Raw genomic sequence first — 54608 nt, 5'->3', positions numbered from 1 at the left:
GTACCCGTCGACCGGGACGACGAGATCACCCGCCTCGGCCACACCCTCAACCACATGCTCGACCGCCTCGAAGCGTCCGCCGAACGCGAGCGCAGATTCGTCGCGGACGCCAGCCACGAACTGCGCACCCCGCTCACCGTGATGCGCGCCGAACTCGACGTCGCGCTGCACCGCCCCCGCTCCGCCGGCGAACTCACCGAGACCCTGCGCTCCGTGGACACCGAGGTCCAGCACTTGATCGACCTCTCCAACGCGCTCCTCGGCCTGGAGGAACTCGGCAGCACCGACCACGTCACCCGAGCCGCCGTACGACTCACCGATCTCGTCGACGCCGCGGTCGCCCCGCATCTGCGCACCGCCGAACGGGCCGGGCGCGACCTGACCGTCGAGGCAGCCGACACAACCGTGCACGTCGATGCCCGATGGCTGAGGCCCGCCATCGGCAACCTCGTCGACAACGCACTGCGCCACGGCCACGGCAACGTCCACCTCACGGCCACCGTCCACGAGAGCAGGCTGCGGCTGCGCATCACGGACACCGGACCCGGCTTCCCGCCCGAATTCCTGCCCCGGGCCTTCGACCGCTTCGCCCGCGCCGAAGCGAGCCGCACGAGCGAGGGCTCAGGCCTCGGACTCGCGTTCGTGCACGCGGTCGCCACCGCCCACGGCGGCACCGCGTACGCCGAGAACACCGGGCGCGGGACCGCGGTCACGCTCGACCTGTCCTGCTGACGTTCAGCCAGTCGTCCAGGAGCGGAGCTTGTCGGGATTGAGCACTGCCCAGATGTGATGGATCCGGTTGCCGGTGACGTCGAACGCCATCACCGATACGGTGACGCCGTCCAGTTGAGCCACCAGACCCGGCTGACCGTTGACCGTACGCTCGACGAGCGTCACGCCGGCCGCCGCAACGGACCGGTCGACGAAGAAGCGTGCGACCTGCCCGGCGCCCTCGATCGGGTGCGGCGCGGCAGTGGCGAGTCCGCCGCCGTCGCCGGTCGCCGTGACATCAGGGTCCAGCAGGCCGATGAGGGCGTCGATGTCCTTGGCCTCCCATGCCTGCTTGAAGGCTCTGACGATCTCGGCGTGCTGGGCTGCCGAAGCCGCGTCGGGCTGTGGGGCTCGGACTCGCCGACGCGCCGAAGAGGCCAACTGACGGCAGGCGACCGGGGTCCGGCCGACGATCTCGGCCACTTCGGCGAAGGGGTACCGGAAGACGTCGTGCAGGATGAACGCGACGCGCTCGGCCGGAGTCATCGCGTCGAGTACGACGAGGAAGGCCATGCTGACCGACTCGTCGAGGGTGACCCGGTCGGCCGGGTCGACGGTGCCTGCTCCCGGCCGCCCGCTGATCCACTCCGTGCGGTCGGGCAGCGGCTCCGGGATCCATTCGCCCACGTAACGCTCGCGCCTGGCCCGCGCCGAGCCGAGCAGGTCGAGGCAGATACGGCCGGCGACGGTCGTCAGCCAGGCTCCGGGTGAGTCGATGGCTGCCTGGCGCTGCGGGGACATCGCGTACCAGCGGGCGTACGTCTCCTGTACGACATCCTCGGCATCGGCCAGGGATCCCAGCAGCCGGTACGCGAGATTGGTCAGCCGGCGCCGCTCACTCATGATCGCGCTCAGCCCCGGTTCGGGCCGGCCGTGTCCCGGCTCGGACGGGTTGCTCATCATGTCACCGACTCCCTCGGACGCTCCACCTCACTCCTTACGACGATCCGTCGCAGCGAAATGTGAGGCCGGCACGTCACCACACATCTCGCGGGGCTGTGTCGTCGTACCGATCAGACCCGCACAGGAGGGAAACCGAGCATGGAACCCGTGAACGTCGCGATCATCTACTACAGCTCCACCGGCACCGTACATACCCTGGCGCAAGCCGCTGCCGAGGGCGCGGAGAAGGCAGGCGCCACCGTGCGACTGCGCAGGGTTGCCGAAACTGCCCCACCGGATGCGATCAGCGCGAGGCCGGAGTGGGCCCGACATCTGCAGGACACCGCCGATGTCGCCGAGGCCGGCCACGACGACCTGGAGTGGGCCGACGCGGTGCTGTTCGGTACCCCAACCCGCTTCGGCAACCCGGCCGGCCAGCTCAGGGCCTTCATCGACGCCACCGGCCCCCTGTGGTTCCAGGGCAAGCTCGCGGACAAGGTGTACTCGGCCTTCACCGCGTCCAACACCGCCCACGGCGGGCAGGAATCGACCCTCCTGGCGCTGGCGAACACGTTCTGCCACTGGGGCGGCATCATCGTTCCTCCTGGCTACACCGACCCCATCCAGTTCCGGTCGGGCAACCCGTACGGCACTTCCCACGTCACCGGCGACGGCCCGCCCGGTGAAGTGGTCCTGCAGGCGGCCCGCCACCAGGCTCGCCGCGTCGTCGACACCGCGGCCGCACTCAAGGCCGGCCGCGCCGCCTGATCCCCCACGGGCGCGTGCGGGGTTGAGGTCCGGACGGACAAATCGATGAGAACCTGCTCGGCTCAGGTACGAGCGGCCACGTACAGGCTCTGGGTACTGCGGCCGAGCGGGCCCTTCTCGTCGTGCAGGGCGGACTCGGCGAGGCCGATGCCCGCGCCGTCCACCATCGTCCGGGCGTCCAGGCAGACCCATTCGCCCTCGGGATGGCGGTGCAGATTGACGCTGAGGTCGGCGTTGATGAACACGTAGCGGTGGAAGTCGAGCGCGGCACTGACACCGTTGCCCGAGTCGGCGGCCGTCAGCACCCTGCTGAGCGGTGTGATCTCCTCTCCGGCGACCAGGGGAACCCGCATCCGCATCCACGCCGTGGCCGGTCCGGGCTCCAGGAACGAGCCGCCCGCGAAACGAATCTCCATGGCCGTGTGGTAGCCCTGGTCCCAGGGGACCGGGAAGAACGCCTTTGCGGGTACGGTCCCGGGCCCGGGCACCTGCCGGCCCGGCGACACCTGCGGTACCGAGTCCGGCGCCGTCTTCATCAGCAACGCCGTCGCCCGCATCACCTCCTGGCCGTCGTCGGGTGCCAGAGCCACCTCCACGAGCTCGACACTGCGCCCGGCACGCAGCACGCGCGTGGCCACGGTCAGCGGCCGGATCGGAACCGGGCGCATGATCTCGTAGGTGAGCCGGGCGACCCGCATGTCCGGCCGTCCGCCCGGCCGTTCCTCGACGGCCAGGGCGAGCAACGCGGCCGGCGGCCCGGCGTGCTGGGAGTCGGCGTCCCAGGGTCCCCGGGTATAGGCGGTGGGAAGGAACCGGTCGTCGGCCTCCCGCTCGTAGAAGGCCTCGACTTGCGACATCGACATGACTGTCCCTCCCTGCCACATGGACTACCCGCCGACCATCTTACTAAGCGCTTGCTCACGCTTGTCCTTGTCGATCGGCGGCCGGCCATGGGGACGCCGCAGACCCGCAGCCTGCCGCAGGGAGCCCGATGTACACGCGCAGCCCTGCGTGAGTGGCCGGAAGCCCGTAAGTGGTCAGGTTCTCGCCGAGGTCACCCGCCGTGTGCCACCAGCCATCGCCGAGGTCGGCGAGGGCATACAAAAGCTGCTGCTGGGGGCGGGGAAGGCTCGCGTACGGAGGGCGGGAATCGGGCAGGGGGACGGGGAACAGGTCCGGCAGGACCGCCTTCGCCTTGAACGCCCTCTGCCACGGGTTGGCGGACGGCAGGCAGGCGGCGACCGCGGCGCGCGAAGTGGGGGAAGGCGGGAGGGCGAGCAGAATGTCGGCGGTGTGGCCGTGGAAGTCGCCCTGGTTGTAGTCGGTCGCGGGTACGGGCGCGGGGGCCGCGGCCGCGGCAGCGAGTTCGGCCACGGCCCGGTCGAGGAGCGGGCCGTCGAGTTCCGCGTCGGCGCTTTTGGCGGTCTGGGCGACAGCGGCGGCCGCCGCCCAGCGCACGAGGCTGTCCTCGGCGTCGAGATCGGTGGCGAGGGTCTTCGCGAGAGCGATCGTGCCGAGGATGCCGACAGCTACGAGCGAGGTGGCCTTGGCGACCGCATCGTATTCGTGTGTGGCAAGGTCGAGCAGGAGAGGCACAGAGGTGTCCGCCAGTTCGGGAAACCAGGCCAGCAGGTAGGCGGTCCGGGTCCGGACCCGGGGGTTCTCATCGTCCAGGAGGGTGAGCAGAGCGGGAAGCTCGGCGAGGACGCAGTCGTACGAACGCATCGAAGAGTCACGGGCGTCGATCGGATTGCCGGCCGCCGCCAACCAGTCCCGGATGCCTTGCACGTTCCGGCGTCGCTGCTCGTCCTGCTCGGTGGCCAGAGCCTCCTCGTACAGGGGGAGGAGGTTGTCGGAGGAGTTCTCGGCGGCCTCCGCGCGCCAAGCGGCGATGTCGGCCCCGTCGATGATCTCGCGCTCCTCGTCCCAGTTGACCGCGAGGCCGGTCAGGAGCCGCAACGCGTGCTCACGCGCCGGCCTCGGGCCGGCGAGAGCGATCCGGGCAAGGAACGGCACCGCGTGCGGAGATGCCTGACAGCGGGTCTCCGCACAGGGCGCGCAGTTGGCCGGGGACATCGTCGGCCGTCCCGTAGGCGTGGTCAAGGTTCGCCCAGTCCACTTCGTCCAGGCCGGCCAGCAGGTTGTCCGCGGTGATCATGGCCGCATGATGTCAGAGCCCTCCGACACCGGTACGAGCACAACTGGGACCTCTCCCCCTCGGTGCGGCTTGCGGCTTGCGGCGGGAGAACGACTGCGCCAGGACTCCCTAGAATTCGCGGCATGCGGATACGGATCCGCCGGGGAGGGAGCTGCCATGGGTGGGGCGGATCAGGATCGGGCGGGCAGGGGGCCGGTCGGGCCTGAGCAGATGATCGCGGAGGCGCGGAAGGCGTTCTTCGTGATGTTCGGGTTCCTTTTGGTCGTCTGGCTGGTGCAGTTGATCAACTATGCCGACCACTACTCCCTCTCACGGGACCACGGCGTGATGTCCGGGGACATGGGCACGCTGCCCGACATACTCATCGCGCCCTTCCTGCATTGGAGTTGGGCGCACATCGAGAGCAACTCCGGGCCTCTGTTCGTCTTCGGATTCCTGGCCGCCTACCGAGGCGTGGTCCGCTTTCTCGGGTTGAGTCTGCTGGTGGCGGTGACCAGCGGGCTCATGGTGTGGTTCCTCGAAGGAAGCGGTGTGGAGACGGTCGGCGCCAGCGGTCTGATCTTCGGGTACTTCGGCTATGTCGTGGTCCGCGGGCTCTTCGACCGGCACCTGATCGACACGCTGATCGGTATCGTCATGGGGGCCTCCTTCGCCTACATGCTCACCGTTGCCGTACCCGGGACGCCGGGGGTGAGCTGGCTCGGGCACCTCGGAGGACTGATCGGCGGTCTGGCCGGAGCCTGGCTTTTCCGGGATCGCCGCTCACGGCCCCGCCCGACCGCCCACTCTGACGGCACCTCTGGGACGGCCGCTCTCCGCGACCCACAGGTACACGCCGACAATCCCCGCGCAGACCTGCACAAGGAACTCGGCGATCTCGGTCTCCTCTAGCCCGGCGCGCGCCTGTCGCGGGTGGGAGGGCGAATGCCGCCACTGCCCGGTTGAGCGAGTGGGCGTGGCGGCCTCTTGTGTTCTGCCTTGCCGGGGTGATCAGGCGCCCAGGCCCGGCTGCACCTGTATCTTGCGGCCCTCGCCGGCCTGGAATCGCTTGAGTGCTTCGCTGTAGGAGGCGAGCGGCAGGCGGTCGCTGATGAAGATCTCCGGGTCCAGCACGCCGGCGGTGAAAAGCTCCGCGGCGCGTTCGAAGCTGTGCAGAACCGCCATCGAACCGGTGATGGTGATCTCCTGGTTGTAGATCCGGTAGGGCTCGATCGTCGCCCGGGCGGCGTAGTCGGAGACGCCGAACTGCAGATAGGTGCCGCCCTTGCCCACCCGGCCCAGGGCGTCCTGGATCGCGTTCTCGTTCCCCGTGGCGTCGATGACGAGATCCCAGCCGCGGGGCATGTCGATCTGGTCTGCGGAGGTCACGGCGTTGCCGCAGCCCAGCGTCCGCGCCGTTTCCAGGCGTGCGGGGTTGATGTCGATGACGTCGACGCCGGCCGCGCCGGTGCGCTTGGCCAGCTCCAGCATCATCAGGCCCATCGTGCCCGAGCCGTAGATGAGCACGTGATTGGCGAGATTGCTGCGCAGGACGTCGTACCCGCGTATCGCGCAGGCCAGCGGTTCGATCAGGGCGGCGTCGTGGGTGGATACGTGGTCGGGCAGGACGACGCAGTTGGCGACCGGTGCTACGGCGTATTCCGCCGCACCGCCTGCGGTCGTGACGCCGATGGCCGCCCAGCGCTCACACAGGTTGTTCCTGCCGAGGCGGCAGTAGTAGCACTCGTTGCAGCTCAGTGAGGGGTCGACGGCGACGCGGGCACCCACGGCCAGTTCGGTGACGTCGCGGCCGACGGCGACCACCTCACCGGCGAACTCGTGGCCGGGAATGATGGGCAGCTCGGGGGCGAATTCACCTTGCAGGATGTGCAGATCCGTGCCGCACAGGCCGCAGGCCGCCACGGCCACGACGACCTCTCGGGGGCCGGGCGTGGGATCCTCCACGGTGACCATCTCGATGGTCCCCTGCTCGGTGATGAGTGCGGCCTTCATTTGACGGCTCCCATGGTCAGACCCTGGACCAGGCGGTCCTGAGCGGCGAATCCGGCGATGAGAACCGGGATGGACACAGCGACGGCCGCGGCACAGACCTTGGCCAGGAACAGACCTTGGCTGGTGACGAAGCTGGTCAGGAAGACCGGCCCGGTCGAAGCCTGGACCCCGGTGAGCACCTGGGCGAACAGCATCTCGTTCCAGCTGAAGATGAAGCAGATCAGTGAGGTGGCGGCGATACCGGGCGCCGCCATCGGGATGATGATCCTTCGGAAGACGGTCGGCAGGCCGGCGCCGTCGATCGCGGCGGCCTCCAGGATCGCCACGGGGATCTCCGCGAGGAAGGACCGCATCATCCATACGGCGATCGGCAGGTTCATGGTCGTGTAGAGGATGACCAGAAGCCAGATGTTGTCCAGCATCCCGAGGTTCTGGGCGGCCAGGTAGATCGGGAGCAGGCCGGCGACTGCGGGCAGCATCTTGGTGGACAGGAAGAAGAACATCACGTCGGACCACTTGCGCACCGGTTTGATCGACAGTGCGTAGGCCGCGGGGATGGACAGCGCGAGGACGAGCAGGGTCGAAAACACGCTTGCGGTCGCGGAGTTGATCAGAGAGGGCCAGGGGCTGGCCCCTGTCGAGGCGCCGAAGAACTCGCGATACCCGTGCAGGGTCAGGTGGGCGGCGAGGGAGGGCGGGTTGGTGGCGGCGTCCGTCTCACTGTGGAAGGAGGTCAGGACCATCCACGCGAACGGCGCGAAGAAGAGCAGGCCTACGGACCAGCCGGCCAGTCCTATGACGGACTTGGAGTGGTGCCTGACGAAGGGGTCGCGCTGCCGGCGGGACCGGGGCCGGGCAAGGGTGGTGCTCATGAGGTCTTCTCCTCCCGCAGGAGCGTCGACACCGTGCGCAGTGCGAAGGTGGCCACCACGATGGTGCCCAGCACGACGATGACGCCGGCTGCGGAGGCACGACCGTAGTCATGTGCCTGATAGAAGGTCTGGTAGATGGTGTAGGGAAGGTTCGCGGTACCGAGCCCGCCCGAGGTGATGGTGAAGACCGCGTCGAAGTTCTGCACGATGTAGATGGACCCGAGCAGTGCCGCCAGCTCCAGGTATCGGCGCAGGTGCGGCAGGGTCAGATGGCGGAATATCTGGAAGGCGTTGGCGCCGTCGACCCGGGCGGCCTCGATGATCTCCAGTGGGCGGCTCTGCAGTCCGGCGAGCAGGATCAGCATCATGAAGGGCGTCCACTGCCAGATCAGGGAGACGGCAACGGCGGCCAGGGGTGAGGAGCTGATCCAGTCGGGCTGTGGCGGGTTGTCCGAGCCGAACAGTGACCAGATCCAGGTCAGGGCGCCGTTGAGGAGGCCGTACTCGGGGTTGTAGAGCGCATGCTTCCACAGCAGTGCGGCCGCGACGGGCACGACGAGGAACGGGGCGATCATCATGGTCCGTACCGCTCCGCGCCCGCGGAACCTGTGGTCGAGCAGGAGCGCCACACCCAGGCCGAGCAGCAGGCTCAGCAGCACCACACCGGCGGTGAGCCACACCGTAGTGATCACCGAGGCGCGCATGTCCGGGTCGTTGAACACCAGTTTGTAGTTGGCGAACCCGGCCCAGCCGCGCTCCTCGGGCCGCAGCGCGTCCCAGTTCATGAAGGAGATCACCAGTGTGGCGGCGAACGGCAGCTGGGTGACGATCACCATGTACACCAGCGCCGGCATCATCGGGGCGCGCCTGGCCCATGCCCTTGCGCGGCCCGACCGTTGACGAGATACCGCGGCCGCATGTGGCCCGGCGGGACGTCTTGCTTTCTGCATCAGGGCACTACTCACTTGTGTCTCTCCGCTCCGTGGGGCCCCCTTGCCCCTGTGCGAGGGGAAGGGGGCCGCACAAGGGGCATGGGGATTGCGGTCAGTTGTTCTGGTACTTGGAGGCGACCTGCTCGGCCAGCTTCTGTCCCTTGTCGAGGGCCTGCTTGACCGACTGGCGTCCGGCGATCGCGGCGGACACTTCCTGGGTGACCTTGGTGCCCAGGTCCTGGAACTCGGGAATGGTCACGTACTGCACGCCGACCGTGGGGCGAGGCTGTGTCCCGGGGTTCTTCGGGTCGGCCTCGCTGATGGCGGTCAAAGTGGCCTGGTAGAAGGGCGCCGCGGCTTTCTGGTAGTTCGGGTTGTCGTAGGTCGACTTGCGCTTGCCGGCCGGGACCCGGGACCAGCCGAGCTTCTCACCGACGAGCTTCTCGTAGTCCTGGCTCGCGGCCCACTGGACGAACTCGGCACCGGCATCCTGGTGCTTGCCCGCCTTCGGCTGGGCAAGGGCCCAGGTCCACAGCCATCCGGAGGCCTTGGTGTCGGTCACCGGCGCCTGCGCGTAGCCGACCTTGCCGGCGACGGGCGAACTGGGGTCCTCCAGCAGGCCCGCTGCCGATGTGGCGTCCATCCACATGGCGGTCTTGGACTGCGTGAAGTTGTTGAGGCACTCGGCGAATCCGGCCTGCGGGGCGCCGGCCTCGCCGTGCTTGCGGACGAGATCGACGTAGTCCTCGGTCGCCTTGGTGAAGCCTTCGCCGTTGACCTGGGCCTTCCAGTCCTTGGTGAACCAGGTGCCGCCCTCGGTGTTGACCACAGTGGTCAGGGCGGCTCCGAGCTCACCCCAACCCGGCTTGCCCCGCAGGCAGATGCCCTTCATACCCTTCTCGGCGCCATCCGCCTTGGCGGCCAGGTCGGCGACCTGCTTCCAGGTCGGACGGTCCGGCATGGTCAGGTGCTTGGCGTCGAAGATGTCCTTGCGATACATCAGGAAGGAGGACTCGCCGTAGAAGGGCTCGGCGTAGAGCTTGCCGTCCCCGCCGCGCAGCCCGTCCGTCATGGACGCGAAGACATCGTCCTGCTTGAAGGAGGCGTCCTTCGCGACCGTGTTGTCCAGTGGTGACAGCCAGCCGTTCTTGGCCCACAGCGGGACCTCATAGGCGCCGACCGTGACCACGTCATAGCCGCCCGCCTGCGTTGCGACATCCTGCGTGATCTTGTCCCGCACCTCGTTCTCCGGCAGGACGGTGAAGTTGACCTTGATGCCTGTCTTCTTGGTGAACTGATCCCTGGTCAGCTTCTGGAGGTCGAGCATCTGAGGGTTGTTGACCATGAGCACGTTCACGGTCTTGTCACCGTCGCCCCCGCCACTGCCTCCCGCACCGGCGCAGCCGGCGAGCAGGGCGGTGCAGGTGAGGCCGGTCAGGGCCGCCGTCGTCAGTCTGGCCCTGGTGGGTCTGTAGTGCATGGGAGCACCTTTCTTGGGGGGAGAACAACGAGCTGGGAACGGGGTCTTACGCCGAGGAATGACGGCGTGCTTGAAAGAGCCGGCGAGGGAAAACCCTCGGGCTTGGCGGCTCGGGCAGGAACTCAGACCCGGATTACGTTGGGTCCGTGCAAGGAGTAGCGGTGAGCTTCGGCAACCGGCAGGCCGGTGTCTGTGATGATGGTTTCGAAGTCGCCGATCTTGGCGAATCGACAGAAGCTCTGCGCTCCGAATTTCGTGTGGATTCCGACGAGTATCCGACGATGGGAACTGCGGATCGCTTGAGCTTTGACGTCGGCCACCACCGGGTCGGGTGTGGTGAGGCCGGCGTCGCGGGAAATGCCGTTGGCTCCCAGGATCGCCAGGTCGATGACGAAGCTGGACAGCATCTGGTTGGTCCAGGATCCGACGGTGGCCAGGGTGCGGCCGCGGACCTTGCCGCCGAGCAGCAACACCGTGGCCTGGGAGGCTTCCGCCACCGCAGCGGCGGTGGGCAGGGAGGCGGTGACCACGGTCAGATTCCGGTCGGAGGGCAGCAGGTCGGCGATGAGGCGGTGGGTGTAGCCCTCGTCGATGAACACGGTCTCCGCCTCGCCGAACAGGTGCACGGCAGCGGCGGCGATACGGCGCTTGTCCTCCACATGGTGAGTCTCACGCTGGGCCAGCGAGGTCTCGAACCCGGCGCTTTCCACCGGGTAGGCACCGCCGTGGCTCCGGCGGACCAGACCGCCTCGCGCGAGTTCGTTCAGATCCCTGCGGATCGTCTCCGGCGCCACCCGGAAATCGGCGGCCAGGGCGGACACCTCCACTCTTCCGCTGCGGCGGGCGAGAGCCAGGATCCGATGCTGTCGCTCTTCGGCTTTCACGCGCAAGCACCTCCCTGGTGTTCCCGTTCGGGCGAACATGGCCCGTCTGTTTCGGCCATGGATTTATATCGCCGTAGTTCACCAGGTGAGACGCCCGTTCCTTCATGGATGTTGCCCGATTGGGTGTGGGCGCGGGACGGGATTCCTGCAGGTCATCGCAGTGCAAATGGCATGATCGGCGTCTCCTGCCAACCGAATCGGGTGGCAGCGGTGCCCGAATCCACGACAGCCCCGAGCCGGACGACGCTCGGCCGGGTCATCCGAGGCGGCAGTCGGCGACGGCGGTATCGATGACGATGCGGTCGAAGAGGCCGGTCTTCAGGGCTGCGGCGGCGGTGGCGGCCCGCTTTGCACCGTCGGCCGGAAGGATCACCGCGGGAATGCGGCGCAGCCGGTCGAAGCCGGTGGTGATCGACCGTTCGGTCAGTTCCGGGCCGCCGACCCGGCCGTGGTCAGGCAGCTCCACATGGAGCACCCTGTCAGGGCAGCGCCCGCTGAAGATCCACCAGCATGCTCTGGGCCAGCTCGGCCGCTCCGCTTCCCACGCCGGCCGCGGCCCCGGTGACCGCTCCGGCGGCGATGGCGGACAGCGCGTTCCTGATACGGGACACCAAGACGCGCAGGCGCCCCGCGTCGGGCTGCCCGTTCGCCACCTCGTCAAGGACCGCCTCGGCGTCCTGACGTACCGTCCCCTCACCCTCGGGGGAAAGCCCCAGGCGCTCCAGACCCGTCAGCAGCGCTCGCATCGTCTCCGCCAACTGCGGCACGGGCTCGCCACCCGCGACGTACTGGTGCTGCACCACATCACGGTTGCCGATGGCGAACTGGCTTCCGGTGACCGGCCCGAAGAACTGCGGCCCGCCCATCCCGGTCATCGTGCCTCCTCAGGCAACGTCGAGGGTGTCCAACTGGAGCCGTGCGGACTTGAGTTGTTCGGCCGCGGCCGATGTCTTCTTGCCGGCCGGCGAGTCCTGCGGGTACCTGGACTCGTGCAGCACGGCGATGATGCCGTCCAGAGCCGCCCCGATACGAGCCCGGTCGAGGGACGTGCCACCCAGTTCATGGTTGATCGCCGCGACCGTTCGCCTGATCTCGTCCTCCGCCGTGCTGCCGAGCTGCATTTCGGGGAGTTCGGCTTCGAGCATGGCCATGGCAGACCGTACCCCTTGACAAGCAGCCTTGATCTGCCGTTCCGTAGGGGCCGATGCAAATTGCTGGTGCGCGGATTGAACATCCGCCTCAGGCACGCCCGTTCGCCGCTGCCAGCTCGGGAAGTTCGCACGCAGGAATGCGTCCCGATCAGCCATGAGTTCTTCGCGGAACTTGCTGGCCGCTTCCTCGATTTCGCTCTTGAAATCCGTCTGCGTCCGCGTCAGCGTTTGCGTGACGTCCCTGTTGTTGATGGCCCAGATGGTGTTGTCCGCCGAGCCGTGGATGGTGATGTTCACGGACCCGCCCGGCGAAGCCGATTCGATCCGAGGCTGGTCGAAGCGGGGCTCGGGCCACCGCGTCGCGGCCTCCTGCCGCAGCGCCTCTTGACGCCCGCCCGGAACCTCACGCGCGTGGGTGTCCATGGACGACGGCTCGCGTGACCTGCCCTTGGGCGCCGACACGTGCCGCGTCACGCCTCGCCACGTCGGCTGTTCGATACGTGCCGTCTGCGTCTGCCGTGTCCGAGACACTTGCATGATGACATCCCCCGTTCCGCACCACGTCCCTAAAGCGTAGTGGCGCAGTCGGGAGGGGCAATCCTTTTTCAACGAATGTGACGTGTCGAATAATTACCGACCAGCAAATAGCACTTCCTTGTCGACATCATCTCTCGACACTCGGACACCAGATTCCCCAATACCCCGATCAACAGACTTGCCGACGTCCGCCATCAGCGGCGGGCAAGCAGTCAGCAAACCCAAGAACCGGGGAGGTCCGCACGGATGACCTCAAGGTCGCCAACCACGCACCCGCGTGCGTGGACCCAGCAGTGGTCCTGCAGGCCGTCCCGGCGCAGCAATCGGCCAGGGGCCGCATACCAGCGTACGGGTGAGCCCTCCTCGCTCGCCCACATCGCATGGTCAGGCAGTTCGACCCGGGCGTAGCGAGCGTGGAGGCGCGGCACCAGCGCGTCCGGTAGCTCGCAGGCGTCGTACAGGGTGTCGTCTCCGAAGAGCGACTCGCTCAGCACCATCTCGACCCACGCCAGGGACATCCGGTCGAGGAAGGGCATCCAGCCCTGGTGCGATTCCACCACCACCGGAGGGTCGTCCTCCTCGATCTGAGCGAGGGGAATCGCCCACGACGCGCAATCCTGGTTCTCGCGGCGGAAGACCAGGACGCCACCCAGGGCATCAACTCGTCCAGGGAGCAGCCGTCTTCGGACTGCAGGGGGCAGCCGATCCACTCACCAGCGAACCAGCGCACGAAGTCCCAGGCCTCCGAGCGGCCGGTCACGCCGCCTCCCAGTACCACCGACACGTCAGGACCATCCAGCATGCCGAGGAGGCTACGCTCGCCGGGCCCGGACCCTCACGTCGGAACCAGTGTGAGTAGGTGGGGGGTGGGGAACGGCAAAACATCTCCAGTCCCGAGCCGGCTGCCGGGGCCTGTACGACCCACCCCCCATGGCCGCGAGTCCCTCACGATCTCCGTCCGGCCCATCACACCGCACCGTATCCCCCGCCACTGACAACACAGCCGGTCCGGCGGCGGCCGGCGCGCACCTGGAGGTCACGTCGACTTCAAGACCGCTTCAGGAGAGAGGGTCGGACGTCCCGCCGGTGACCCGGCGCTTCTCCGACCGAGTGAGCAGGCACGGATATGGCTGCCAGCCACCCTTGTTGACCGCGGCTGACCCCTGCATCTGGCAGCGAAGATATCCAAGCGAAGGCGTCTGCTGTTCGGATAGTCAGCGAAGATCCACCGATGAGTTCCGCCGGCCGGGCCGGTCTACCGGACGTACGTCATCGAGACGCCGACTGGAGACCCACCATGACCAAACCCGCACACCCCGGCCGCATGCTGTTCGTGAACATCCCCGTAGCTGACCTCGAACGCAGCAAAGCATTCTTCGCTGATCTCGGGTTTGGTTTCAACCCGAACTTCACCGACGAGACCTCCGCCTGCATGCTGGTCGGCGAGCACGCCTTCGTCATGCTGCTCAGCCGTGAGAAGTTCGCGAAGTTCGCGAAGCTGCCGATGGCCGATCCCACCACGCACACGCTGGCGCTGTACTGCTTCAGCGTGTCATCCCGCGATGAGGTCGATACGGTCAGCGCCGCTGCGCTCGCGGCGGGCGGCTCCGAGGCGGATGGCGCCGAGGACTACGGCTTCATGTACTCACGCAGCTTCTTCGACCTCGACGGCCATGGCTGGCAGGTCATGTGGATGGACCCGGCGGCCGCGGAGCAGGACACCGACGCCCCGGCCTGACCCACCACCGCACAAGGCACGTGCGCCGTTGTCGTGCCGTACGGGCAGCAGCGAGCCGCTTCGGCAAGATCATCGGGTAGGTAGTCGTGGTCGTAGGCCTTGTGTACGACCACGACGTACCACTCGCCCACCAACTGTGTTGGTGCTGAGCGGGGCTATGCACAAGGCCCTTCACCTGCGTTCATGGCGCAATGGCTTGGGCTCCGAGGAATACTGCGAGGGCCAGGCCGGCGACGGCGATGCCGGCGGCCGTGGGCCGTGGGCCGTGGGCCGTGGGCCGTCGCAGAGGAAACCGTCGCGGCAGGACGAGGATCAATAGCGCGCTGATCCATGCGGCGGACACCAGCCAGGGCAGCCATGCCTCCGCTCGGTCCATCACCCGGTAACAGTGCTCGGCTCGTGGTCCGGTGACGCCGAAGCAGACCGAAGACGGAGCACCCTCCAGGACCACGCGACGTGGCTGTGTCCCTGCCCCTCGCTCCCCCCTCTGCCGAGAAACTGTCCGTGGACGGTGTCCGAGAGGATCCGGACCAACTTGCTGCACCCGCTTCAGGAGGGCGGGCAGCCGAACCAGTGCACCGTGCCGTTGCTGGAGGTGTAGCCCATGCACCTGACGGTGCTGTCGTGCAGGGTCTCGGTCCGGGCAACGCCTTCGTCCAGATGCTCGGACTTGTAGTAGGTCTCCACGAGGGTGTCGATCTCGATGGTGTACCAGCGGCGCTTGTTGTTCGGGATGCTGCAGTTGTGGCCGATCACGTCGGTGCCGGGCCCCCCGTGCCACATGTCCCGTTCGGCGCGGTCGCAGTACGCCCTGCCGGTGGCGTTGGCGGTGCCGGCACCGGTGCCGAGCAGGGCCGTCGCGCCCATGACCACCGCCGCAGCAGCGCCGAGCAGGCGCTTCAGAGTGAGATTCATCGATTGGTCCTCCTGCCAGCCGTGGTGACGGTCGGGAGTCCCCACGTCACCTTAAGGTGATGATCACACTTATCCGGGATATCCGGCCCGGCAGCCGACGGCGCAGTCCCCCGACCCGGTGACGTCGGTGCTGCCAATGCAGCAGGCCGCGCATGTGCTGCGCGACCATCGGCTGGTGGCCGTCAAGGCCGTGTGGGACGCCCTGCGCCCGCTCGGACTGGGATTGATCGACGCGGAACGGGTGGTCCACTCGCGATACGAGGTCCTCGGCGATCGCGTGAGGCGCACACAGCCCGATCCGCTCGACGTCACCTCACTCGCAGCCCGTGCTGCCGCCCACCCGGGCAGTGTGGCCGCGATCGAGGCTCTCTGGGACGGCGACACCGTCCACGACTGGTTCGTGCTCCTGGTCTCGGTCCTGGAGGACCCGTCAGGGCAAGGCCACCTGGCGACCGTCTACCACCGCGCCCGGGCCCCCGCCGGCGCGGGCCGCCCACAGGGCAGGACGGGCCTGGCCCACTACCTCGGCGTGCCGTTCCACTTCGCCTCCCCGGACGTCCCTGACGACGAGGCACCGCGATGGCGGACAGTCCAGCGTCTGCCTGAAGACCCGTCACCAAAAGCGCAAGCGGATCTCGGGTAGACCCACGGGGGGTTCCGACCAGGAACAAGCCCCAGGTGTGTTCGGCAAAGGGCAAAAGCAAAGGCAAGGAGGTCACCCACTCCTTGCCACTCTCAACGTATAGCGCACAGGGGGCCTTGCGGCAAGGCCCCGGTCGTGCTGCACAATCTCCGGCCGAAGCCAGAACCTGCGGAAATCCGGGCTCCGTGACGCGCTTGCAGGCACGCGCCGCGAAGCCTTGTTGAAATGGGGGACTTGATGATCGACGTGATCATTGCCGGTGGCGGACCGACCGGCTTGATGCTGGCCGGAGAGCTGCGGCTGCACGGCGTGAAGGTGCTCTTGCTGGAGAAGGAGTCGGAGCCGGCCCCATATGTCCGGGCGCTGGGCCTGCACGTGCGCAGCATCGAGGTGATGGATCAGCGCGGTCTGCTGGAGCGGTTCCTCGCGCACGGCAAGCAGTACGGGGTCGGCGGCTTCTTCGCCGGTATGGTCAAGCCCGCGCCCGAACGGCTGGACACCCTGCATGGCTACGTCCTCGGCATCCCGCAGACGATCACCGATCGCCTGCTGGCCGAGCACGCCGTCGCCGTCGGCGCCGAGATCCGGCGCGGCTGCGAGCTGGTCGGGCTGAGCCAGGACGAGGACGGGGTGAGTGTCGAGCTGGCCGACGGCGAGCAGCTGCGCTCGCGCTACCTCGTCGGCTGCGACGGCGGCCGCAGCACGGTGCGCAAGCTGCTCGGCGTCGGCTTCCCCGGCGAGCCGACCAAGGTCGAGACGCTGCTGGGCGAGATGGAGGTGGCCGTACCTCCGGAGGAGGTCGCCGCCGTGGTGGCCGAGGTCCGCGAGACTCACAAGCGGTTCGGTCTCGGGCCCTTCGGGGAGGGCGTGTACCGCGTCGTCGTACCCGCCGAGGGGCTGGCCGAGGACCGCTCGGTCCCACCGACCCTCGATGAGTTCAAGCAACGGCTGCGGGTGTTCGCGGGCACCGACTTCGGGGTGCACTCACCGCGCTGGCTGTCCCGCTTCGGTGATGCCACCCGGCTGGCCGAACGCTACCGGGTCGGCCGGGTGCTGCTGGCCGGCGACGCGGCGCACATCCACCCGCCGACCGGCGGGCAGGGGCTCAACCTCGGCATCCAGGACGCGTTCAACCTCGGCTGGAAACTGGCCGCCGAGGTGAGCGGCTGGGCACCAAAGGGGCTGCTGGACAGCTACCACGCCGAACGGCACCCGGTGGCCGCCGACGTGCTGGCCAACACCCGCGCGCAGATGGAGCTGCTGTCCCCCGAGCCGGGTCCCCAGGCAGTGCGCCGACTGCTGTCGGAACTGATGGACTTCGAGGAGGTGAACCGGTACCTGATCGAGAAGATCACTGCGATCGGGGTCCGCTACGACGTCGGCGAGGGCCATGACCTGCTCGGTCGGCGCATGCGGGACGTGGAGCTGAAGCGGGGGCGCCTGTACGCGCTGATGCACGGCGGCCGCGGACTACTGCTGGACCAGACCGGGCGGCTCTCGGTGGCGGGCTGGGCGGATCGCGTCGACCACGTCGTCGACGTCAGCGAGGACCTGGACGTGCCGGCGGTACTGCTCCGGCCGGACGGCCACGTGGCGTGGGTCGGCGAGGATCAGCAGGATCTGCTCGGCCGGCTGCCCCAGTGGTTCGGCGCCGCCGTCCGCTGAGCGCGTGCATGTCACTCCTGACCTGCCCCACGGTTTGCGGCTGCGCCGGGACGGCCTCCGCCCGGCGAGCCGGCGGCGGAGCACTGCCGGCGTTGCCCTGTCAAAGACGTGACGCGGTTCGGACGAGGCCGGCGACCGCTCTCGACCGGCTGTGCGGGGGCCATGCGATCACCGTCGTGACCGTCGGCGCGTCCCGTACCGGCACGGCGGCGACGTCGGCCCGCAGGTGGGCCCGGGACGACTCCGGCGCGATCGCGCAGGCCCGGCCGAGCGCGACCAACTGGAGCAACTGCGTGTGGTCGCGAACCTGGGGACCGGGGCCGTCCGGGTACGTACCGTCGGGGCGGGGCCAGCGCGGCAGGGGCAGGCCGGGCAGCTCGGCGACGTCGGCCATGCGCAGGTGTGTCCGGCCGGTGAGGGGATGCCCGGCCGGCAGGACCACGACCTGTCCCTCCGTGCACAGCTCTTCGGTGTCGAACCCGGTCGTCGAGTCGAACGGCCGGTGCAGCACCGCCACGTCGGCCCGGCCGTCGCGCAGCAGCCGTTCTTGCTGGCCGGGCCCGCACAGGAGCACATCGACGGTGACGGCATCGGGTTCGGCGGCGTAGGCGTCGAGCAGTTTCGCCAGTAGTTCGCTGGACGCGCCGGCCTTCATGGCAAGGACCACTTCGGCGTGGCCGGTCGCGGCCAGGGCAGCGCGGCGCGTGCGACGCTCGGCGGCCTCGACGGCGTCCAGCGCCGCCCGGGCCTCCCGAAGGAGCACCAGCCCGGCCTCGGTCAGGGTGACCGCGCGGCTGGTGCGTTCCAGCAGCGTCGCCCCGAGGCGCCGTTCCAGCTGGCGGATCGCCCGCGACAGCGGGGGCTGCGCCATCCCGAGCCGCTGCGCGGCCCTCCCGAAGTGCAGCTCCTCTGCGACGGCGACGAAGTACCGCAATTCCCGCGTCTCCACGCCGCAATGCTATCCGGCCGCCGACCGGGATCGATACCCGTGCGGTATCGCCGCCCACCCAATGGGTGTTGGACGCTCCGGCGGGGCCCGGAAACGATGGGACGTATGACTGAACAGACGATCGCGCTGGTGACCGGCGCGAACAAGGGCATCGGGTACGAGATCGCGGCCGGTCTGGGCGCTCTCGGCTGGGCCGTCGGTGTCGGCGCCCGGAACGAGGAGCGTCGCGAGGCCGCTGTCGCCAAGCTGCGTGCGGCCGGGGTCGACGCGTTCGGCGTCCCGCTCGACGTGACCGACGACGCGAGTGTGGCCGCCGCGGCCGCCCAGATCGAGGACCGGGCCGGACGCCTCGACGTACTCGTCAACAACGCCGGGATCACCGGCGGCGCACCGCAGATGCCCACCACGGTCGACCTCGCGAGGGTGCGGGCGGCCGTGGAGACCAATGTGGTCGGCGTCATCCGCGTCACGAACGCGATGCTGCCGTTGCTGCGCCGCTCGGCGTCGCCGCGCATCGTGAACATGTCCAGCAGCGTCGGCTCCCTCACCCTGCAGAGCACTCCGGGCGCCGAAACGGGCCCGATCGCCGTCGCCTACGCGCCGTCAAAGACGTTCCTCAACGCCGTCACGGTCCAGTACGCCAAGGAACTGCACGACACCAACATCCTCATCAACTCCGCCTGCCCCGGCTTCACGGCGACCGACCTCAACAACTTTCGCGGTGTCCGCACCCCGGAACAGGGCGCGGCGATCGCGATCCGTCTCGCGACCCTGCCCGACGACGGCCCGACCGGCCGGTTCTTCGACGACGCGGGGGAGGTGCCTTGGTGACCGCTCGACACGCCTCCCACTGACGGTGCGCGGCGGCGGCAGCCACTGCTCCGTCGCCCAACCGCCGGAGGCACTTCTTCCGGTTGCATACCGGGAACGGTCGGTCACCTTCTGTTCACCCGAGGAACCGGGGAACGTGGAATTCCGGGAGCACGCTCCCCGGCGTGAGACGAATCGCGGGAATAGTCCTCGCGGTCCTGCTGATCGGTGGCGTGGTGGCCGCCGTCGTCGCGGGGCGGCATGGTGAGGACAAGGGCACGGCAACGAAGACCGTGCGTGGAGTGATCGGATCGGAGAAGGCCGAGTTCTTCGCCGATCCCGACGTGGTGAAGGCCCTCGCCGCCAAGGGCTTCACCGTGAAGACGGAGGCGTCCGGGTCCTGGGCCATGGAGGGCCTGAACCTCAAGGGGTACGACTTCGCGTTCCCCTCCAGCAAGGCGCCCGCCGACCAGCTGGCCGCCAAGTACCACGTGCAGGAGCCGCTGCCCCGGCCGTTCTACTCGCCCCTCGTGGTCGTGGCCCATCGCAGCGCGGCCGACGTGCTCACGGCCAACGGCCTCGCCGTGCTCGACGGGAAGAGCCGGGGCACCCTGAAGATGGGCGCGTATCTCGATGCCGCCCGGCACAACCGCACCTGGCAGCAGCTCAAGGGGGCCTCCGCCCATGGCGAGTTGACCGGCACCCTGTACATCGCGAGCACCGATCCGGAGTCCTCCAACTCGGGTGCGCTGTACCTCGCCGCCGCGTCCTATGTGGCGAACGGCGGCAAGGTGGCCGCGGGCAAGGCGGACGTAGACCGCACCGCACCCCTGCTGCACCAGCTGGTCAGCGTGCAGGGCGCCCAGCAGTCCAGCTCGGACGCGGTCTTCCGGGACTTCATCAGCGGCGCCGGAAATCCGCTGGTGCTCGTGTACGAGTCGCAGGTCGCCTCGCTGCTCGCCGAACAGCAGCCCAGCTCGGACGCAGACGACCTCGTGGTGCTCTACCCGGACACCACGGTCAACAGCGACCACACCGTCGTACCGCTCGACGTGAACGGCCGGGCGCTCGGGGAGCTCCTCAGCACCGACCCGGCCCTGCGCAAGCTCGCCGTCCGGCATGGATTCCGGCCGCAGGGCGACGCCGCCGAGTTCGTCGCGGCCACCGCAAGCCGCACCGCCTACCTCAACCAGAAGCTGACCGGCGTCCGGCAGGCGCCCGTGCCCACCTCCGCGGTGCTGCACGAGATGGCCCGCCGGGCGCGCGGATGACGGGGGATCTGCAAGTGACCAGCAAGGACAACGAGTTCACGCTCAAACCGCCCAGTGACAGCGAGTTCACCCTCACCCCGCCCGAGGCCGTCACGCCCGTGCCGCGGGACAGGGCCGGCGGACTCGTGCCCGTCGAGGACAGCGTCCGTACGGACATGGCACGCAAGGCCACCGCCTATGTCGAGGGACTCGCCCAACTCGACGCCCGTTCCCCCGAGTTCGCGGGCAAGGTCGGGGAGATCACCGCTCTTGGCTCCGGTGAGATGCGCACCGCCACCGCCCAGTCCAACCGCATGCTGGAGCGGGCCGTGCACAGCCTGCCCGACAAGGGCGGGGACGCCCAGTCGAAGGTCGCCGGCTCGCTGGTGGAACTGCGCCGGGTCGTCGAGGACCTGGACCCGCGCGACCTGCCCGCGAGCAAGGGCCGCAAGTTCCTCTCCAAGCTGCCCGGCGGCAACAGGCTGCGCGACCATGTCGCCAAGTACGCCTCCGCGCAGGGCACCCTCAACAAGATCGTGGGCTCGCTGCGCGGCGGGCAGGACGAACTGCGCCGGGACAACGCCGCGTTGCAGACCGAGCGGATCCGGCTGTGGGAGACCATGGGCAAGCTCCAGGAGTACGTGGTCCTCACCCAGGCCCTCGACACGGCCGTCGAGCAGCACATCTCCGGCGTCGGGACGGGCGACCCCGAGGCCGCCGACACGCTCCGCGCCGATGTGCTCTTCCCGGTCCGGCAGAAGCACCAGGACCTGCTCACCCAGCTCGCGGTGTGCGCACAGGGCTACCTCGCGATGGATGTCGTACGCCGCAACAACGACGAGCTGATCAAGGGCGTCGAGCGGGCCGCCACGACCACCGTCTCGGCCCTGCGCATCTCCGTGATGCTGGCCTCCGCGCTCGACAACCAGAAGAAGGTCGTCGAGCAGGTCAACGCCCTGCGCGGCACCACCGAGGACCTCATCCGCGGCAACGCGGAAATGCTCGCCACGCAGAGCGGCGAGATCCAGCGCATCGCCGCCGATCCGGCCGTGGGCGCGGAGACGCTGCGCTCGGCGTTCCAGCAGATCTACCGCACCCTCGACGCCATCGACACCTACAAGGTGCAGGCGACGGAGGCGATGGCCTCGACGGTCCAGTCGCTGACGGACGAGCTGCAGAACGCGAGCGCGTACCTGGAGCGCAGCCGGTCGCAGGGCGCGCTGGAGGGCGGACTCGCATGACGAGACGGACCACCCGCGCACTCGCGCTGCTCGCCACGACCGCCGCTCTTTTGACCGCCTGCACGGCCGAGGAGCACAGCCAGGACGACTCCACCGCGCCCAGCCCCGGCACGCTGCGGATCCTCGCCTCCAGCGAACTCAGCGACATGACGGCCGTCTTCGACCGTGTCCGCAAGGACACCGGCGTCACCATCCGGCCCACCTACATGGGCACCCTGGACGCCGTGGATCTGGTCGCCAAGGGCAAGGCCGACGGGGCGTACGACGCGCTGTGGCTGTCCTCGGACGACTATCTGCGGCTGCGCCCCGACGCGGCGAAGAAGGTGGTCTCCGAGACGCCGGTCATGTCCAGCCCGGTCGCCATCGGCGTCAGGAACGCCACCGTCCAGGCCCTCGGCTGGAAGCCCGAACAGGTCACCTGGTCGCAGATCGAGCAGGCCGTGCAGGACGGGAAGCTGACCTACGGCATGACCGACCCGGCCCGCTCCAACTCCGGCTTCTCCACCCTCGTCTCGGTCGCATCGGCCCTGTCCGGCGCCCAGTCCGCGCTGACGGACGCGGACGTCGCCAAGGCCACGCCGAGGCTGAAGAAGTTCTTCCGGGGCCAGAAGCTGACGTCGGGTTCGTCGGGCTGGCTGGCCACGGCGTACAAACGGCGCGGCAACGTCGACGCCCTGCTCAACTACGAGTCCGTCCTCAAGGGCATTCCGGGCCTGACGGTGATCCGTCCCAAGGACGGCGTCGTGACCGCCGACTATCCGCTGTCCTCGCTCACCGCGAGCGACGCCCGTACTCGCGAGGACGTCCGCAAGGTGGCGGACGACCTGCGCACCGGCGCCGTGCAGAAGCTCATCACCGACACCACCCACCGCCGCCCGGTCGTCGCCTCGGTGGCGCCCGCATCCGGCCTGGACACCGGCCGACGGCGCGAACTGCCCTTCCCCGGCAGCCGTTCCGTCGCCGACGGACTTCTCGACTCCTACGAGAACGAGCTGCGCCGCCCCTCGCGCACGGTGTACGTCCTCGACACCTCCGGCTCGATGGAGGGCGACCGGCTCGGGGCGCTGAAGAAGGCGCTGACCGACCTCACCGGCGACTTCCACGACCGCGAGGAGGTCACGCTGATGCCGTTCGGCTCGGACGTGAAGAGCGTGCGGACGCACGTCGTGGACCCCAAGGACCCGAAGGCCGGCCTCGACGCCATCCGGCGGGACACCGACGCTCTCGACGCCGACGGCGACACCGCGATCTACACCTCGCTGGAGAAGGCCTACGACCATCTCGGCGCCGACCGCGACACGTTCACCTCGATCGTGCTGATGACCGACGGCGAGAACACCACCGGCGCCAAGGCCGGGGACTTCGACGGCTTCTACCGCCGGCTCACCGGCACCCGGCGGGACATCCCCGTCTTCCCGATCGTCTTCGGCGACTCCGACCGCTCCGAGCTGGACCATATCGCCGACCTGACCGGCGGCCGCCTCTTCGACGCCCAAACGGGCTCGCTGGACGGCGCCTTCGAGGAGATCCGTGGCTACCAGTAAGGTCCTCGGCTATCTCGAATCCCGCAAGAACCTCGCGGGCGGCGCCTGTGGCCTGCTCGGCCTGGTGCTGACCTTCACCGGGGTCGCGGGCCCGTACTGGCCCGTCGTGGTGGCCGGGCTCTACGGCGCGGGCGCGCTGATCGCCCCGCCGGAGCGGCCGGCCCTGCCCGACTTCCCGAGCCCGTCGGCGCAACTGGACGCGGTGCGCGAGGACTTCGCGAAGCTCGGCGGCTATCTCGCCGATGTCGACCTGCCGTCGGCACCGCGCACCCGGCTCACCGAACTGACCGATGTGCTGGGCGCGCTGCTGGAGCCGGGCTGGGTCGCCGAGGTGCTCGCCCAGGACCCCGAGGCCGTGCACGCCCTGTCCCGGGCCGTACGGCAGGACGTCCCCGAGGCCGTCGACACCTTCGTACGCACCCGGTGGTGGACCCGGCTGGCACCGGGGGCCGAACCGCCCGAGCGGCATCTTGAGCGGCAGCTGGATCTGCTGCGGCAGGAGGCCGAGCGGCTGGCGGCGGAGCTCGGGGAGACCGAGGCCCGCCGCCAGGAGTCCCACACCCGGTACCTGGAGGACCGGGGCGGGAACCGGAACGGCGAACTCAGCGCGTGACGTTGACGGTCGCCGACGCCGTCGAGCCGGTGTGCAGGTCGTCGCCCGGCCAGCTGACGGTGTAGGTCACCGAACGCCGGGTGCGCGGCAGGTCGTCGATGGTGAACGTGCCGTCGGCGGCGACGGTCACCGACGACAGGGTGCCGGTGCCGAGCCGGTCCGTGCGCTGGACGGTGAGCGTGGCCCGCTCGGAAAGTGTCTTGCCCTGGGCGGTGAACGTGCCGGTGATGTGGACGCCGCCGCTCATCGTGGCCTGCGCGGGAGCGGTCAGGGCGATCGAGCCGGCTGCCTTGCCGACCGTCACGGTGTGGGTGAGGTCGGTGGCGGGGCGGTGGGTCAGGTCACCGAGGAAGGAGACGGTGTACGTGGCCTCCCCGACCAGGTCGGGCTCGTCGAGGACGGTGAACGTGCCGTCGTCCTTGACGGTGGCGGTGCCGAGCTGGTGGGTGCCGGTCGCGTCCTTGCGTACGGCGGTCACCTTCAGCGGCTCGGCGGGCGCGGGCCCGTCCCACTCCAGTCGGCCGCGCACGGCCAGCGGCTCGCCCGCGACCGCCTGGGCGGGGCTGTGGGTGAGGTCGCCGGTGAAGCGGGTGTCGTACTGGGCGGCCGGGGGCTGGATGACATGCAGCCAGTACTCGGTGCCGCCGGCGCTCTGGGTGATCGCGAAGAGCCGCGCGCCGTCCTGGGACCAGGCCAGGCCCCGCGGGGTGACCGAGCCGCCGTCGAGACTGCCCTCGAAGGCGAACTCCAGCGGCGGCGTGGCGTCCGTCGGGTCGGCGCTCTGCACCAGGAGGTCGGGGGTGCTGCCGGTGGCCTGGGCGCCGCGGGCGAGGTACTTCCCGTCACCGCTGAAGGCGACCGCGGTGGCGTTGGCGCCGGCGGGCAGCGCCTGGTACTGGTCCGGCGCGTTCGACAGGTCTCCGGCGTTCAGCAGCCGGGTACCGGCGGTGGCGTCGGCCACGGCGACCTTGCTGCCGTCGGCGTTCGCCGCCATGTCCTTCAGGTCGAGGGCGCCCTTGCCGTCGGTGTCCGCGAACCGGCGCGAGGCGTTCCGTACCGGGGTGGTGCCGCTGACGTCGAACGAGGCGAGGAACGGGTCCGCGGCGCCGCTCTCCTTGGGCTGGCCCATGAGGAGACGGTTCTGCCCACGGGCACCGGGGGCCAGCTGGAGCCGGCCTACGTCGTTCCAGCCGGTCCGGGAGACCGTGCCGTTCGTGAGCATGTCGAGGCCCGTCGAGGCCGTGGCGCACTGGTAGGGCTGGAAGACATAGGCGTCCGTGCTCCACACCGTGCCGCCGGCGAAGGCGAGTTGGCGGCCGCAGGTGTCGTAGGCGGCACCGTACGCGCCGTTCTGCTGGAGCGTGTCGGTGTCGTACGTGACGACGCGGCCGCGCTCGCCGACGTACAGCGTCGTGGAGTCCTCGCTGAGGGCCAGGCCCGAGACCGTGTTCTCGTGCTGGAACGAGGTGACCTTCTGGCCCTGGAAGTTGTAGACCAGCACGGTGCCGACGTACTGGCCTTCGTGCTGGTCGGCGATGTAGATGCGCTGGTGCACGGAGTCGACGGCCAGTCCCGAGTACGACGAGATCGGCAGCTTGGCCACGGCGTCCTCGGCCGCCGCGTGTGCCGCGGGCGCCGCCGCGACGCTCAGGCCGGTCCCGGCGAGTACGGCGGTGAGCAGTGTGGCCGCGAGACGTCTGGATCGGTGTGCTGTATTCAACTGTGCCCCCCACAGGCTTGGTTGGGCACCTCACTGGTGTCGGTGAGACGCCCGTGAAGACCATGGAACAGGGGTGAAGATCCACCGGGCAAGGGGGCGCGCGGCGCCGGGCCCGCACCGAGCCCGCACCGGGCCCCGCAACGGCTCGCGTCTCGGTGAAGCGTTACCAATCGGGCCATACTCGTTCATATAGCATCAAGACGAAGCAAATGTTGCGGGCAGATCACAGCGCAGCTCGGGAGGCATCATGAGTCAGCGGCCGGTCCCTCTCCCCTACACCGACCCGGCCTTCGTCGCGGATCCCTTCCCGTTCTACCGGCAGCTGCGCGAGGCGGGCTCGGTGCGGTGCGCCATCCTTGCCGGTGGTCTGGAAGCCTGGCTGGTCACGCGCTACGAAGACGGTCTCGCGGCGCTGTCTGACCCGCGGCTGAGCAGCGACGTCCGGGACGCGTCGGACCCACGTCTCGTGCAGCAGCTGCCTACCGCTGAGCGCGAATCCTTCCTGCGCAACATGCTCCGCGCCGACCCACCCGATCACACCCGGCTGCGCCGCCTGGTCTCGAAGGCGTTCACCGCGCGCAGGGTGGCCGAGCTGCGGCCCCGCGTTCAGGCGATCGCCGACGGCCTGCTCGACACGGTCGTACCGGCCGGCCACGCGGACCTCGTCGAGGACTTCGCACTGCCGCTTCCGGTCACGGTGATCAGTGAGCTCCTCGGGGTGCCGGTGGCGGACCGGCACGACTTCCAGCGCTGGACCGACGACATGACCAGGCGCGCCGTGGAACCGCCGGACCCGGCCGTGGTGGACGGAGCGTGGCGGCACATGCGCTCGTACCTCACCAAGCTCCTGGAGGCCAAACGAGCCCGGCCGGGCGACGACCTGCTCAGCGCGTTGATCGTCGCCCGTGACGAGGAGCAGCGGCTGGACGAGGAGGAGCTCATCGCCATGGCGTTCCTGCTGCTGGTGGCGGGATACATCACCACGGTCAACCTGATCGGCGGTGGCATCGCCGCACTGCTCGCCCACCCCGACCAGCTGCGGATGCTGCGGGACGACCCGGCGCTGGTGCCGGACGCGATCGAGGAGTTCCTCCGCTACGACGGGCCGGTCAACCCCGGCATCGCCCGGTTCGCGCGCGAGGACATCGAGATCGCGGGCGTGACGATCCCGCGCGGAGCGACCGTACTGATCGCCTCGGCCATCGCCGACCGCGATCCGGAGCGGTTCCCCGATCCCGATCGTCTGGACATCGGCCGCCGGGACAACGCGCACCTCGCGTTCGGGCACGGCATCCACTACTGCCTGGGGGCACCGCTGGCCCGGCTGGAGGGGCAGGTCGCCATCGCCACCGTCCTGCGCCGTATCCCCCATCTGGAGTTGGCCGTGCCGCCCGGCGAACTCCGCTGGCGGCCGGGCGGCCTGCGCGGCCCCGAGCACCTGCCCGTCACCTTCACCCCAGGCGGCCCGGCTCCGGCCTCCACGACCCTTACACCCCCTGCGGGAGCGACCGTCGACACCGCCACCCCACAACCCGTGCCGCCCTCTGGCGGACACGCGTAGACCTCGGGCACCATCTCCCTGCACCGCCTGCACAGCCGCTCCAGAGGAAGCACGGCCAACCGCAGGAAGGGTCCCCATGAAGGCCACCCGGATCACGAAAACCCGCGCCGCCCTGACCGCACTCACCCTCGTCGTAGCGCCCGGCGTCGCCGTCCTCGGCACCGCCACCGATGCCTTCGCCGTCACCAAGATCAGCCACGCCACCGCCACCCAGATGTTCCGCCAGGTCGGCATCACATGGTCGTCCTCCGGCAACTGCTCCGACCGCAACGACCCGACGTGTACGTCCTTCGAGCAGCTCAACCTCGCCACCGCCCAGGGCGCCCAGACCCTCAAGCGCGCCAGCGGCTGCGCCCTCAACATCACCGGCGGCACCGAAACCGGTCACGCCTCGGGCACGTACTCCCACTGGAACGGCTACAAGCTCGACTACAGCAAGTACACCTGCGTCGGGAACTACATCAAGAACAACTTCACCTACATCGGCCTGCGCGGAGACGGCGCGCCGCAGTGGCGCTCCGGTTCCGGCAACATCTACGCCGACGAGGGCAACCACTGGGACGTCCTCTACTACAACTGCGGCGGCTGCTGACCGGCCCGTGCCCACTGCCGGTCGTCCCTGCCGTGACGGTCGCCCCTGCCGTGGCTGGGGCCGCCGTCACGGCGGTGGCGTCACGAACACCGCAGCCCGATGGGGGGCTGCCCCCTCGGCGCGGAGCGGGACTACATGTCATGCGACGGAACACGGGCGGCGAGCTCCGCCGCGAAGTGCCGGGCCTGCGCGCCCCAGTCATGGTCCATCGTGCCGAAATGCTGCAGCACCTCAACCAGTTGGTACGCCTCGGGCTCCGTCAGCAAGGGCAGCCGGGGCTCGATGCGGTCCGGCAGGTCGGAGACATCAGCCAGTAGATCATCCATACCCCACTCAACCGGCCATCCGAGCAGGGGTTACGGGCTGACATGGCAGACATGGCAGACATGGAAAATGGAAATCCCGGCCGCCGTGGTGGGCCCGCGTCATGGCCCTTCAAGCCGTGCTGCCAGTTCCCCGGGCAGGGAGTCCCGATGGGACCGGGTCACCTGGACGAGGGCGATGTCAGGGCGCCGTTTGAGGGCGTCGGTGAACGGGTCGCTGTGCGCGTGCACCGTGGCGACGACGTCGATGTCGGAGTCGAACAGGACCCCGACCGTGTCCCGGAACGCGTCGCATGCCAGCTCCATTCGCCCGAGCTCGTCGATCAGCACAAGATCTCCAGGAGCAGGATCCGATGCCGCTGACCTGAGCGGCGGCAGCGCGAGCCGCTCCAGGACGCCCAGATCGACGCCGTATCGTCCCACCCGCGGTGGTCCCGGGAAGTCGACGTGGGCGAACACGGCTCGCAGACCGCCCTCCAGCGTTTCCAGCGCGAAGCCGCTCCTGGTACCGCCGTGCCGGATCTCCTCCGTCGTGAAGCCGACGGCCCTACGGGTGCGCAGTAGCGCGGCCAGCCGACGGACAACGGTCGTCTTGCCCGTGCCCGGGCGTCCCTCGAGCAGGATTCTCGTCGGCATACTCGGCCAATGGGGTGTTTGGCCTGCCCGGGCTGTTGCCGGCCAAGCTGTTGCGGGTAGGGCCGCGCGCATGACTGGAATTGAGTTCACCAGCGCGGCATTCGGCGACCATACGGCAATCCCTCGCCACCACAGCGGGGAAGGCGACGACGTCTCGCCACCATTGACCTGGTCGGGGGTACCAGAGGGAACATCGGAGTTGGTTCTGCTCTGCGAGGACCCTGATGCCCCGAGCGGCACGTTCCTGCACTGGCTGGTCACCGGTATCGATCCGGGGAGTACGGGTACGGCGGAGGGGGAGCCGCCTCCCGGCGGCCAGGAGTGGCCCAACGGTTTCGGCCGGATGGGCTGGGGCGGTCCGATGCCTCCACCCGGGCACGGAGTGCACCGCTACTTCTTCCGCCTGTGGGCCCTGTCGGAGGCACTCCCCCTGCACGGCCGGCCGACGGCCGACGCGGTACATCGCGCCGTGAAGGGCAGAGAGCTGGCGAGCGGCACGCTGATGGGCACGTACCAACGCTGACCGCCGCCGCCGGCAAGGCACTGGTCTCGCCACTCGGTAGTCGGCTCGACCGTGCGCGGGACCCCGAGCCCGCCGGCGGCAGCGCTGCTACGGACTCCTATCCGGCGTACGCCCGCAGTGGGTAGTGGTCCGAGAGGTTCGTGTACGTGTACGACGTCCCCCAACTCGTGACCGTCCAGGGCGCCGACTGCTCCTTGACGACCTCGTTGTGCCAGCCTGCCGGGCGGGCATGACCGGCGCGGTTGAGCACGTAGTCGAGGTCCTCACGCGGGTCGTCCGGGTAACGGTAGCGGGCGATGGAGTTGTCCTGCGTGTCGAAGGAGTACGGGTGCCCGGTGCGCGCGTCGGCGCCGACGAGGCCGGCGTCGTCGAGCAGTGACGTGTACTCGGCGCTGCGCGAGTCTACGTTGAGGTCGCCTGCGACCAGCACCTCTTCGTCGGCGGGGATGTTCTTCGCGTCCAGGAAGGCGTCGATGGCCTTGAACTGGCGGCTGCGCATCGTCGCCGCTTCCCCCGCGCCGCATCCGGGATCCGTGGACTGCGCGTGCGTGCCGACCACGTGCACCTTGGTGCCGTTCACGTTCAGGACAACATATGCGAAGCCCTTGTTGGACCACCAGTCCGCACCGCAGGCGTCCTTGTAGACGTACTGCTCCTTGTGCAGGATCGGCCACTTGCTCAGCACGGTGACTCCGCCGTCCTCGGGCGTGACGGCCGAGTACGCCCCACCGGTCGCGTCCCAGCCACTCTTGCTGCGACCCACCACCGGCGTCTGGTACGGGTATTCCGTCGTGGCGGCGCTCTTCAGCGCGTCGGACGAGGAGTTGTCGAAGGCCTCTTGGAGGACGACCACGTCGTTGCCGTGGAAGAAGGACGTCTTCGGGATCTCTGCGGCCCGGTGGTCCTGTCCCCAGTTCGGGTACAGGTTCTTGCTCATGAGGAAGACGTTGTACGTCAGAACCTTCAGCGCCGGCGCCGGTCCGGCTGCCGCCGCCGGTGCGGAACCCGCAAGTGCCGCCGCGGGCAGCGCGAGGGCGAGCACGGCTGCCCCGAGGGCACGGCGGGGTACGAATCGCGTCACTGGATCTCCCTGTGGATGAAGGGGGGTTGAGTGGCGCCGCACATCAAACCATCTGGGATTACCCACGGGTAACAGTCACGCAGGCAACAGTTGACTCACAGCCGAGGAGGCAGAGAGTCCGATTGCGGGGACCTGCCTCGACCCACGCGAGCCTGGGGTGTCTGACACCACCGGCCGACGCATGGGGCTGTACCGTGCGGGGAAGTCGTGCAGGTCGATGTGGTCGGGGTAGTCGCGCATGTAGGCGGCGACGGCCTGTCGGCCCTCCAACCGCTGGGGCCGGCTCGGGGGCGCGAAGGGGAATTCCATGACGCCGTGCTCGGCCCACAGGCCGACCCAGGCGGGAATGTCCTTGTCCAGGAGCAGGCGCAGGCTGTGGCGGTAGAGATCTGCTGGTGAGGTGCTTTCGGGCATGAGGTTCTCCATCCCGTACGATACGGACCGTCGGTCCGCTTCGATGAAAGACACGGACAGGTGGTCCGGATTGCAATCGGAGGTACCCATGCCCGACCGCAAGCCACGCAAGGACGCGGCCCGTAACCGGGCAGCCGTCTTCGAGGCCGCCGACACCCTCTTCACCCAGTGCCGAAGTCCCGAGGAAGTCACCATGGCCGACATCGCGGCAGCGGCGGGCGTCGGCAAGGGAACGCTCTTCCGTGCCTTCGGCGATCGCACCGGGCTGATCCGCGCGCTGTACGAGGCACGGCTCGAACCGATCCGGAACGCCGTCGAAGAGGGCCCGCCGCCCCTGGGGCCCGCCACCCCGCCTCCTGTTCGCGTACCGGCTCTGCTCGACGCCGTCCTGTGCTTCAAGCTCGACAACCGCCACCTCGCCCTGGCCCTGGAGCAGACCGGCGCGGACAGCCCCTACCGCACCGAGCACTACGAGCGCTGGCACGCCCTGCTCCGGGACCTGCTGGAGCAGACCCCGGCGCGGGGCGGCACCGGCTTCGCCGACTTCACCGCCCACGCACTGCTCGCCGCCACCCGGGCCGACCTCGTCGCGTACCTGGCCGGCGAGAAGGGCGTGTCCCGCGAGGAACTGCGAGAACAGTTGGCGGACTTCACCGCCTCGGTCCTCGGCACGGACGCCGGAGACGTCACCCGGCGGAGGTAACCTGCCGATCCGGTGTAGCCGAGTAATTCGGATGGGGGGGTACAGGTACCCATTCGGATGCGGCCATCCGCGTCTGGCGAACGGGAAGTTCGCAGCCCCCTGTCACTCACCCGAACGGCCCTACTGCGGAGCGTGCACCCCTTGTCCCAACTGGCATGTCCCCCATTCGGAGTTGCGTCCGCACGGGGGACATGAGTCCGTGGGATTCGTGTCCCACCGGATCTCACCGTCAGGAGGAGACATGGACACCAAGCAGAAGGGCCACTCGGCCGACAAGCTGTGCGTCGTTTTCACGGTCCGTGTGATCGAGGGCGGCGAGCAGGGCTTCCTGGATCTGTACGACCAGATCCGCAAGTCCGTGGCCAGCACCCCGGGCCACATCGTCGAGAGGCTGGGAGCACCCGTCGACGACTCCCGTCAGTGGGTCATCACCAGCGAGTGGAAGACCGCCGAGGACTTCTTCAAGTGGCAGCAGAGCGAGGAGCACCGCGAGCTGGTGGCTCCGCTGCGCCAGTGGGTCGACTCGACGCAGTCGCTGCGGTTCCGGGTCGTCAAGGAGACCAAGGGAGCGATGTCATGACGCGGATCGCCAACGGCCCCATCGCCGTCCTCGGTCTCGGCACGATGGGATCCGGCCTCGCCACCCGCCTCCTCGAACAGGGCATACAGGTCCGGGTCTGGAACCGTACCGCCGAGCGGGCCGGACCGCTCGCCAAGGCGGGCGCCCACGTAGCCGACCACCCCGCCGACGCCATCGAGGGTACGACCGCGGCCATCTGCGCCGTCGCCGACAGCGAAGCCCTCGGCACCGTGCTGCACGGTCCGGACGGCATGCTGGCCGAGGGGCCCTACCCCGGTGTCCTGATCTGCACCAGCACCGTCGCGCCCGAAGAGATCGTCCAGATCGCCGGGGACATCCCCTCGGTTCTGGACGTCGGCATGCTCGGCAACGCCGACCACGCCCGCGACGGAGAGCTTCGGCTGTTCGTCGGCGGTGAGGAGAGCACGTACGACGCCTGCCGCCCGCTGCTGAAGATGCTGGGCAAGGAGGTCGTCCATCTGGGCGAACTCGGGTCCGGCATGCGGATGAAACTGTGCCTCAACCTGCTGATGGGCATTGAGGTGCAGGCGCTGGCCGAGGCCACCGAACTGGCGGCGGCGTCCGGGCTCGACCGTCAGCTGGTCCTCAAGACGATCGCGGGCAGCGGTTTCGCCTCGCCGGTCATGGCGTTCAAGTCCCGGCGCCTGGCCTCCGGTCGCTTCGAGGAGCCGGACTTCCGGCTGCGGCTGATGGCGAAAGACCTCATGCTCGCTTCCAAGCAGGCAGCAGCAGCCGGCCTGAGCCTGCCGCTGGTGACCGCCGCGGCAGAGACCCACGTCCGCGCCGCCGAGCAAGGACTGGGCGACCAGGACTGTGCCGCGGTCACCCGCGCACTCACACCGAAACCGGGACACGAAACGTGATCATTGACATCCACGGGCATCTCTCCCCACCGGAGGCGGCCAAACGCTTCCCCATGCCCCCGAGCCTGACCGACGTCGACGGCATGCTCGCCGCTCGCGCCGAGGCCGGGATCGACCTCACCATCATCGGCAGCCCCGTCGGCGCCGGAGCGATGGCGCGGGTACCGGGCGTGGACAACTACGCGCAACCACGAGACCGGCTGCGCAGTTTCCACGCCTGGATGTCGGGGCTGATCGCCAGGTTCCCGGACCAGTTGCGCGGCTACGTGTACGCCAACCCGTTCGGTGACGACGATCACCTCGAAGGGGTGCGGGAGACGCTCGCGGATCCGGCCTTCGTCGGCCTGATCACCACGTCCAGCGTCCGCGGGGAGCTGCTCGGCTCCCCGCGTGCCGACTCCTTCTTCGCGCTGGCCGCGGAGGCGGGAGTGCCGGTCCTGGTCCATGCCCCGGCTGAACCGGTCGGCACGGAACGGGTCGACGAGATCGGCTTCGTCGAGCAGATCGGCCGGTTCGGCGACGTCACCGTCGGCATGGCCATGATCGCGTTCGCGGGGTGGCTGGACAAGTACCCGGACCTACGGCTGATCGGCGCGACCGGCGGCGGCGCGATGGCGCTGCTGCCGGAGCGCCTGCAAACGGCGGCGCGCCCCCGGCACTGGGCCGGGGGTGCGCCGCCGTCCGGCCGCCCCGAGGCCGCCGCGGCTTCGCCGGCGGGCAAGGGGCTGACAGCCAAGGAGCCGGCGGCCGACCCGGCCGGGGCGCTGCACCGCATGTACGTCGACACGAGCCCGTTCAGTTCTGCGCATCTGAGCCTGAACGCGGAGGTGCTGGGGCCCGAGCGGATGCTGTTCGGCACCGACTCACCGCCGTTGGCCGCGCCGCTGGAGGAACTCATCCGCATGATCGAGAAGCTGCCGGTCGACAAGGCGTCCCAGCAGCTCATCCTCGGTGGCAACGCCGAGGCTCTCTTCGACCTCAGGAGCCGTCCGTGACCACCACGCAAGAGGCCGTCACAGCGGCCGAACGCTGCACCCCGGAGTTCCGGCGCGATCCTCATTCGGTGTACGCCCATCTGCGCGACACGGCGCCGGTCTGCCCCATGAGGCCGCCGCACGGCAACGAGACGTACCTGATCACCCGGTACGAGGACGCGCGGGCCGCCCTGTCGGATCCGCGGTTGAGCAAGGACATGTACGGGGCCATGGACGCCTATCGGAGGATCTTCGGGGACTCGTCCGTCGCGCTGGACGACAACATGCTCAACTCCGACGCGCCCAAGCACACGCGGCTGCGCCGACTGGTCAACTCCGCGTTTACCCCGCGGCGCGTGGAGGCTCTTCGGCCGAAGATCCAGGAGATCGTCGGAAGTCTGCTCGACGAATGCCCGGCCAAGAAGCCCTTCGACCTGCTGCCGGCGTTCGCGTTCCCACTGCCGATCATCGTGATCTGCGATCTGCTGGGTGTGCCGCCGCAGGAGCGGTCACGGATGCAGAATCTGTCCTCCACGGTGGCGCAGAGCGGATTCGACGAGGAGGCCAAGCGGGCCCAGCAGAAGGCCGAGGAGGATCTGCACGCGTACTTCACGGAACTCATCGCCGCCAAGCGGAGCCGCCCGGGTGACGATCTGCTGAGTGCGCTCATCGCCGCCCGGGACGACGACGGCGGGCTCACCGAGAGCGAGCTGGTCTCCACGGCGTTCCTGCTGATGTTCGCGGGTCACAAGACGACCGCGTACCTGATCGGCAACTCGGTCCACCACCTTCTGTCCCACCCCGACCAGCTCCGTGCCGTGCGGGAGAACCCGGATCTGATCCGGGCGGCGGTCGAGGAACTGGTGCGCTATGACGGCTCCGTGGAGACCGCGACGTTCAGGTACGCGACCGAGGACGTGGAGTACGGCGAGACGCGCATCCCGAAGGGCGCCCTGGTACAGATCGCGCTCATTTCCGCCAACCGCGATCCGCTGAAGTTCGACGCCCCGGACAGGCTGGATGTGATGCGGCCGGGAAACGCGCAGGACGCCCATCTGGGGTTCGGGCACGGCAGCCACTACTGCCTGGGAGCCCCGCTGGCCCGGCTCGAGACGCAGCTGGCCCTCACCATCCTGTTCGACCGGTTCCCCGGCATGAGGCCGGCCGAACCCCGCGGCGAGGCACGGTGGTTGGAGGTTCCCTTCCCGGCCTTCCGTGGCCTCGCGGAGCTGCCGGTCGTACTCGAACCTGCTGGGTGACCGACGCCGAGGGCAGGGCCGTCCCGTCGGGGCGGCCCTGCCCTCTCCCTTCACTCCATGAGCTGAACCCCGGGCTTCACCCCATGAGCTGAACCCCAGGCCTGAGCTGCGCCTCACGGTCGCGGGCCGGTAGGACGCCGCTTAGCGTGGAAGACACGACGCGTCCGAGCTGAGACGGCAGGCGGGCGCGGGTCCAGCCTGCCTCGGGAGGTCTCCCAGTGGGTACCGTCTCGTTTCTCCTCGTCGTAGTCATCCTGACGGCTCTGGCCTTCGACTTCACCAACGGCTTCCACGACACGGCCAACTCGATGGCGACGTCGATCGCCACCCGGGCACTGCGGCCCCGTGCGGCCGTCATCGTCGCGGGGGTGCTCAATCTGGCGGGCGCGTTCCTGTCCACGGAAGTCGCCAAGACCATCTCCGGCGGCATCGTGGACGACGCCAAGGTGTCCCTGGTGATGATCTTCGCCGGACTCGTCGGCGCGGTCCTGTGGAACCTGATGACCTGGCTCGCCGGGCTGCCGTCGAGTTCGTCGCACGCGCTGTTCGGGGGGCTGATCGGTGCTGTGTGGGTGGGCGCCGGGGGGTCCGCGGTGCAGTTCGGGGCGATCATCGAGAAGATCGTGATCCCTGCCGTCCTGTCGCCGATCGTCGCCTGCGTCGTGGCAGTGCTGGCGACCTACCTCGCCTACGTCATCACCCGGCGCACGGCTCCCGGTCAGGCGCGCAGCGGATTCCGCAGGGGCCAGATCGGTTCGGCGTCGTTGGTCGCGCTGGCACACGGCACCAATGACGCGCAGAAGACCATGGGGGTCATCACCCTGGCCCTCATCTCCGCCGGGGTGCTCACCCACGGTTCCGGGCCGCCCTGGTGGGTGGTGCTCACCTCCGGACTGGCGATCGCTCTCGGCACGTACACGGGCGGCTGGCGGATCATCCGCACCATGGGCAAGGGGCTCACCGACATCGAGGCACCTCAGGGCTTCGCGGCCGAGACCAGCGCGACGACCGTGATTCTGGCCTCGTCCCACATGGGATTCCCCCTGTCGACCACACAGGTGTGCACCGGCAGCATCCTGGGCGCCGGCCTGGGGCGCAAACTGGCCCAGGTGCGGTGGGGCGTGGCCGGGCGCATCGCGGTGTCCTGGCTGCTCACGCTGCCCTCGGCGGCGGCCATCGGTGGTGTGGCCGCCTGGATCGCCGACCACGGCACGGCGGGCGTGGCCCTGGTGGCCGCCGCCGCGGCGGCCGCGACGGCCGGGTTCTGGGCCCTGTCGCGCCGTCGCGCCGTGACCCCGGACAACGTCAACGAACTGCCCGCCCGACTGTCCGAGCACGCGGAGCAGACCGCGGCGTGAAAGCCGGGCGGCCGTCCCGTCCGCCGGCGAAAGGAAGCACGGCGATGAACATCGACTGGGGCGCCTTCGGCGGCGTGTTCGCGGTGAGCCTCGGTATCACGCTGCTCACGGTCGTGCTGTTCTCCCTCGGCATCGCCGCCTGGCCCCATGACGACGGCGAGGGCGGAGAACACGCCCGCGCCATCCGGACAGCCGCCACCGCGGCCGCGGTGCTGTGCTTCGCGGCGTGCCTGGCGGTCGCGGGCTTCGGGCTCGCCCTGATCATCGGCGTGTGACGAAGGGCCCTGGACCGCGGTACCGAGGCAGCGCCCGAGACCTGGGCTCGCAGCCCGATGCGCCGGGTGTTTCCGCGGGATGAGGCTGGGCCCATGAACACCGCAGCCATGGAATCTCACAGGCCCGTCCACCGCGTGGCGATCGTCGGGACCGGCACGATCGGTGCGAGCTGGGCGACGCCCCATCTCGTACGCGGCTTCGACGTCACGGCGACCGACCCCTCTCCTACCGCCGAGACAGCTGGGTGTCTGGCGCTTGGCGATGCCCAGCGTGAAGGGGCGACGGATCGCCAAGGTCCCCCAGGCGGTGGCGGCAAGCCAGGCGAAGGAGACGACGTCGGTGTGCTCCGAGAGTGCCGAGTCCGGCCGGGCGCCAGCCACGGCGCCGACCACGACGAAATACACGACGGTGCTGATCTCCAGGATCAGAGCGTCGAGACCGGCCCCGCGACGGCGGTCCTGCACGAGGAGCAACACCCCTGTGACGAGACCTCCCAGCGCGCCGCTGTTCCGCCGCCGGCCGGTGATTGGCGTCGACAAGATGCATGGCGGGCGTCGAAGTTCGACCCTTGCGCTGTGACGCTCGCCACAGAGTCACGGCTGTTGGGCGGCACTGAATCTCGCGACTGCAGATCAAAGCTGTGGATGACCGGTACGCGCCGTCCCCGCACGTGCCGTGGCCCGAACTGATCTGGGCGCGGGTCGAGAGGACGCCCCCGGTTGATACATTCACTTGATCATTCGTCGGCCTGACCTGCGGCTCGGCAGACAGACGACGTCTGGTGCCCCGAACCTGCCGGCGCCCGCGTAGCACCATGACATTTCGACAAGGACTCAGACTTTGGCTCGCACCCGGCTCCGTCGCCGCTTAGACCATCTCATGGGAACCGCCACGCTCTTCGTGCTCATCAGTGCGACGCTGCCCACGACCCCGGCCCTGGCCGACTCGCCGACTCCCCATCTCGACCGTGTCGAGAGCGCCCTTCGTGAGGTCTCACCGGGCCTGGAGGGGAAGGTCTGGGAGCGTACCGACGGGAATACGCTCGACGCGGGTGGCGGTGATCCGTCCGACTGGCTGTTGCAGACACCGGGTTGCTGGGGTGACGCCGCCTGCGCGGAGCGGCCCGGTACGCGGAAGCTGCTCGCCAAGATGGAAGCGAACATCTCCAGGGCCACTCGGACCGTCGACATATCATCTCTGGCGCCGTTCCCCGACGGCGCGTTCCAGGACGCGATCGTCGCAGGCCTCAAGAAGTCGGCACAGGCAGGAAACAAACTCAAGGTGCGCGTCCTCGTGGGAGCCGCACCGATCTACCACCTGAACGTGGTGCCGTCGAAATACCGCGACGAGTTGCGCACCGAACTCGGTGATGCCGCGGACAACGTGACGCTGGACGTCGCGTCGATGACGACCTCGAAGACCGGGTTCTCATGGAACCACTCCAAGCTCCTCGTGGTGGACGGCCAGTCGGTGATCACCGGGGGCATCAACAACTGGAAGAACGACTACCTCGACACCACCCACCCGGTGTCCGACGTCGATCTGGCCCTGTCCGGCCCCGCCGCACGCTCCGCGAGCCGGTACCTGGACCAGCTGTGGTCCTGGACCTGCGACAACCGGAGCAACCCCGGCAAGGTCTGGTTCGCCTCGTCCCAAGGCGCCGACTGCATGGCCTCGTTGGAGGGCGACGTCCACCCGGGGCTCGCCGACGGGGATGTTCCGGTGATGGCAGTGGGCGGCCTCGGAGTCGGCATCAAGAACATCGACCCGTCGTCCTCGTTCCGGCCGGCTCTCCCCACCGCTGCCGACACCAAGTGCCTGGTCGGCGTGCACGATTACACCAATGCCGACCGTGACTACGACACGGTGAACCCCGAAGAGAGCGCCCTGCGCGCGCTCATCGGCAGCGCCAAGGACCATGTCGAAATCTCCCAGCAGGACATGAACGCCACCTGTCCGCCGCTGCCGCGCTACGACATCCGCCTGTACGACACACTCGCGGCGAAGCTGGCGGACGGCGTGAAGGTCCGCATCGTGGTCAGCGACCCCGCCAACCGCGGAGCCATCGGCAGCGGCGGCTACTCCCAGATCAAGTCGCTGAACGAAATCAGCGACGTGCTGCGCAAGCGGCTCGAACTCGTCACCGGCAGCCTGCCGCAGGCCAGGGCAGCCATGTGTGCCAACCTGCAACTCGCCATCAGCCGTTTTGCCGACAGCGCGACATGGGCCGACGGAAAGCCGTACGCACAGCACCACAAGCTGGTGTCCGTGGACGGCTCGGCCTTCTACATCGGGTCCAAGAACCTGTACCCGGCGTGGCTGCAGGACTTCGGTTACATCGTGGAAAGCCCCACAGCTGCCGGACAGCTCAAAACGAAGCTGCTCGACCCCCAGTGGACATACTCCCGCGCAACAGCCACGTACGACTACACGCGCGGCATCTGCCAGGGATGACGCCGATGGAGTCCTGGGCGGTCGGCGACGCCTCCCGCTGAGCCGATCGGCGCCATTGCCGGGGCAGGACAACTACGGCGGCGAGGTGCGGGGCGATCGTGATCGGTGATCTCCCCTCACCCGCCCCACAGCGTGACGTACACCGGCGGCCGGAACCGGGACGGTGGGACGCCTGCGCCGGGTGCGCGCATGATGCGGGTTGCCGCGGGGGTGTGCAGGAAGTGCAGGAACGCGTCGGTGGCCGGGGAGCGGTGCTCGGGCGGCAGGACGGTGGCGTGCCATGTGGCATCCCAGGGCGTGGCCGGGGTCTCCAGGATGCGCAGGTCGTCGCGGCGGATGCGGGGCGACACCAGATGGGCCGGCGCGGGTGCCACGCCCGCGCCCTCGGCGGCGGCGGCCCAGGTCGCGGCCTGGTTGGGGAACACCAACACATGCCCCTCGGCCACACCGAGCCTGCGCAGCAGCCGCCCGGAGTCCGCGTCCGGATCGGTTCCGGAGGAGTCGACCAGCCACGACCACTGCGGCGGTGGACCGGGCGGTCGTGGCGACCTGGCGCCGGTCACCACGACCAGCTGGGTGCGGAACAGCGGCTCGCTGACCAGTTCGCCCCTGCGCGCGGCGCCGAGATACGGCCCCAGCGCGACGTCGGCCAGCCGGTTCTCCACCAGCACGCGGATCTCGTTGCCGGCGGCCACCCCGAACGAGGTCTCGGTCCTGCGCCCCGAGCGGTCGGCGAAGGCCTCCACGAGCGAAGGGAGGACGAATTCCGCGAGCGTGCTCGTGGCCACGACCCGCAGCTCGTCGGGCGCGCCCCGCGCCGCCCGCACCGCCGTCTCGGCATCCGCGCTCAGCGCAACCATCCGGGACGCGACCGGCAGCAGCCGCGCCCCCGCCGGCGTCAGACGCATTCCACCGCCGCCGGTGCGCTGGATGAGCGGATCGCCGAAGTGGGTGCGCAGCGCGGTGAGCGCCTGCGACACCGCGGACTCACTCACGTCCAGCGTCCGCGCCGCGGCGCTCACCGAACCGAGCCGGGCAACCAGCACGAAGGTGCTGAGCTGGGTGACGGTCACCATCCGATTTTCCCGCGTTTGGCGGGATAAGTGAATGCTTATCGCCCCATTGCATGGCGGGTACGGGAGAGCGCAGCATCACTGCACAGCGGAGGGCACAACGTTCCAGGAGGGCCCGATGCAGGTTCCGGCTGCTTTCCAGTACGAGACGGCCTCCAGCGTCGAGCATGCGATCGAGCTGCTCACACGCTACGGCAGCGAGGCCCGGGTGGTGGCGGGCGGACACAGCCTGCTGCCGATGATGAAGCTGCGGCTGGCCCAGCCCGAAGCCCTGATCGACATCAACGGCCTCGGCGAGCTGGCGCTGATCCGGGTGGACGGGCACGACCTGTCCGTCGGGGCGATGGTCCGCCACGCCGAGCTGCTCGCCTCGCCGGTCGTCGGCGAGCACTTCCCCATCCTGCGGGACGCGGAACGGGTCATCGCCGATCCGCTCGTACGCAACCGCGGCACCGTGGGCGGCTCCCTGTGCCAGGCCGATCCGTCGGAGGACCTGTCCGCGGCGTTCTCGGCACTGCGCGCGACCCTTGTCGCCCAGGGCCCCCGCGGCAGGCGCACCATCGGAATCAGAAAGTTCTTCCTCGGACCGTACGAGACCGCCCTGGACGAGGCGGAGCTCCTGGTGGAGGTCCGCGTGCCCATCCGTTCGCACGCCAGCGCCTACCGCAAGGTCGAGCGCCGGGTCGGCGACTGGGCGGTCGTGGCCGCGGGCGCGGTGCTGGAGATCTCCGAGGGGGTCATCACCGAGGCCGGCATCGGGCTGACGGCAGTGGGTGCGCCGCGGTTCGTGGCCGAGCAGGCCGAGGACTTCCTGCGCGGCGGGCGGCCGGACGACGAGGCCTTCGCCGAGGCGGGCCGGATCGCCTCGCAGGAGTGCCGGCCGACGGCCGACCAGCGCGGCCCCGCCGACTACAAGCGGCATCTGGCCGCCGAGCTCACCACCCGGGCGCTGCGCGCCGCCGCCGCACGCGCCCAGGGGCAGGAGGCGTGACATGCGGATCACCGTGACCGTGAACGGCGAGCAGCACACGAGGGACGTCGAGCCCAGGCTGCTCCTCGTCCACTTCCTGCGTGACGAACTAGGGCTCACCGGCACCCACTGGGGCTGCGACACCTCCAACTGCGGGGTGTGCGCCGTATGGCTGGACGGAACGCCGGTCAAGTCGTGCACCGTGCTCGCGGTCATGGCCGACGGCCATGAGGTGCGCACCGTCGAGGGTCTGGCGCACGGCGCCGAACTCGACCCGGTGCAGCAGGGATTCGTCGCCTGCCACGGGTTGCAGTGCGGCTTCTGCACGCCGGGGATGATGATGACCGCCCGCTGGCTGCTCGACCACAACGCGGATCCGTCCGAGGAGGACATCCGCGCGGCGATCTCCGGACAGATGTGCCGCTGCACCGGTTACGAGAACATCGTGCGCTCCATCCGCTGGGCTGCCGAGCACGGCGGCGGGGCGCGGACCGCGGACGCGGGCACCGAGCCGGCGCCCGCTCGCGAAGAGCCGGCGCCCGGCCGCGAGGAGGTGCGGGCATGACGACCACCGAGGAACGGCCGGTCGGCTTCGGACGGATGACCCGCAAGGAGGACGCGCGGTTCGTCCGCGGCCACGGAACCTACGTCGACGACGTCCAGCTGCCCGGGATGCTGCACGGCGCCATTCTGCGCAGCCCGCTGGCGCACGCCCGGATCGTGTCGATCGACACCAGCGCCGCCGAGGCGCACCCCAAGGTCAAGGCCGTGATCACCGGCGAGACCCTGGCCGGTCTCGGGCTGGCCTGGATGCCCACGATCTCGTACGACACCCAGGCGGTGCTGGCCACCGACAAGGTGCGCTTCCAGGGCCAGGAGGTCGCCTTCGTCGTCGCCGAGGACCGCTACGCCGCGCGGGACGCTCTCGAGCTGATCGATGTGGAGTACGAGCCGCTGCCACCGGTCGTCGACGCCCTGCGGGCGATGGAGCCGGACGCACCGGTGATCCGCGACGACAAGGAGGGTCAGAGCGACAACCACATCTTCGACTGGTCGGCGGGAGACGAGGAGCGCACCGACGAGGTGTTCGCGGGCGCCGAGGTCGTGGTGGCGCAGGACATGTTGTATCCGCGGGTGCACCCGGCGCCGCTGGAGACCTGTGGCACCGTCGCGGACATGGACGCCATCACCGGCAAGCTGACGGTGTGGTCCACCACGCAGGCCCCGCACGCCCACCGCACGCTGTACGCAATGGTGGCCGGCATCCCGGAGCACAAGATACGCATCATCTCCCCGGACATCGGAGGCGGTTTCGGCAACAAGGTCGGCATCTACCCGGGCTACGTGTGCGCGGTCGTCGGTTCGATCGTCACCGGCAAGCCGGTCAAGTGGGTGGAGGACCGCTCGGAGAACCTGATGAGCACGTCCTTCGCCCGCGACTACCACATGCACGGCGAGATCGCGGCGACGAAGGACGGGAAGATCCTGGGCCTGCGCGTCCATGTGATCGCCGATCACGGCGCGTTCAACGCCACCGCGCAGCCGACGCATTTCCCGGCCGGCTTCTTCGGCGTGTTCACCGGCTCGTACGACCTGGCCGCCGCGCACTGCGCCGTGACCGGTGTCTACACCAACAAGGCGCCCGGCGGCGTCGCCTACGCCTGTTCGTTCCGCGTCACCGAGGCCGTGTACCTGGTCGAGCGCATGGTCGACGTGCTCGCCACCGAACTCGGCATGGACCCGGCCGAGTTGCGGATGCGCAATCTGCTGCGGCCCGGCCAGTTCCCGTACCGGACGCAGACCGGGTGGGAGTACGACTCCGGCGACTACCCGCGCGCCCTGCGGCTGGCGATGGACATCGCGCACTACGAGGACCTGCGCCGGGAGCAGGCCGAGAAGCGCGAGCGCGGGGAGCTGATGGGCATCGGGGTCAGCTTCTTCACCGAGGCGGTCGGCGCGGGCCCTCGCAAGCACATGGACATCCTCGGCCTCGGCATGGCCGACGGCGCCGAGCTGCGCGTCCACCCGACGGGCAAGGCCGTACTGCGGATCTCCGTACAGACCCAGGGCCAGGGTCATGAGACGACCTTCGCGCAGATCGTCGCGGAGGAACTGGGTATCCCGCCCGAGGACATCGAGGTGGTGCACGGCGACACCGACCAGACCCCGTTCGGGCTCGGCACCTACGGGTCGCGCTCGACGCCGGTGTCCGGAGCGGCGACCGCGATGGTCGCCCGCAAGGTGCGCGAACGCGCGAAGATCGTCGCTTCCGCGATGCTCGAAGTGAGCCCGGACGACCTGGAATGGGAGAAGGGCCGCTGGTTCGTCACGGGCGACCCCGACCAGGGACGGACCATGGCCGAGATCGCGCTCGCCGCACACTCCAACCTGGAGCTGCCCGAGGGCGTCGAGGGCCAGCTGGACGCCACCTGCGTCTACAACCCGCCGAACCTCACCTTCCCCTTCGGCGCATACATATGTGTCGTCGACGTGGACGCGAACACCGGCCAGGTGAAGGTCCGCCGGTTCATCGCCGTGGACGACTGCGGCAACCGGATCAACCCCATGATCGTCGAGGGTCAGGTGCACGGCGGACTCGCCGACGGCCTGGGCATGGCGCTCATGCAGGTGATCGCCTTCGACGAGGACGGCAACTGCCTCGGCGGATCGTTCATGGACTATCTCCTGCCCACCTCGGTCGAGTGCCCGTCCTGGGAACTCGGCGAGACCGTCACCCCCTCCCCGCACCACCCCATCGGGGCCAAGGGCGTCGGCGAGTCCGCCACGGTGGGCTCACCCGCCGCGGTGGTCAACGCCGTGGTCGACGCGCTGAAGCCGCTCGGCGTACGCCATGTCGACATGCCGCTGACGCCCGCCGCGGTGTGGCGGGCCGCGCAGGGCCGGCCGCTGCGCACGGACCTGGCGATCACCTGAGGCGCCCGCGATGACGAACACCGAACTGCTGACCCGGGCGGACGTGCTCCGGCACGGCCGGACGCCGTTCGTCCTGGCCACCGTCGTCCACGCGGAACGGCCCACGAGCGCCAAGCCCGGGGACAGCGCGCTGGTGCTGCCCGACGGCACCATCGAGGGCTTCGTGGGCGGCACTTGCGCCGAGGCGACTGTGCAGTTGCAGGGCCTGCGGGTGCTGCAGACCGGAGAGTCGCTGCTGCTGAGGATCACGCCCGGCGTGGACACCGGCACCGAAGGCGCGCAGGAGTCCGTCGAAGGCCTGGTCACGGTGGCCAATCCTTGCCTGTCGGGCGGCACGCTCGACATCTTCCTCGAAGCCAACCTCCCCCCGGCGCTGGTGTACGTCTACGGACACGCCCCCATCGCCCGCGCGCTGCTCGACGTCGGTCGCGTCCTCGGCCTCGACGCCCGGCCTGCCTCGCCCGGGGAGCCGCTGCCACCCGATCTGGACGTCGTCGTCGTCGCCACGCACGGCCGCGACGAGGAGGGCGTACTCATCGAGGCGGCGCGCGCCGGGATCCCGTACATCGGGCTGGTGGCCAGTCCGAAGCGGGGCGCGACGGTGCTGGCCGGGCTGGATCTCAGCGAGGAACAACGCGTGCACGTCCGCACCCCGGCCGGACTGGACATCGGCGCCCGGACCCCGGCGGAGATCGCACTGTCGGTGTACGCCGAGATCATCGCGCTGAGGCCGCAAACGGCCCGCGCCGCGCGCCCCGGAACCGACACCGGCGCACCGCAGGCCGTGGCCGAGGGCGTGGACCCCGTGTGCGGGATGACCGTACCGATCACGCCCGCCGCCCTCTCACTGGACCGGGCCGGCACCACGGTGTACTTCTGCGGGCCCGGGTGCCAGCACGCCTTCGCCGACGACCCCTCCCGGTACGCGCATGCCTGACCTCGACGCCCTCGTACCCGATGTCTCCGCCCTGCGTTCCCGGCTGGACACCGTCGGCTATCTGGCCGACGACGCCCTGGCCACGGCGCTGCTGCTGGCCGTGCGCATGCGGCAGCCGATCCTGCTGGAGGGCGAACCCGGCGTCGGCAAGACCGAGGCGGCCCGCGCGCTCGCCACCGTGCTCGAAACCCCGCTGATCCGGCTCCAGTGCTACGAGGGGCTGTCCTCGGCCGAGGCTCTCTACGAGTGGAACTATCCACGCCAGCTGCTGGCCATCCGGCTGGCCGAGTCCCGCGGGGAGCCACTGCGGGACGCCGATCTGTTCACCGAGGACTATCTGCTGCCACGGCCGCTGCTCGCCGCGATCTGCCACCCGGGACCGCGGCCCGCGGTGCTGCTCATCGACGAGGTGGACCGCGCCGACGACGAATTCGAGGCGTTCCTGCTGGAACTGCTCGCCGATGCCGCGGTCACCATCCCCGAACTGGGCACCCGGACGGCCGCGGTACCACCGGTGGCCGTCCTGACCTCCAACCGCACCCGGGATCTGCACGACGCGCTCAAGCGCCGCTGCCTCTACCACTGGATCGACTACCCGGACACCGCACGAGTCGCCGCGATCATCCGCAGACGGGTACCGGAGTCGGCCGAGTGGCTGGCCCCGCGCGTGGCACGCGGGGTGGCCCGGCTGCGCGCCCGGCAGGAGCTCACCAAGCCGCCCGGCATCGCCGAGGCGATCGACTGGGCCGGCGCGCTGCACACCCTGGGCGTGTCCGTCCTCGACGCCGACGCCGCCGACCGCACCCTGGGCGCGGTACTCAAGTACGCCGAGGATCTGGAGGCCGTGCGCCGGGCCGGACTGGCGGAACTGATCGACGCGGAGGCAGGCTCCGATGCCTGACCTGCCGGAACTGGCCGCCTCGTTCACCGCCGCCCTGCACGACGCGGGGATCCCCGTGGGCCCCGACCGTACCCGGAGCTTCGCTCACGCGCTCACCGTGCTGGCCCCGGCGACGACGCGCGAGCTGCGGCACTGTGCGCTCGCCACCCTGGTGTCCGACCGCGAGCAGATCGGGCCGTTCGACGCGGTCTTCCGCGAGGTCTTCGGCGGCCCGGGCGACCGCGGAGTGCGGCGCGGGCAACCCGGTGACCCGGCCCGATCGCTCCCGAACACCGTTCCTGGCCGCGTCCCCGGCGCTCGGCGGGCCATCGCGGACAGAGCCGGCCGGGAGGCCGACGCACAGCCGAGCAAGGCTCCTGTCCCCCTCGCCGCCAGTCCGCTCGACCGGCTCGCCAACCGCGACTTCGCGGACCTGTCCGCCGAGGAACTGGCGCGGCTCGCCGACATGATGCGCACCATGGTGCTCCGCACCCCGACCCGGCCCTCCCGCCGACGCCGGACCGCACACCACGGTGCGCGCATCGACGTGCGCCGCACCCTGTCCGACAGCCGGCGCACCGGCGGCTACCCGCTGCGGCTGCGCCGCTTCGTGCCCCGCACCCGCCCCCGCGACCTCGTCGTGCTCTGCGACATCTCCGGATCGATGGAGCCGTATGCCCGCGCGATGTTGCAACTGCTCTACTGTGCCGCCCGCGCCACCCACGCCGAGGTCTTCACCTTCGCCACCCGCCTCACCCGCCTGACACCCGTCCTCCGACGGGCCGGGCCGGACGACGCCCTCGCACGGGCCGGACGGGCGGCACCGGACTGGTCCGGGGGCACCCGGATCGCGGAGTGCCTGGCGGACTTCAACGAACGGTTCGGCCGGCGCGGCATGGCGCACGGCGCCGTGGTCGCCATCATCTCCGACGGCTGGGACACCGGCACACCCACCGACCTCGCCACCCACATGGCGCGGCTGTCCCGGGTCGCCTTCCGCGTCGTATGGGTCAACCCGCGCACCGCAAGCCCTCGTTACCGTCCGCTCGTGGCCGGCATGGCCGCGGCGCTTCCCTACTGCGACGCCGTCGTCAGCGCCCACAACCTGGCGGCCCTGGACGACTTCACCGCAGCACTGTCCGCCCCGTCAAAGAAGGCGACGACCCGTCTCCGCGTCCGCACAGTGCAGCCGGACCTCCTTCCGGTCCCGGCTTCGGGAGCGGAACAGTACGCGGTCGGTGCCGAGCGGCACCGGTGACCCGTCGTACGGGAGCGTCGCCGCCGCCCAGAGCACTCGGCCGTCGCGGACCGCCGCGACGGTGTCACCGTCGGCAACGAACAGGTGTTCCGGTCCGGCGGCGATCTCCGTCGGCCCCTGCACCGCCCGGCCGTCCGGGGCAGTCACCGTCAGCCGCCGCAGGCCGCGCCGCCCGCCGATCTCGGCCGCGTGGAGCCGGTTGCGCCAAGTGACCGCGTACACCCAGTCGCCGACGCAAACCGGCCGGTCCCTGAAGGAGGTGAAGCGCCATCGGCCGAGCCGCCGGCCGGCCAGTGATTCGGCCTGTTCCCGCCCGCCATGGGCGAAGATCTGCACGCGACGCTCGAAAGCCCTGCCGAACACCACCCGGCCACCGTCGGCCGGTGCGGGCGGCCCGAAGAAATGCTTCAGCGCCCGCTTCGGGAAGCGGGTCGTGGTCAGTTGTCTGCCGGTGTCGCAGGAGCGCAGGGACAGTTCGGGGTAGGAGCCGTCATTCCAGCTCTGGAAGAACTCCGCGTCGCCCGTCACACCCTGGCCGAGCAGGGTGCCGTACCCCTGGTGCCAGAGTTCCTCGCCGGTGCGGGCGTCCAGGGCGCGGTGGCCCCCGGCGTCCAGGATCACCCGGCCCCCGCGCACCAGCAGGCCCCAGATCCGCTCGAACTCGTCTTCCCACAAGGGCTCACCGGTGAGCGCGTCGAAACCGGCGATCTTCCCCCGGTCGTCACTGGTGTCGTTCCAGAGCAGCACGGTAGCCCCGACGGCGGCAACCCGGTGCAGCCCGGACTTGCGGCGGGTCCACCGCACCTTGCCGGTCGCCGCGTCCAGGGCGGTGAATCCGCTGCGGTCGGACTCCCGTCGTACGGGGACCACGACCACCTCGTCCGCGCGCGCCAGCCCGGCCGGCTCAGCTTCGGCGAGCGCCTCGCTGTACCAGAGGATCCGGCCGGCGTCCGCGTCGACGGCAGCGATACGGTCTCCCGACACCCGTACGTATACGGTGCCGTCCACGGCAACTGGCCGCCCCAGCACTCCGGTTGACGCGCCCAGCGTCCACAGACCTCCCCCCGCATCCGTCTTGATCCTCAACGGCGCTCTGTCATCGGAGACCACAGCAGGCTCTTTCGGGCGATGGAATTGCTGAGGGCAAAAGGAAAGGCAAGGGAGGTTGCCCACTCCTTGCCATGTACAACGTATAGCGCACTGGGGGGCTTGCGGCAAGACCCGGGTCGTGGCGCAGAATCGCCGGCCGAGGCCAGAAGCTGCGGAAATCGGAGTCGCTGAGTGCGTGTGTTGTTGGTGACGTATGGGTCGCGCGGAGACGTCGAACCGTTGGTGGGACTCGCGGTGCGGTTGCGGGAACTCGGCGCGGAGGTGCGCGTGTGCGCGCCTCCGGACGAGGACTTCGCGCGGCGGCTGGCCGGTGTCGGCGTGCCGATGGTGCCGTTCGGCCGGTCGGCGCGCGCACTGACGACCGGGGCGCCGCCGTCACCGGCGGATCTGCCGCGGCGCGCCGCCGATTTGATCGCCGATCAGCTCGGCGCCGTCACCGCGGCGGCCGAGGGATGTGACGTACTTGTGGCGACCGGTGTGATGCCTGCGGCGGCCGGCGCGCGGTCGGTTGCCGAGAAACTTGGCATCCGCTGTGTGTACGCGACCTTCCAGCAGCTCACCCTGCCGTCGCCGCACCACGCGCCACTGGCGTATCCGGGTCGGCCGTTCCCGCCGGAGGTCACCGACAACCGGATGCTGTGGGACTTGGACGCTCAGCACATCAACGCGCTGTTCGGTGAGGCGCTCAACACGCAACGGGCGTCGGTCGGCCTGCCGCCGGTGGACAACGTCCGCGACTACGTCATCGGCGACCGGCCGTGGCTGGCGACGGACCCGGCCCTGGACCCCTGGCAGGAAGGGGCGGAGCTCGGCATCGTGCACACCGGCGCGTGGATCCTGCCCGACGAACGCCCGCTCCCGCCCGAGTTGATGGCGTTCCTGGACGCCGGGACACAACCGGTGTACGTGGGCTTCGGCAGCATGCCCATGCGCGCATCGACGGATGCCGCTCGGGTGTCCATCGAGGCGATCCGTGCGCACGGCCGCCGTGCTGTCGTGTCCCGAGGCTGGGCCGATCTGTCTCTGATCGACGACCAGGACGACTGCTTCGTCATCGGCGAGGTCAACCAGCAGGCACTCTTCGCCCGGATGGCCGCCGTCGTCCACCACGGCGGCGCGGGCACGACGACGGTGGCCGCGCGGGCCGGCGCGCCTCAGGTGGTGGTACCGCAGCTGGCGGACCAGCCGCACTGGGCCGGCCGGGTGGCCGCGTTGGGCATCGGCGCGGCGCACGACGGCCCGACCCCGACGTTCGAGTCCCTGTCGGCCGCGCTCAAGGCGGCCCTGACCCCCGAGACGCGTGCACGAGCGACCGCAGTGGCCGGCAGGATCCGCACCGACGGAGCGACGGTGGCCGCGAAGCTGCTGCTGGACGAGATCAGCCAAGAAAGGCCGCCCCTGCCCGCGTGAGCGGCCACGAACCCCACGCCGGCGGAGCGTTGCCCGTCATGGCCGCCGGATTCGTCACGCCGGATTCGTCACGCCGGTCCGCACGCCTTGGCACGCGCCGAGGTCGCCGGCGACCTCAAAACGGAGCTGATCACGTGAACCCCCTGACCACCAGCGCATTCGACCTTCCCGAGCGCCTCTCCCCCAAGGCCGACCCGGCGCTGATCTCCTCCGACGAACAGCACTTCGCGGCGATCGCGGAATGCCTCGCGCAGTCGATCGCCGAACTGTCCGACCGCCTCGAAGCCGAGCGCAAGGCGCCCGGGGGCGCAGGACGGCAGGCGATGGACCGGGACGCGGAGATCCATCGGCTGACCGCCCGCCTGCGCGCACTGCGTCGCTTCGGTCTTGACCTGTGCCTCGGCCACATGGTCAGCGCGGACCACCCCGAGCCCGTGTACGTCGGACGACTCGGCCTCACGGACAGTACGGGTCGTCGGCTGCTGCTCGACTGGCGCTCCCCCGCGGCCGAGCCGTTCTTCGGAGCCACCCACGCCGACCCGATGGGGCTGGCGAGCCGCCGCAGGTATCGCTGGGCCCGAGGTCGGATCAGCGACTACTGGGACGAGGTATTCGCACCGGACGGGATTGCCGGGCACGCCGCGCTGGACGACCAGTCCGCCTTCATCGCCGGCCTGGGCAGGGACCGGTCGCCACGGATGCGAGACGTGCTCGGCACCATCCAGGCCGACCAGGACGCCATCATCCGGGCGGGATCCCGCGGCGCCCTCGTCGTCGACGGCGGTCCGGGTACGGGAAAGACCGTCGTCGCTCTGCACCGCTCCGCCTACCTCCTCTACTCCGACCCTCGCCTCGGTCACCGCCGGGGCGGCGTACTGTTCGTCGGTCCCCACCAGCCCTACCTGGGCTACGTCGCCGACGTCCTGCCCAGCCTCGGAGAAGAGGGCGTGCAGACCTGCACCCTGCGCGACCTCGTCGCCGAGGGAGCCGGGGCGGCGATCGAGGCCGACCCGAGCGTGGCCCTGCTGAAGTCGTCCGCGACCATGGTGAAGGCGATCGAAACGGCCGTCAGGTTCTACGAGGAGCCGCCTGCCAAGGGAATGACGGTCACCACCCACTGGTCCGACATCTGGCTGAGCGCCGACGACTGGGCTGTGGCGTTCGAAGCGGCAGAACCCGGCACTCCGCACAACGAGGCGCGCGACCAGGTCTGGGAGGAACTGCTCACGATCCTGGTCGACAAGCACGACGGCGACGTCTCGCCCGACCTGCTCCGGAGGTCACTGCTGCGGGACAGGGAGCTGCGGACCACCTTCAACCGCGCCTGGCCACTGCTCGAAGCGGCCGACCTCGTCGGCGACCTGTGGTCGGTACCGGCCTACCTGCGGATGTGCGCTCCCTGGCTCGGCCGCGACGAGGTTCAGCGGCTGCAGCGCGCAAAGGCCCAGGCCTGGGCGGTGTCCGATCTGCCGCTCCTGGACGCGGCACGGCAGCGGCTCGGCGACCCGGACGCCTCGCGACGCAAGCGCCGGCACGAGACCTCCGTCGCCGCGGAACGTGAGCGCATGGCGGCCATCATCGACAACGTACTCGCCGCCGATGACGACGGTGAGGGTGTGGTGACGATGCTGCGCGGACAGGACCTGCGGGACAGCCTGGTCGACGAGACCGCACTGCCCGGCACCGACCCGGACCGGCTCGCCGGGCCGTTCGCGCACATCGTCGTGGACGAGGCCCAGGAACTGACCGACGCGGAGTGGCAGATGCTGCTGCTGCGCTGCCCCTCCCGGAGTTTCACCATCGTCGGGGACCGTGCGCAGGCCAGGCACGGCTTCACGGAGTCGTGGCAGGAACGGCTCGCGCGGATCGGGCTCGACCGGATCGACCTGGCCTCGCTGAGCATCAACTACCGGACGCCGGAAGAGATCATGGCGGAAGCGGAGCCGGTCATCCGCGCCGTACTCCCGGACGCCAACGTGCCGACCTCGATCCGCGGCAACGGCATCCCCGTCGTACACGGATCCGGTTCGGACCTGGACTCGATCCTCAACACCTGGCTCGCCTCTCATGCCGAGGGGATCGCCTGCGTCATCGGCGATCCCGCATTCCGCGCGACGTCCCGTGTCCAGTCGCTGACCCCGGAGCTGTCGAAGGGACTCGAGTTCGACTTGGTCGTCCTCGTCGCCCCGGAGGGGTTCGGCGAGGGCATCGAAGGAGCGGTCGACCGCTATGTCGCGATGACCCGGGCGACCCGACAACTCGTCATACTCACGAGCACCTGACGTCGGCCGCGGGCGTGGCGGCTAAGCCCGGTGGCCGGTGTGCAGGGCGGCGAACAGCCCCCGGGCGCGGGTGCCGTCCGGTGCGAGCCAGGAGCCGGCGACGTGGCCGGTCGCTCGAAGCGGAGGGAGAGACGGGCTATCAGGGACAGGCCGCAGGACACGCTGCAGGCGGAGGGTAGTGCCATGCGGCGCAGACAGTCTGAGTTCGGTGCTGTCTTGATCGTCAGTGGCGGTGGCGGTGGCGGTGGTGCTGGTGCTGGTGAAGTCTGTGGAGAGGGAGCCTTCACCGGTGAAAGAGCTGATCACCTCAAGGTCGGGGACGTCGCTGATGTTTTGGTCCTGGGCCTGGACCCTGCCCTCGATGAGAGCCAGCAACTGGGCCACCAGCACTGCGTCGTGGCAGCCGTCATAGGCCCAACGCCGGCCCAGCACGCCGTGCTCCATGGTGCCGACGAGGGCGTGCTCTGCCCCGTCGAGCGGAGCACCGCGATAGGTGAGCGGCACCAGGTAGGTGGTCGGGTGAGGGCCGGAGACATCGGCGACCACGATGAACTCGATCCCGACCTCGCCCTGCGGATCGTCCAGCCGGAAGCCGCCGGCCTTGGCCAACTTCGGTTCGGCCGAGCCACCGCGGTACCACGGACGGGAGGGCAGCCAGGAGGTGAGCAGCTCCAGCTTGGTGGGCTTGAGCTCGGTGTGATGGATGACAGCCATGCCGAAGGTTGCCTTTCCCAGTCATCGCGGACGGCGGGTACCGGGGCACCGGCCTGGTCGGAGGATGCTCAGTCGAGACAGAACTCGTTGCCCTCGATGTCCTGCATCACGATGCACGACTCGTTGTCGTCATCGGCGAGCAGCAGTTGCACGCGTACCGCGCCGAGCGCGATCAGCCGTGCGCACTCGGCCTCAAGCGTGGCGAGGCGCTCTTCACCCACGAGCCCGGTGCCGACCCGCACGTCAAGATGCACCCGGTTCTTGACGACCTTCCCTTCGGGAACGCGCTGGAAGTACAGCCGCGGGCCCACGCCTGAGGGATCACTGCAGGCGAACGCTGCCCCCTGCCGCTCAGGCGGCAGCGAGCGGTCGAAATCGTCCCACGTGGCAAACCCCTCCGGTGGCGGCGGTACGACGTACCCCAACACCTCGCACCAAAAGCGAGCGACGCGCTCAGGTTCCGCGCAGTCGAAGGTCACTTGGAACTTCTTGATCGATGACATCGGCGCACCATAGCAGGGGGACTCTGTGGTTCATTTCCCGGTGTGGATCCGCATGTTGTGCCGGTAGCCCTCTGGCCGTGGAACGGTGGCGCCGGGCCTGGCGCGAGCGCGACGAGATGCAGTTTGCGCGGCCGGCGCACCAGCTGCCCGCCCACCCGCCGGACGTCAACCGGCAGGAGGGTATCCGATCGCTGGTCAAGCCCCGATCTGGTAGACGCCTGCCTCGCGGCCACCGGAGTGATCGCGGACGCTGACGCAGTGGGTCACGCGGACGCTCCCAGGCGGGAGTATTCGCTGGCAGGCCACGGCTTCTCGCTGACAGGCTGTGGCCATGAGTCCCGAGTCCAACGGCGTGTCCGGCATTTCTTGGCTGGGTAACCCGATCGACGCGCGTGCGCTGTTCGGTCCGGAACTCAGCTCGCTGCTCGATACCCTGCGTGGTCTGACGCCCTCCGACTGGAGCAGGACGGCAGCCGGGCGCTGGACGGTGCACGACGTTGCCGCCCACCTCCTCGGTGACTACTACAGCCGCCTCGGCCACGGCTACCGGAACGGCTTCGCCGACGGCGAGACGCTTGAAGCGTTCATCCACCGCACGAATCAGGAATGGGTCGAGCTGCACGCCGATGACAGCCCTGCTTCGCTCATCGACGCCCTCGCAGCGGCAGGCACCCAACTCGCCCAGCGATTCGCCACGGCCAACCTCGACGCGGCCGCCCTGGGCGTGTCGTGGGCAGGCGTCGACCCCGCGCCGGCGTGGCTGGACATCGCCCGGGAGTTCACCGAGCACTGGACTCACCGGCAGCAGATCCGCCACGCCATCGGACGCGGCACCGACCCGGAGCCGCGTGCCCTGGCCGTGGTCCTCGACACCTTCATGCGGGCCCTGCCCCACACACTCCGACGCACGTCAGCACCCATCGGCGCGCAGGTCCAGGTGATCGTCGAGGGCCCCGCCGGCGGCAGCTGGACGGCGACTGCCACTGCGGACCGATGGTCGCTGGCCGAAGCGCCGACCGGCCGGCCAACCGCGACTGTACTGCTGGACACCGAGACCGCCTGGCGATTGTCCACGCGGACCATCGATCCTGCGGATGCCCTGTCCCGCGCACATGTGCAGGGAGATCGTCGACTCGCCGAAGCCGCGTGCCAGATCGTGTCCATCATTTACTGACGGCGTCGGCCTCGCCGGCCTCCACTGTGCCTGGCGCCAACAGCGCCAGCCATGGGCACCAACATCACGCATTCAACTTCAGTAACCGCTGCCGTCTCGTGCGTTTGAGGGGCCCTGCGCTTCTCGGACAGCGGTGTTGAGGGTTCTCCTTATGCCGCTGCCTGCAACTCCTCGTACTCGGCGTGGACTTCTGCGGGAGTCTTGTAGCCGAGTGCGGAGTGGAGGCGTTT

General features: G+C 69.6%; 56 protein-coding genes (1 of these 56 running past the window's edge). 32 read left to right on the top strand and 24 right to left on the bottom strand.

Annotated elements, in window-relative coordinates:
• A protein-coding gene (locus tag ACFY1J_RS29760; protein WP_390711190.1) for an ATP-binding protein crosses the window boundary here: on the top strand, positions 1 to 732 show its 3' portion. Its footprint begins 642 nt before the window's first position; only the last 732 of its 1374 coding nucleotides appear in the window; its start codon lies off the left edge, out of view; its stop codon occupies positions 730 to 732.
• A gap of 3 nt (positions 733 to 735) precedes the next feature.
• On the opposite strand, the gene sigJ is transcribed toward ACFY1J_RS29760, so the two are convergent.
• Positions 736 to 1671, bottom strand: coding sequence for an RNA polymerase sigma factor SigJ (gene sigJ, locus ACFY1J_RS29755; RefSeq protein WP_390711252.1), 936 nt, complete (start codon positions 1669 to 1671; stop codon positions 736 to 738).
• Between the two features lie 141 nt (positions 1672 to 1812).
• Here sigJ and wrbA point away from each other — a divergent pair, with 141 nt between their 5' ends.
• Entirely contained in the window at positions 1813 to 2421 is a 609-nt protein-coding gene (wrbA, locus tag ACFY1J_RS29750) for an NAD(P)H:quinone oxidoreductase (RefSeq protein WP_390711191.1), read from the top strand.
• Positions 2422 to 2483: 62 nt separating this feature from the next.
• On the opposite strand, the gene ACFY1J_RS29745 is transcribed toward wrbA, so the two are convergent.
• Genes ACFY1J_RS29745 through ACFY1J_RS29735 form a run of 3 tightly spaced genes read right to left on the bottom strand, consistent with a single transcriptional unit; the run spans position 2484 to position 4579 of the window.
• The gene (locus tag ACFY1J_RS29745; protein ID WP_390711192.1) at positions 2484 to 3284 is read right to left on the bottom strand and encodes a thioesterase family protein; all 801 of its coding nucleotides are present in this window, start codon (positions 3282 to 3284) and stop codon (positions 2484 to 2486) included.
• A gap of 55 nt (positions 3285 to 3339) precedes the next feature.
• Positions 3340 to 4380: a hypothetical protein gene (locus ACFY1J_RS29740; protein ID WP_390732299.1), complete on the bottom strand. Its 1041-nt coding sequence runs from the start codon at positions 4378 to 4380 to the stop codon at positions 3340 to 3342.
• Positions 4381 to 4387: 7 nt separating this feature from the next.
• Complete coding sequence (locus tag ACFY1J_RS29735) at positions 4388 to 4579, bottom strand: hypothetical protein (RefSeq protein WP_390711194.1); 192 nt, start codon at positions 4577 to 4579, stop codon at positions 4388 to 4390.
• Positions 4580 to 4735: 156 nt separating this feature from the next.
• Between ACFY1J_RS29735 and ACFY1J_RS29730 the strand changes: the two genes are divergently transcribed.
• A complete protein-coding gene (locus ACFY1J_RS29730; protein ID WP_390732298.1) occupies positions 4736 to 5470 on the top strand; it encodes a rhomboid family intramembrane serine protease in 735 nt (244 codons plus the stop codon).
• A 99-nt stretch (positions 5471 to 5569) separates the two neighbouring features.
• Here ACFY1J_RS29730 and ACFY1J_RS29725 read toward each other — a convergent pair whose 3' ends face one another.
• The 9 genes from ACFY1J_RS29725 to ACFY1J_RS29685 all read right to left on the bottom strand — a co-directional run bounded on the left by ACFY1J_RS29725 (position 5570) and on the right by ACFY1J_RS29685 (position 12987).
• Positions 5570 to 6571, bottom strand: a complete 1002-nt coding sequence (locus ACFY1J_RS29725; RefSeq protein WP_390711196.1) for a zinc-dependent alcohol dehydrogenase family protein — start codon at positions 6569 to 6571, stop codon at positions 5570 to 5572.
• A complete protein-coding gene (locus ACFY1J_RS29720) occupies positions 6568 to 7443 on the bottom strand; it encodes a carbohydrate ABC transporter permease (RefSeq protein ID WP_390711197.1) in 876 nt (291 codons plus the stop codon). Before ACFY1J_RS29720 ends, ACFY1J_RS29725 begins: the two co-directional genes overlap by 4 nt.
• Positions 7440 to 8393, bottom strand: a complete 954-nt coding sequence (locus ACFY1J_RS29715; protein WP_390711198.1) for a carbohydrate ABC transporter permease — start codon at positions 8391 to 8393, stop codon at positions 7440 to 7442. The genes ACFY1J_RS29720 and ACFY1J_RS29715 overlap by 4 nt, the downstream gene beginning before the upstream one ends.
• Positions 8394 to 8487: 94 nt before the next feature.
• Positions 8488 to 9855: an ABC transporter substrate-binding protein gene (locus tag ACFY1J_RS29710; protein WP_390711199.1), complete on the bottom strand. Its 1368-nt coding sequence runs from the start codon at positions 9853 to 9855 to the stop codon at positions 8488 to 8490.
• Positions 9856 to 9977: 122 nt separating this feature from the next.
• Positions 9978 to 10739, bottom strand: a complete 762-nt coding sequence (locus tag ACFY1J_RS29705) for a DeoR/GlpR family DNA-binding transcription regulator (RefSeq protein WP_363295905.1) — start codon at positions 10737 to 10739, stop codon at positions 9978 to 9980.
• A gap of 256 nt (positions 10740 to 10995) precedes the next feature.
• Positions 10996 to 11205 (bottom strand): sugar-binding domain-containing protein, encoded by a 210-nt coding sequence (locus ACFY1J_RS29700; RefSeq protein ID WP_390711200.1) that lies wholly within the window; start codon positions 11203 to 11205, stop codon positions 10996 to 10998.
• 13 nt (positions 11206 to 11218) lie between these two features.
• Positions 11219 to 11614 (bottom strand): hypothetical protein, encoded by a 396-nt coding sequence (locus ACFY1J_RS29695; RefSeq protein WP_390711201.1) that lies wholly within the window; start codon positions 11612 to 11614, stop codon positions 11219 to 11221.
• Between the two features lie 9 nt (positions 11615 to 11623).
• A complete protein-coding gene (locus ACFY1J_RS29690; protein WP_390711202.1) occupies positions 11624 to 12313 on the bottom strand; it encodes a hypothetical protein in 690 nt (229 codons plus the stop codon).
• 326 nt (positions 12314 to 12639) lie between these two features.
• Positions 12640 to 12987, bottom strand: a complete 348-nt coding sequence (locus ACFY1J_RS29685; protein ID WP_390732297.1) for a hypothetical protein — start codon at positions 12985 to 12987, stop codon at positions 12640 to 12642.
• Between the two features lie 737 nt (positions 12988 to 13724).
• Between ACFY1J_RS29685 and ACFY1J_RS29680 the strand changes: the two genes are divergently transcribed.
• Positions 13725 to 14165, top strand: coding sequence for a VOC family protein (locus ACFY1J_RS29680; RefSeq protein WP_390711204.1), 441 nt, complete (start codon positions 13725 to 13727; stop codon positions 14163 to 14165).
• Between the two features lie 549 nt (positions 14166 to 14714).
• On the opposite strand, the gene ACFY1J_RS29675 is transcribed toward ACFY1J_RS29680, so the two are convergent.
• On the bottom strand, positions 14715 to 15080 hold the full coding sequence (locus ACFY1J_RS29675; RefSeq protein ID WP_390711205.1) for a hypothetical protein: 366 nt from the start codon (positions 15078 to 15080) through the stop codon (positions 14715 to 14717).
• A 136-nt stretch (positions 15081 to 15216) separates the two neighbouring features.
• On the opposite strand from ACFY1J_RS29675, the gene ACFY1J_RS29670 reads away from it, so the two are divergent.
• Together ACFY1J_RS29670 and rox are read left to right on the top strand one after the other, a co-directional pair.
• On the top strand, positions 15217 to 15723 hold the full coding sequence (locus ACFY1J_RS29670) for a hypothetical protein (RefSeq protein WP_390711206.1): 507 nt from the start codon (positions 15217 to 15219) through the stop codon (positions 15721 to 15723).
• Positions 15724 to 15960: 237 nt separating this feature from the next.
• Entirely contained in the window at positions 15961 to 17388 is a 1428-nt protein-coding gene (gene rox, locus ACFY1J_RS29665; RefSeq protein WP_390711253.1) for a rifampin monooxygenase, read from the top strand.
• 100 nt (positions 17389 to 17488) lie between these two features.
• Here rox and ACFY1J_RS29660 read toward each other — a convergent pair whose 3' ends face one another.
• Positions 17489 to 18337: a LysR family transcriptional regulator gene (locus ACFY1J_RS29660; protein ID WP_390711207.1), complete on the bottom strand. Its 849-nt coding sequence runs from the start codon at positions 18335 to 18337 to the stop codon at positions 17489 to 17491.
• A gap of 105 nt (positions 18338 to 18442) precedes the next feature.
• Here ACFY1J_RS29660 and ACFY1J_RS29655 point away from each other — a divergent pair, with 105 nt between their 5' ends.
• The 5 genes from ACFY1J_RS29655 (at position 18443) to ACFY1J_RS29635 (ending at position 23795) form a co-directional block, all read left to right on the top strand.
• Complete coding sequence (locus tag ACFY1J_RS29655) at positions 18443 to 19168, top strand: SDR family oxidoreductase (RefSeq protein WP_390711208.1); 726 nt, start codon at positions 18443 to 18445, stop codon at positions 19166 to 19168.
• 164 nt (positions 19169 to 19332) lie between these two features.
• On the top strand, positions 19333 to 20418 hold the full coding sequence (locus ACFY1J_RS29650) for a hypothetical protein (protein ID WP_390711209.1): 1086 nt from the start codon (positions 19333 to 19335) through the stop codon (positions 20416 to 20418).
• Entirely contained in the window at positions 20415 to 21638 is a 1224-nt protein-coding gene (locus ACFY1J_RS29645; protein WP_390732296.1) for a toxic anion resistance protein, read from the top strand. The genes ACFY1J_RS29650 and ACFY1J_RS29645 overlap by 4 nt, the downstream gene beginning before the upstream one ends.
• Positions 21635 to 23182: a substrate-binding domain-containing protein gene (locus ACFY1J_RS29640; protein WP_390711211.1), complete on the top strand. Its 1548-nt coding sequence runs from the start codon at positions 21635 to 21637 to the stop codon at positions 23180 to 23182. Before ACFY1J_RS29645 ends, ACFY1J_RS29640 begins: the two co-directional genes overlap by 4 nt.
• Positions 23169 to 23795 carry a hypothetical protein gene (locus ACFY1J_RS29635; RefSeq protein ID WP_390711212.1) on the top strand — a complete coding sequence of 209 codons (627 nt, stop codon included), beginning with the start codon at positions 23169 to 23171 and terminating at the stop codon, positions 23793 to 23795. The genes ACFY1J_RS29640 and ACFY1J_RS29635 overlap by 14 nt, the downstream gene beginning before the upstream one ends.
• On the opposite strand, the gene ACFY1J_RS29630 is transcribed toward ACFY1J_RS29635, so the two are convergent.
• The gene (locus ACFY1J_RS29630; RefSeq protein ID WP_390732295.1) at positions 23785 to 25515 is read right to left on the bottom strand and encodes an Ig-like domain repeat protein; all 1731 of its coding nucleotides are present in this window, start codon (positions 25513 to 25515) and stop codon (positions 23785 to 23787) included. The two genes, ACFY1J_RS29635 and ACFY1J_RS29630, sit on opposite strands and share 11 nt — an antisense overlap.
• Positions 25516 to 25762: 247 nt before the next feature.
• Between ACFY1J_RS29630 and ACFY1J_RS29625 the strand changes: the two genes are divergently transcribed.
• On the top strand, positions 25763 to 27076 hold the full coding sequence (locus tag ACFY1J_RS29625; RefSeq protein WP_390711214.1) for a cytochrome P450: 1314 nt from the start codon (positions 25763 to 25765) through the stop codon (positions 27074 to 27076).
• Between the two features lie 76 nt (positions 27077 to 27152).
• Positions 27153 to 27668, top strand: a complete 516-nt coding sequence (locus ACFY1J_RS29620) for a hypothetical protein (protein WP_390711215.1) — start codon at positions 27153 to 27155, stop codon at positions 27666 to 27668.
• Between the two features lie 131 nt (positions 27669 to 27799).
• On the opposite strand, the gene ACFY1J_RS29615 is transcribed toward ACFY1J_RS29620, so the two are convergent.
• A complete protein-coding gene (locus ACFY1J_RS29615) occupies positions 27800 to 27994 on the bottom strand; it encodes a hypothetical protein (protein WP_390732294.1) in 195 nt (64 codons plus the stop codon).
• Between the two features lie 99 nt (positions 27995 to 28093).
• Positions 28094 to 28627, bottom strand: a complete 534-nt coding sequence (locus ACFY1J_RS29610; RefSeq protein WP_390732293.1) for a nucleoside-triphosphatase — start codon at positions 28625 to 28627, stop codon at positions 28094 to 28096.
• Between the two features lie 70 nt (positions 28628 to 28697).
• Here ACFY1J_RS29610 and ACFY1J_RS29605 point away from each other — a divergent pair, with 70 nt between their 5' ends.
• Complete coding sequence (locus tag ACFY1J_RS29605; protein ID WP_390711218.1) at positions 28698 to 29150, top strand: YbhB/YbcL family Raf kinase inhibitor-like protein; 453 nt, start codon at positions 28698 to 28700, stop codon at positions 29148 to 29150.
• A 97-nt stretch (positions 29151 to 29247) separates the two neighbouring features.
• Here the strand turns inward: ACFY1J_RS29605 and sph are convergent, their stop codons facing one another.
• Together sph and ACFY1J_RS29595 are read right to left on the bottom strand one after the other, a co-directional pair.
• A complete protein-coding gene (gene sph / locus ACFY1J_RS29600) occupies positions 29248 to 30231 on the bottom strand; it encodes a sphingomyelin phosphodiesterase (RefSeq protein WP_390711219.1) in 984 nt (327 codons plus the stop codon).
• Positions 30232 to 30306: 75 nt separating this feature from the next.
• Positions 30307 to 30645, bottom strand: coding sequence for a nuclear transport factor 2 family protein (locus ACFY1J_RS29595; RefSeq protein ID WP_390711220.1), 339 nt, complete (start codon positions 30643 to 30645; stop codon positions 30307 to 30309).
• A gap of 88 nt (positions 30646 to 30733) precedes the next feature.
• Here ACFY1J_RS29595 and ACFY1J_RS29590 point away from each other — a divergent pair, with 88 nt between their 5' ends.
• From ACFY1J_RS29590 to ACFY1J_RS29550, 9 genes are all read left to right on the top strand, one after another.
• The gene (locus ACFY1J_RS29590; protein WP_390711221.1) at positions 30734 to 31348 is read left to right on the top strand and encodes a TetR/AcrR family transcriptional regulator; all 615 of its coding nucleotides are present in this window, start codon (positions 30734 to 30736) and stop codon (positions 31346 to 31348) included.
• A 241-nt stretch (positions 31349 to 31589) separates the two neighbouring features.
• Positions 31590 to 31928, top strand: coding sequence for an antibiotic biosynthesis monooxygenase family protein (locus ACFY1J_RS29585; RefSeq protein ID WP_390711222.1), 339 nt, complete (start codon positions 31590 to 31592; stop codon positions 31926 to 31928).
• Entirely contained in the window at positions 31925 to 32812 is an 888-nt protein-coding gene (locus ACFY1J_RS29580; RefSeq protein ID WP_390711223.1) for an NAD(P)-dependent oxidoreductase, read from the top strand. Before ACFY1J_RS29585 ends, ACFY1J_RS29580 begins: the two co-directional genes overlap by 4 nt.
• Positions 32809 to 33807, top strand: a complete 999-nt coding sequence (locus ACFY1J_RS29575; RefSeq protein ID WP_390711224.1) for an amidohydrolase family protein — start codon at positions 32809 to 32811, stop codon at positions 33805 to 33807. Before ACFY1J_RS29580 ends, ACFY1J_RS29575 begins: the two co-directional genes overlap by 4 nt.
• On the top strand, positions 33804 to 35045 hold the full coding sequence (locus ACFY1J_RS29570) for a cytochrome P450 (RefSeq protein WP_390711225.1): 1242 nt from the start codon (positions 33804 to 33806) through the stop codon (positions 35043 to 35045). The genes ACFY1J_RS29575 and ACFY1J_RS29570 overlap by 4 nt, the downstream gene beginning before the upstream one ends.
• Before the next feature lie 218 nt (positions 35046 to 35263).
• On the top strand, positions 35264 to 36403 hold the full coding sequence (locus tag ACFY1J_RS29565; RefSeq protein WP_390711226.1) for an anion permease: 1140 nt from the start codon (positions 35264 to 35266) through the stop codon (positions 36401 to 36403).
• Positions 36404 to 36447: 44 nt separating this feature from the next.
• Positions 36448 to 36678 carry a hypothetical protein gene (locus ACFY1J_RS29560; RefSeq protein WP_390711227.1) on the top strand — a complete coding sequence of 77 codons (231 nt, stop codon included), beginning with the start codon at positions 36448 to 36450 and terminating at the stop codon, positions 36676 to 36678.
• Positions 36679 to 36735: 57 nt separating this feature from the next.
• The gene (locus tag ACFY1J_RS29555; RefSeq protein WP_390732292.1) at positions 36736 to 37368 is read left to right on the top strand and encodes a 3-hydroxyacyl-CoA dehydrogenase NAD-binding domain-containing protein; all 633 of its coding nucleotides are present in this window, start codon (positions 36736 to 36738) and stop codon (positions 37366 to 37368) included.
• Between the two features lie 190 nt (positions 37369 to 37558).
• Positions 37559 to 39133: a phospholipase gene (locus tag ACFY1J_RS29550; protein ID WP_390732291.1), complete on the top strand. Its 1575-nt coding sequence runs from the start codon at positions 37559 to 37561 to the stop codon at positions 39131 to 39133.
• Positions 39134 to 39249: 116 nt separating this feature from the next.
• Here the strand turns inward: ACFY1J_RS29550 and ACFY1J_RS29545 are convergent, their stop codons facing one another.
• Complete coding sequence (locus ACFY1J_RS29545; protein ID WP_390732290.1) at positions 39250 to 40209, bottom strand: LysR family transcriptional regulator; 960 nt, start codon at positions 40207 to 40209, stop codon at positions 39250 to 39252.
• A 115-nt stretch (positions 40210 to 40324) separates the two neighbouring features.
• Here ACFY1J_RS29545 and ACFY1J_RS29540 point away from each other — a divergent pair, with 115 nt between their 5' ends.
• Genes ACFY1J_RS29540 through ACFY1J_RS29515 form a run of 6 tightly spaced genes read left to right on the top strand, consistent with a single transcriptional unit; the run spans position 40325 to position 47185 of the window.
• Entirely contained in the window at positions 40325 to 41197 is an 873-nt protein-coding gene (locus tag ACFY1J_RS29540) for an FAD binding domain-containing protein (RefSeq protein ID WP_390732289.1), read from the top strand.
• Between the two features lies 1 nt (position 41198).
• Positions 41199 to 41741: a (2Fe-2S)-binding protein gene (locus ACFY1J_RS29535; RefSeq protein WP_390732288.1), complete on the top strand. Its 543-nt coding sequence runs from the start codon at positions 41199 to 41201 to the stop codon at positions 41739 to 41741.
• On the top strand, positions 41738 to 44110 hold the full coding sequence (locus tag ACFY1J_RS29530; RefSeq protein WP_390732287.1) for an aerobic carbon-monoxide dehydrogenase large subunit: 2373 nt from the start codon (positions 41738 to 41740) through the stop codon (positions 44108 to 44110). The genes ACFY1J_RS29535 and ACFY1J_RS29530 overlap by 4 nt, the downstream gene beginning before the upstream one ends.
• A 10-nt stretch (positions 44111 to 44120) precedes the next feature.
• A complete protein-coding gene (locus tag ACFY1J_RS29525; RefSeq protein ID WP_390732286.1) occupies positions 44121 to 45047 on the top strand; it encodes an XdhC family protein in 927 nt (308 codons plus the stop codon).
• Entirely contained in the window at positions 45040 to 45948 is a 909-nt protein-coding gene (locus tag ACFY1J_RS29520; RefSeq protein ID WP_390711234.1) for an AAA family ATPase, read from the top strand. The genes ACFY1J_RS29525 and ACFY1J_RS29520 overlap by 8 nt, the downstream gene beginning before the upstream one ends.
• The gene (locus tag ACFY1J_RS29515; protein WP_390732285.1) at positions 45941 to 47185 is read left to right on the top strand and encodes a VWA domain-containing protein; all 1245 of its coding nucleotides are present in this window, start codon (positions 45941 to 45943) and stop codon (positions 47183 to 47185) included. The genes ACFY1J_RS29520 and ACFY1J_RS29515 overlap by 8 nt, the downstream gene beginning before the upstream one ends.
• Here the strand turns inward: ACFY1J_RS29515 and ACFY1J_RS29510 are convergent.
• Positions 47075 to 48295 (bottom strand): PQQ-binding-like beta-propeller repeat protein, encoded by a 1221-nt coding sequence (locus ACFY1J_RS29510; protein ID WP_390732284.1) that lies wholly within the window; start codon positions 48293 to 48295, stop codon positions 47075 to 47077. The genes ACFY1J_RS29515 and ACFY1J_RS29510 overlap by 111 nt on opposite strands.
• Before the next feature lie 171 nt (positions 48296 to 48466).
• On the opposite strand from ACFY1J_RS29510, the gene ACFY1J_RS29505 reads away from it, so the two are divergent.
• Complete coding sequence (locus tag ACFY1J_RS29505) at positions 48467 to 49705, top strand: glycosyltransferase (RefSeq protein ID WP_390711237.1); 1239 nt, start codon at positions 48467 to 48469, stop codon at positions 49703 to 49705.
• A 134-nt stretch (positions 49706 to 49839) separates the two neighbouring features.
• Entirely contained in the window at positions 49840 to 51987 is a 2148-nt protein-coding gene (gene helR / locus ACFY1J_RS29500) for an RNA polymerase recycling motor ATPase HelR (protein WP_390711238.1), read from the top strand.
• Between the two features lie 21 nt (positions 51988 to 52008).
• On the opposite strand, the gene ACFY1J_RS29495 is transcribed toward helR, so the two are convergent.
• Both ACFY1J_RS29495 and ACFY1J_RS29490 read right to left on the bottom strand, forming a co-directional pair.
• On the bottom strand, positions 52009 to 52701 hold the full coding sequence (locus tag ACFY1J_RS29495) for a 1,4-alpha-glucan branching protein (RefSeq protein ID WP_390732283.1): 693 nt from the start codon (positions 52699 to 52701) through the stop codon (positions 52009 to 52011).
• A 68-nt stretch (positions 52702 to 52769) separates the two neighbouring features.
• Complete coding sequence (locus ACFY1J_RS29490) at positions 52770 to 53204, bottom strand: VOC family protein (protein WP_390711240.1); 435 nt, start codon at positions 53202 to 53204, stop codon at positions 52770 to 52772.
• A gap of 331 nt (positions 53205 to 53535) precedes the next feature.
• Between ACFY1J_RS29490 and ACFY1J_RS29485 the strand changes: the two genes are divergently transcribed.
• Positions 53536 to 54378 carry a maleylpyruvate isomerase family mycothiol-dependent enzyme gene (locus tag ACFY1J_RS29485; RefSeq protein ID WP_390732282.1) on the top strand — a complete coding sequence of 281 codons (843 nt, stop codon included), beginning with the start codon at positions 53536 to 53538 and terminating at the stop codon, positions 54376 to 54378.
• Positions 54379 to 54608: the final 230 nt, after the last annotated feature.

Source organism: Streptomyces sp. NPDC001406 (assembly GCF_042895285.1).
In the GTDB taxonomy this organism is placed as follows: domain Bacteria; phylum Actinomycetota; class Actinomycetes; order Streptomycetales; family Streptomycetaceae; genus Streptomyces.
This window is presented reverse-complemented; position numbering and strand designations above follow the sequence as displayed.

What these genes read in the sequence shown, in the direction of transcription:
- sigJ (WP_390711252.1), bottom strand. Translation starts at nt 1,671, where the DNA reads ATGAGCAACCCGTCCGAGCCGGGACACGGCCGGCCCGAACCGGGGCTG.
- wrbA (WP_390711191.1), top strand. Translation starts at nt 1,813, where the DNA reads ATGGAACCCGTGAACGTCGCGATCATCTACTACAGCTCCACCGGCACC.
- ACFY1J_RS29745 (WP_390711192.1), bottom strand. Translation starts at nt 3,284, where the DNA reads ATGTCGATGTCGCAAGTCGAGGCCTTCTACGAGCGGGAGGCCGACGAC.
- ACFY1J_RS29735 (WP_390711194.1), bottom strand. Translation starts at nt 4,579, where the DNA reads ATGATCACCGCGGACAACCTGCTGGCCGGCCTGGACGAAGTGGACTGG.
- ACFY1J_RS29730 (WP_390732298.1), top strand. Translation starts at nt 4,736, where the DNA reads ATGGGTGGGGCGGATCAGGATCGGGCGGGCAGGGGGCCGGTCGGGCCT.
- ACFY1J_RS29725 (WP_390711196.1), bottom strand. Translation starts at nt 6,571, where the DNA reads ATGAAGGCCGCACTCATCACCGAGCAGGGGACCATCGAGATGGTCACC.
- ACFY1J_RS29720 (WP_390711197.1), bottom strand. Translation starts at nt 7,443, where the DNA reads ATGAGCACCACCCTTGCCCGGCCCCGGTCCCGCCGGCAGCGCGACCCC.
- ACFY1J_RS29715 (WP_390711198.1), bottom strand. Translation starts at nt 8,393, where the DNA reads ATGCAGAAAGCAAGACGTCCCGCCGGGCCACATGCGGCCGCGGTATCT.
- ACFY1J_RS29710 (WP_390711199.1), bottom strand. Translation starts at nt 9,855, where the DNA reads ATGCACTACAGACCCACCAGGGCCAGACTGACGACGGCGGCCCTGACC.
- ACFY1J_RS29695 (WP_390711201.1), bottom strand. Translation starts at nt 11,614, where the DNA reads ATGACCGGGATGGGCGGGCCGCAGTTCTTCGGGCCGGTCACCGGAAGC.
- ACFY1J_RS29690 (WP_390711202.1), bottom strand. Translation starts at nt 12,313, where the DNA reads ATGGACACCCACGCGCGTGAGGTTCCGGGCGGGCGTCAAGAGGCGCTG.
- ACFY1J_RS29680 (WP_390711204.1), top strand. Translation starts at nt 13,725, where the DNA reads ATGACCAAACCCGCACACCCCGGCCGCATGCTGTTCGTGAACATCCCC.
- ACFY1J_RS29675 (WP_390711205.1), bottom strand. Translation starts at nt 15,080, where the DNA reads ATGAATCTCACTCTGAAGCGCCTGCTCGGCGCTGCTGCGGCGGTGGTC.
- ACFY1J_RS29670 (WP_390711206.1), top strand. Translation starts at nt 15,217, where the DNA reads ATGCAGCAGGCCGCGCATGTGCTGCGCGACCATCGGCTGGTGGCCGTC.
- rox (WP_390711253.1), top strand. Translation starts at nt 15,961, where the DNA reads ATGATCGACGTGATCATTGCCGGTGGCGGACCGACCGGCTTGATGCTG.
- ACFY1J_RS29655 (WP_390711208.1), top strand. Translation starts at nt 18,443, where the DNA reads ATGACTGAACAGACGATCGCGCTGGTGACCGGCGCGAACAAGGGCATC.
- ACFY1J_RS29645 (WP_390732296.1), top strand. Translation starts at nt 20,415, where the DNA reads ATGACGGGGGATCTGCAAGTGACCAGCAAGGACAACGAGTTCACGCTC.
- ACFY1J_RS29640 (WP_390711211.1), top strand. Translation starts at nt 21,635, where the DNA reads ATGACGAGACGGACCACCCGCGCACTCGCGCTGCTCGCCACGACCGCC.
- ACFY1J_RS29625 (WP_390711214.1), top strand. Translation starts at nt 25,763, where the DNA reads ATGAGTCAGCGGCCGGTCCCTCTCCCCTACACCGACCCGGCCTTCGTC.
- ACFY1J_RS29620 (WP_390711215.1), top strand. Translation starts at nt 27,153, where the DNA reads ATGAAGGCCACCCGGATCACGAAAACCCGCGCCGCCCTGACCGCACTC.
- ACFY1J_RS29615 (WP_390732294.1), bottom strand. Translation starts at nt 27,994, where the DNA reads ATGGATGATCTACTGGCTGATGTCTCCGACCTGCCGGACCGCATCGAG.
- ACFY1J_RS29610 (WP_390732293.1), bottom strand. Translation starts at nt 28,627, where the DNA reads ATGCCGACGAGAATCCTGCTCGAGGGACGCCCGGGCACGGGCAAGACG.
- ACFY1J_RS29605 (WP_390711218.1), top strand. Translation starts at nt 28,698, where the DNA reads ATGACTGGAATTGAGTTCACCAGCGCGGCATTCGGCGACCATACGGCA.
- ACFY1J_RS29595 (WP_390711220.1), bottom strand. Translation starts at nt 30,645, where the DNA reads ATGCCCGAAAGCACCTCACCAGCAGATCTCTACCGCCACAGCCTGCGC.
- ACFY1J_RS29590 (WP_390711221.1), top strand. Translation starts at nt 30,734, where the DNA reads ATGCCCGACCGCAAGCCACGCAAGGACGCGGCCCGTAACCGGGCAGCC.
- ACFY1J_RS29585 (WP_390711222.1), top strand. Translation starts at nt 31,590, where the DNA reads ATGGACACCAAGCAGAAGGGCCACTCGGCCGACAAGCTGTGCGTCGTT.
- ACFY1J_RS29580 (WP_390711223.1), top strand. Translation starts at nt 31,925, where the DNA reads ATGACGCGGATCGCCAACGGCCCCATCGCCGTCCTCGGTCTCGGCACG.
- ACFY1J_RS29560 (WP_390711227.1), top strand. Translation starts at nt 36,448, where the DNA reads ATGAACATCGACTGGGGCGCCTTCGGCGGCGTGTTCGCGGTGAGCCTC.
- ACFY1J_RS29555 (WP_390732292.1), top strand. Translation starts at nt 36,736, where the DNA reads ATGCGCCGGGTGTTTCCGCGGGATGAGGCTGGGCCCATGAACACCGCA.
- ACFY1J_RS29550 (WP_390732291.1), top strand. Translation starts at nt 37,559, where the DNA reads ATGGGAACCGCCACGCTCTTCGTGCTCATCAGTGCGACGCTGCCCACG.
- ACFY1J_RS29545 (WP_390732290.1), bottom strand. Translation starts at nt 40,209, where the DNA reads ATGGTGACCGTCACCCAGCTCAGCACCTTCGTGCTGGTTGCCCGGCTC.
- ACFY1J_RS29540 (WP_390732289.1), top strand. Translation starts at nt 40,325, where the DNA reads ATGCAGGTTCCGGCTGCTTTCCAGTACGAGACGGCCTCCAGCGTCGAG.
- ACFY1J_RS29535 (WP_390732288.1), top strand. Translation starts at nt 41,199, where the DNA reads ATGCGGATCACCGTGACCGTGAACGGCGAGCAGCACACGAGGGACGTC.
- ACFY1J_RS29530 (WP_390732287.1), top strand. Translation starts at nt 41,738, where the DNA reads ATGACGACCACCGAGGAACGGCCGGTCGGCTTCGGACGGATGACCCGC.
- ACFY1J_RS29525 (WP_390732286.1), top strand. Translation starts at nt 44,121, where the DNA reads ATGACGAACACCGAACTGCTGACCCGGGCGGACGTGCTCCGGCACGGC.
- ACFY1J_RS29520 (WP_390711234.1), top strand. Translation starts at nt 45,040, where the DNA reads ATGCCTGACCTCGACGCCCTCGTACCCGATGTCTCCGCCCTGCGTTCC.
- ACFY1J_RS29515 (WP_390732285.1), top strand. Translation starts at nt 45,941, where the DNA reads ATGCCTGACCTGCCGGAACTGGCCGCCTCGTTCACCGCCGCCCTGCAC.
- ACFY1J_RS29495 (WP_390732283.1), bottom strand. Translation starts at nt 52,701, where the DNA reads ATGGCTGTCATCCATCACACCGAGCTCAAGCCCACCAAGCTGGAGCTG.
- ACFY1J_RS29490 (WP_390711240.1), bottom strand. Translation starts at nt 53,204, where the DNA reads ATGTCATCGATCAAGAAGTTCCAAGTGACCTTCGACTGCGCGGAACCT.
- ACFY1J_RS29485 (WP_390732282.1), top strand. Translation starts at nt 53,536, where the DNA reads ATGAGTCCCGAGTCCAACGGCGTGTCCGGCATTTCTTGGCTGGGTAAC.